This window comes from Paenibacillus sp. 2TAB26, from assembly GCF_052115145.1.
Taxonomy (GTDB): Bacteria; Bacillota; Bacilli; order Paenibacillales; family Paenibacillaceae; genus Pristimantibacillus.
The window spans coordinates 115343-173013 of the sequence record NZ_JBFRGC010000006.1 but is presented as its reverse complement, the minus strand read 5'-3'; the positions used below and the strand labels follow the sequence as shown (position 1 = coordinate 173013).

Genomic DNA, 57671 nt, shown 5'->3' with positions numbered 1-57671 from the left:
CAAAGCGCTGTACCAGGCGAAGCGCGAAGGAAAAGATCGATACGTATCACACTAATTCCACGCGATCGTCGCTGCTGTTTTTCACGGCTACGATCGCTTTACTATTTCCGCCAAACCCGCTTGCTTAAGCTGCTTCTCATATACGAAATATACAACTAAGTAAATGACGAAGAACAGACTGGATACGAGATACATCGTCGCATAATTCGACCATGTCGCGACTAGACCAAGCAGCATGGCTCCGCTTCCGATCCCGATATCGAATGCATTATAAAAAGTTGCAGTCGCTACCCCTCTTCGCTGCGGCTCCACCCTGTCAATCACCCAAGCCTGCAAGCCTGGGAAAATAGCCCCGAAGCCCGCTCCATAAAACACCGCTGCAAGCAGCAATGTTCCAGTTGATTTGGTCATATAAAGGATTATGCAGCCCACGATACAAGAAATTGCCGCAGGAAACAGTACCCAGAATCTCCCCTTCGAATCGAAAATCCGACCGCTGATAAAACGTATTAAAAATTCGCTTATAGCAAGGACAAGGAAGAAAAACCCTATATTTTGTACGCCTGTTTCTTTGCCGAACAATGTGATAAAGCTGATAACACCGCCCAGAGACAAACCTACAAGCAGTCCTAATAAAGAAGGCATAAGTGCTTTCGGCTCAATAAACCGCAGCATGAATGAGGTTTCCGTGGCGGACGCTATTTGCGCCTTTGCCCTCTCCTCTTTGGTGTCACCTTTGACGAAGGCCGTACAAACCATCGCAATCAGCAGTATACATGCGCCAACAATGAACAATACGGAGAAACCAAACTCCTCCATCAACCATATGCCAAGGAAGGGCCCGAGCGAAATGGCTACAGCATTACCTGTACCGAAAAACCCCATGCCCTCTCCTCTTCGGGAGGCCGGTATGATGTCCGAAGCAACCGTTCCGTACAAGGTCGTTGAAATACCGAAGCCTACACCATGTACGATACGAAGCATAAGCATCATCGTAATCGTCACTGCGGCGTAATAGCTGGCCGTACCGATTAAACAAATGGCTACGCCGACGAGAAGCAGCAGCTTTTTGCCGAACTTATCCGAAGCCATACCAACAAAAGGTCTTAATAAAACAGCTGAAAAAGTAAATAAACCAATAATGAGTCCGATCTCAGCATCCGAGCCTCCTTTATTTGCCGCAAACATCGGAAGTGTAGGCAGCAGCATCTCCAGTGATAAGAACAAAAATAAATTAGATAAAATCAACAAAACAAACGGTTTGGTCCAGAGTGATTCCTTCACCTTATTAATTCCTCTCTTGTTGCTTGTAGTCGTGTCTATATTTCCTATAATGGAAAATTGATCTTCTGCACAAAATGGCACTCCTACATGATATCAGCAAAATTGATGTTCGTGACGATGTTTTATTCAAAGAAGGCAAGCTGACCGACGAAGAGTTTGATCAAATTAAGCTCCATCTATTATATTAGGGAAAGAGTTCTGTTTGGAATAATATTTGACAGAACCTATTAAAAAAAGCTCCAAAAGGAGCCTTATCATTACTCTTCTAGTTCACCAATTTATTTATAATACCATGTTATCGACGTAAAGAATTACTTTGTTAACATATGACTTTTTTTCGTTTCGAAGTAGCTGCAAAAAACAAACGTCAGTCCATTATTGGGCTGACGTTTGTATGTGAAAATTATTTCAAGCCCGTATTGGCAATGCCTTCAATAAACTTATTTTGAGCCAGGAAGAAAACAACCAGAATCGGGACAGTTGCTATGGTCGAAGCGGCAAGCAGCAGCGGCCAGTCCACGCCGGTATCCGTAGTCAGCAGCGATAAGCCGATCGGCAGCGTGAACAATTCCTTCGTATTTAAATAAATTAGCGGTTCAAAAAACTCGTTCCAGCTATTCATGAATGTAAAGATGCTTACGGTTGCCAATGCGGGCGTGGCAATCGGGAGCATAATCGACCTGAACGTGCGCCACGGCGAACACCCGTCTACTTTGGCTGCTTCATCCAGTTCAATAGGAACTGTAATTAGAAACTGACGTACGAGAAATACGCCGAACATCCCTCCCGCTCCAAGCATTGGCGGAAGAATCAGAGGAATATGCGTATCGATGAATCCGAGTTTTGATATCCAGCTGAATAATGGAATGGCCGTAACTTCCGTAGGAATCATCATCCCGCTGAGCAGGAACAGAAAGATCGCGTTTTTGAATGGAAAGTGCAATCTGGCAAACGCATAGCCTGCCAATGCGGACAAGAAACAAGTGCCTGCCGTGACGAGCACCGCGATATATATACTATTAAAAAAGTAGAGATGAAACGGCATTTCCGTAAACACGCGAATATAATTGAACCATTCCCAAGCTTCGGGTATCCACTGGGGCGGAAATAGAAACACCTCGGAATCCGTCTTCAAGGATGTGCTGACCATCCAAAAAAAAGGGAACAACACGATGAAGGAAACGATTGTTAGAACCAGATAGGATGCAAGGTTGGATGTTATCTTTTTATTGTTCATAATGTACCCATCTCTTTCTCAGTTTCCACTGTATCAAAGTCAGAACCAGGATAATGCTGAACAAAATAAATGCCAGTGCCGATGCATAACCGAATTCGTAGGAGCGGAACGCTTGTTTGAAAATGTAGAAGACCATCACGTAAGTGCTAGTTCCCGGCCCTCCGCCTGTCATCACATAGATTTGTCCGAACACTTTAAGAGAACCGATAACGGTTATTATCGTTATCATGAATACGGCTGGCGTAATCATTGGCAATGTAATGGATTTAAAGGTTTCCCAGCGCGAAGCACCGTCAATTTTGGAAGCCTCGTAATAATCCTTCGGCACATCGTGCAGAGCGGCCAGGAAGATGACCATGTTCATGCCCACGCCTTTAAGCGCACTGACCACTATAACGGTAGGCATCGTCCAAGTTTCCGAGAAAAGCCACGCAATCTCCGTTCCGCCAAACGTTCGGATCAGCAGATTGACTAATCCGCCGTCCGTAGAGAAAATAAACTTCCATACGATCCCCCAAACCACGAGGGAAACGACTACCGGCGTAAAGATCGCGGTCCGAAACAAGCCGATGCCCCATATTTTCCGTTTCAATAGCATGGCCAGCAAAAGCGATAAAACAATGTTCAGCGGGACCAAGCCCGCAGAGAAATATACGGTATTCACGACCGTATCCCAGAAGACGGGATCATCGCGCATGGCGTAAATATAGTTTTCTAACCCAATGTACGTTGTATTTCCAAATAACGACCAATTCGTAAAGCTCATCACGAAAGCGTACACGATCGGGCCAAACAGAAAGATTATATATCCCGCCACAATAGGCAGTATGAATAAATATCCCATCCACATTTCTTTTGATTTCAAAGATGCTAAACCCACAGACTTACCTCCGGCCATTCGCGCCTACCTCCTGTTGTCAATATGACGCAACCCTCCCTATAATTTACGAGATCGCCCTATTGTTCATATGGCGATCTCGCAATGCTCCATCGTTCTGGAGGGTTATTTCAATAGAGGATTAATGCTGTCTTCCATAATTTTTAACGCTTGCTCGGTTGTCGTGGAACCGAGCAAAATCGCATCCATGTTTAATGTCACCTGCTCGTCAATCTTGACCCAGTTCGGATGAGAAGGCCGGATTGTACCTTCGGCCAACCGATCGTACGCAGCCACTTTCATCGTTTCAACAGTCGGGAACGGGAACTTGTTAAGATACTCATCGGAGTACAGGACAGACTTTCTCTGCGGTACAAAAAACTGGGCTACTTTAGCTGCATTTTCCTTATTACTAATAAATTTTAAATATTCCAGTGCTTCTTCCGGATTCTCTGCGTCTTTGAAGATCGAATAGCCTCCAAAGCCGATAGGCACCGTGACGCCATGGTCGCCTTTCGGAAGCGGAGCAATATCCCATTCGAAATCGACTTTGTCACGGTAAGCGCTTGTACGGGTAACGTTTTCAAACGCCATACCAAGCTTACCTGTATCGAAAGTTAACTGCTCGCCGATGCTTGGATGCGCTTTCTTATCGAGCAGCCCTTTAAAGAGATTGATCGCTTTGACCGTCTCCGGCGTGTTCATAGCGAATTGCGTTGTGTCTTCGTTAAATATTTCGCCACCCATCGCCCAAATCAATGGAATCAGATTGTCGGACCAGTTGGAGGAACTTTGTATGAACTTCACGCCGTATACCCCTTCTTGCGGTTTGGAGATCGCTTCGGACGCTTTGACCATCTCATCGTAAGTCCAGTTGCCCTCTTCATAAAGCTGCATTGGCGACTTCAACCCATTCGCTTCAAACAGTTTTTTATTGTAGAAAACGACCTGAGGCGGCGTAGAGAATGGAATGCCGTAGAGTTTGCCGTCCTTTTCAAATGCAGTGAGCGTGGATGGTATTATATCACCGAACGCATAAGCCGCGTCCTCTTTCACGGACGAAATATCGAGCAGCTGGCCCCCATTCATAAATTGCGGAATCATGCGCTCTGAGATCCATACGATATCAGGCGAGGTTTTGGTCGCTGCCATGATCGCTAGTTTCTGCTGGTAGTCCGCCCATGGAATCACGGAAGTTTTGACTGTCACATTCGGATGGAGCTTCTTGTATTCCTCAGCAAGCTCGTCATACAACGCCACCTGGGCATCACTGCCCCAAACGGACATCTTAAGCTCGATAGGATCTTTTGACTCAGCAGCCACTTCCGCACTCGGCGTATTGTTCGCTTTTTCCTTTGCGGCGCCATTATTGTTATTGCCTTTTCCTCCACATGCGCTCAGCAACCCGAGCAGCAATACCATTGACAGCAAGACAAACCCGTATTTTTTCATTTTTATGCCCCTCTCTACGTTTGTAATCGCTTTCTATCACTAGTATAGATCTGATGGCTTCCAGAAAAAATAACGCGAATTCGAGAAAAACTATGTAAATTCGAGTACTTTAATTGAACCAGCTGAATAACAGAACTTCGGCCTAAGCCCGCGTAACAAGGACTTAGGCCGAGATGGTTCCTAATCGTTGACGAAGCCGACAAACACCTCATTGATTCTGGCCATCATATCGTTCAAATTGCCGTTGCCCCATGACGGACGGACAAAATGGAAGCGCAATGCAGTCGTCACGACGGGGTTTTCCAAATTCAACGTCGTATACTGACCCAAAAAAGCGTCCTGATTATTATCTCGGACTTCGGCTATCGTCTTCCACTCTCCGTCTTCCAAAATCTGCAGATCAAAATCTCTGACATGCCACTTGGCCGAGCCTATAATCGGCACATGTCCGCTCCACAGCTTCACTTGGTTGATTGTTTGCTCCGTTGTCCAGTCCAGCATCAGATAAGGCGTTTGGGAGCCTTTTGATATCCACCGGGTTTCCAAGCTTCCGTCAAGTACTCTATCTTTTGTATTTGTACCCAGCGTGGAGTCGACCGATAACTGCGCAGTAATCGCCAGATTATTGGTTACATTAAGAACGAACTCTCCAGTGCGAGCAACGCCATCCAAGACGACAGTTGCCTGTAATGCTGCTTCTCCAGCTTGAATCGCGGTAACCAAGCCCGTATGATCAACAGTCACATGATCCGGCGTCAGACTTATGAAAGATATGTCCGCATTTTCTAACGAAACGTGAGATCCTGTATTGTATGTGCCGGTCACATGCAGTTGGGTAGTCATGCCCGGCACCAGCTGCGAACGATCCGCCGTTACCGCTACGGCCGCAAGTTCGACAGGAGGGTAAGTTTCAACCCGCAGGTAGGGCCTATAGCTAGAGTCTTGTCCATTGTATAGCTGCGTCAGATAACCGGTTTGATCGGCATCCTGCGCTAAAGCAAGCGATATCGTACGATCAACATCCAGACGTTCATGCACGAGCACAGACGCATCGAATACATACCAGACGTTCTCGCTGTTATTATTCAGCCGCACAGTCGAGAGCTTTTGCCCAAGCTCTGGCGGAGACTGATACATATCCCATTTCATGGTATCGCTGTCCCAGTCATTGCTATCCACTGCATAGAGAGAAGTTGCCGCTCCCGTCTCTCCAACAGGGCTCTCAAGCGCTTGTCCATACACGTAGAGCCATGCGGTAGCCAGCTTGCCTTCAATGGAATTCAGATCGAATTGCAGATAGCTTCTCGCCGATTCGCTATCATCTCCGCCTTTAATTTGTAAAAGATCCGCAACCGGAGCGTTCTGAGCATTTTGCTGTACGCTTGCTGCCTTGGTTGCCGGCAGCAGTTCGGAAACCACCACTTGATTCTCATAATCCGTCCCGGTATTTCCACTGATCTCATTGCCGGAGAGAAGAATATTCGTGCCGTGCGAAATCTTAACGCCATTCGTATTCCCCGTAACATGATTATCCTGAATGACAATATTCTCGGGTATGCCTGCGCCGTTCCCGGCGTTGGTGGGATCGCCGTCGTCTTTCATTGCAATGATACCCCAGAAGCCAGAAGCCGTATTGTTCACGATCTGATTGCCCTTCACAATTGTTCCGGGCGCATTTTTCAGACGTATTCCCTGGCTCCCCGCGTTCGTAAATCCGGTAATGATATTATTCTCGATAATCGTATCAGGAGATCCTAAGTACACCTGTACCCCATACCGTTTCACATTCTCGATTAAATTGTTATGAATGTAATTGCCTGGTCCAGCGGCATCATGCGTAGCGCCCGGATTGCCGACGCCGACAGCCGCTTCGCCGCCGCCAACGATATGATTGTCTCTCACTTCATTCATATAYTCGTCTTCTCCGTGGAAATCGATAGCGTCTAATGCCGAGTTCAAGTAGTAGTTTTTTTCAATGAGATTGTTATGGGTGTAAGAATGCGCCATCGTTCCGTGACGAAGATAGGGACCGATAAACTCGTTGTTGCGAACAACATTGAAACGAGAGTCGTCATTTCTGCCGAGCCGGCTTTCCTTGGACTTGCCTTCGATGGAAACGCCATAACCGTTTCCGCCCTCGGCTAAGTTCGTCGCGTTGCGAAAAAGCGAATTTTCCACAATAACATCATGACTGTTCGTAATGACAACGCCGATCCGTTGAAACTTCTCGATCGTCAGTCCATCCAGTGTAATGTTATAGGACGGTTTGCCGGAAGCGGCGGTAATCATGATCACCTGCTTAGGTCCACCCCGATCCGGATTCGCAACCGACGTATTCGTTGAATAATTCAAGTCCCAGCTGGACGTAATTGTCATGTTGCTGATCTTAATATTGTTTTGTCCGGCCATGCGGAATACGATGCCTTCAACCGTAGCATATTCTCCCTGTTCATTAGCATGGTCGGAAACCAGCAGAACGCCATCCTGGCTCTCGCCGCGCATCTGCACGCCGGATTTCATAATGAAATGGGTAACTCCGTCCCTATCTGTGCTCGTTAATTGATAGTGTCCGTTCGGAATATACACTTCGTCCCCAAGCGTCGCTGCAGCCAGTGCAGCCCGGATAGCTTGAGCGTCATCTATTCCGTTGTCGGCAGGATCGGCGCCGAAGTCCAGGACATTATACGTAGTGCCGGTCACTGTCTGAGCCTCATGCGGCACATGCGGTGCGCCATCCGCATAATAGAGACCTGCTTTTGTCGGAATTGGGGAATCCGGATCCGGTCCCGTTGGCGGAATCTCCACATCCCTTAATATAAACCCGTCCACATGGGGAGGGTAAATCTGAATTTCTGAAATGCTTGTCCATTCGCTTGCTCCGCGCCCGACAACCCGTACATAACGGGCGGTGACGGCTTCAAAACCAAAGGCCTCAACCTGGATCGTAGTGCCGCTGCTATCGCCGCTGTATATGCGGGTCCAGTTGGTCTGGTCGTTAGAAACCTCGATATCAATAGTCTTGCTGCGATTGTCTCCCCGGTAGAAAGCGACTCCCAGATAAGAAACCAGTATTTCCGAGCCCAGATCCAGTTCGATCCATTGCCCGTCATCATACGCCGACCACCTTGTCTGAATATCCCCGTCAATGGCATATTCCGGAATATTGGAATCGCTGCCGCTGGCCCTATAACCCGCGATCGTCAGCGGGGTTGCACTCGTCGTCTCCATGACTTGAACAACGAATGGTGGTTCCGCCTCAACACTGTAATCGTCCGGCGCGCCGTTCTCGAAATCCTCGAATATGATTCGGTTGGCAGACTCCGCTTCGGCTTCGGCCTGCACGCGACTCGAGCCCATCAAACCCGTGAACAGCATACTCAGGATTAATAATAACGCTGTAGATCTTTTTGCAAGACTAGTCATTATCCACCACATCCTTTCTTTCATGTCATTTCATTAGTTCTTCTCTTACAGTTTTTCTGTAAGCGCTTCCAAATAAACCCAGCCCAAGCTTCCGCTTACACCTCCCGAATATCCGAATGTAATCCTTCTGTCGCAATACATGAAGTCTCTGCACCAATTGAAAGCGCTTAACAATAAGTATACAAGTCAGCCTGTCAGTGAAAAACAACGTATTTTCGAGAAAAACTACGATATTCATAGCATCTGTTTTGTTTGGTGCTCAAAGATCTGACCGGCCTCAACTCAGCGGCCTTTTTCTATATTCAGTAGGCTTCGCTCCACAATGCTGCCGAAACACGGCCATAAAGTGATTGGCGCTGGCATAGCCGCAAAGGTTGGCGACCTCGTATATTTTCAGATGTGTATGGGTCAGCAGCTCCTTGGCTTTACTCATCCGGCAGGCCGTCACATAATCAGAATAGTTTTGTCCGGTTTTCACCTTAAACAATGTGGATAAATATTGATGATTCAAATGCACCTGCTCCGCAATGAATGGAAGTGAAACATCCTGATCCAGACAAGAGACGACCAGTTCCTTCACTCTTCGAATCGTCAGATCTTCATGGGCTGCTTCGGCGTTAGGCGTCTCTACCGCCCGCTCGCGGTCCAGCCGCGCTTTCAAATTCAATAGAAAATGGGAAAGCTCAATCCGGTCCACCGGCTTCAGGATGTAATCCGACGCATTGTGACGCATCGCCGCCTTGGCATAAGTGAAATCTTCATGCCCGCTGATGATTAATACAGGAAGGCTCGGATACAACCCCCGGACATGCCGCAATAACTCGATTCCGTTCATCTGGGGCATACGGATATCCGTAATCAGCAAATCTACCGATTGCATTCTGAGAAGCTCCAGCGCAGCGATACCGTGCTCCGCTTCCGCGGTTACCCTGTAACTGCCGATCACTTCCTCGATCATTATCTTTAACCCTTCCTGAATTTTCTTCTCGTCTTCTACCAGCATCACATTGTACATTCCAATTCCCCCTATCGTAATGGCAGCCGGATTCTCCATTGTGTTCCGGAGGCCTCATCGCTCTCCACGCTTAAGCCGTATTCCACACCATAAAGCAGTTGAATGCGATGGTGAATATTTTTGATGGCATAACCTTTCAGCGTATCTCCAAACTTTGGACGGCTGCCGTCCCGCTCCGGCTTGCACAACATCTGATGGCGAACCTCCAATAAACGTTGCGGCGGCATCCCCACCCCATTATCCTGTACAGTCAGGAGCAAATCCTGATCCAGCACGGATGCCCTGATCGTTATCGTCAATCCGCTATTGCCCATTCCGTGCTCCAATGCATTCTCAACCAGCGGCTGAAGCAGCAGCTTTGGTACAAGACAAGATTCGAAGGACGGATCCACATACATTTCCGAATTCAGCTTCTCGCCATGCCTGGATAACTGAATTTGCAAATAAGCGTTAACGAACCGTATCTCCTCCTTCAATTGCACCGGTCGTTCCTGCTTGTCAACCGTGTATCTCAGCATTTTCCCCAAACTGGCAACAATATCGCTGATTTCGAGATTTCTCTCCTTCAGCGCCTGCATGCTTACCAATTCCAACGTGTTGTACAGAAAATGCGGATTAATCTGGCTTTGCAGAGCCGACAGCTCGGCTTCGCGTTCGCGCAGTTTCGTTTCATATACCTCCTTGACCAGCCGCTCCACTTCCGTCACCATCAGATTGAAACCCTCAGCCAATTGCCCGATTTCATCGCGATTCATCAAGCTCAAATCTGCCCGTTCGCTGAAAGCCCCGTCCTTTACCCGCCGCATGCGCGACTGAAGATAACGGATCGGCCTGACCAGCCGCTCTGACGTGAAAATCGCAAGCAAATAGGCAATGATAAGCGATATGACTGAAATGAGGATCGTAAATCCGACGATTTCCTTGCCGCCCTGTTGCAAGTCGGCCATCGGGATAAGTCCGTGAATATTCACTTTCGTTGATTTGGAGTGCATGGTTGTGTACAGATAAGTCTGGCCGTTCCAATCTATCGTTCCGTCCCCCGGACCAATATCCGGGAAATTAACCGGTTCATCCGGAAATAACAGCTCGCCGTTATCCTTCGTCAAGTAAAACTGGCTGTTTTCGCTGAGCCATACTTCTGACAATAACGCTTCGAGCTCTTTCATGTTAAAATCAATTTTGACGACCCCAATGCTTTGGCCCGTTGCAGGGTGATTCAATGCTCTGGCTGCGGAAATAACCCGTTCCGATCGTTTGTAATAAGTCGTCTCATGAGGTTCAATAATGACAAGCCTACCTTCTGCATCCAGCACCTCCTGCATCCAGCTATTCCCTTTCTCGTTCCAATAACGCTGCGTTAGTTTTTCTTGGACGCTGAACATAATGCCGTCGCGGGTGAAAAAGATCATTCGTTCAATTCCGGGCTGATCCAATGTGAGCGAAGCCGCTACTCTTGCCATTTTGGTAATTTCCGCCGATGGAATAAGCTTCTCCTCGCCTGGCTCTTCATAACTGTGCTTCTCCAAAATCCGCAGCACGTCTTCGTTATATAAGGGAGCCACAGTTATTCTGTCTGCGTCTTTTATCGTATTTTCCAAATTAATTTTCACTTGATTCATAATTTGCATGGAGTACGCCCTGGAGTTTTTTTCGGTTTCCTCCGCAAATTTATTGTAAGTGCTGATTCCACTTATCAGGAATGGAATGGTGATAAGCAGAACGAACATGGTAATAAATTTGGCTCGTATCGAAATATACCGCTTCATTCACCCATTCCCCCTGACAGATTTTAAACGCACACATGTACTATCACATGGTAAAAAAGGCCGCTCATCCGGTAGAATGTTTGTTTTCCAACAAACTTCCGATACGAGGCGACCTTATGAAAAAGTCTACCATGACCCAATTATTACTTCAATTGAATTTAGCCGTTATCTCGCTGACGGATGCGCGTTATACAGTCTGCCCACTGCGCAGCAGCGCGCCGTTATGAATTAGACGCTCCTGCAGCTGTCCAATGTCGATTTTTCCCGGTGATATCCCCTGCTCCCATGCCATTGCTGCCGCCGTACCCGCAGCCTGTCCCGTCGCCATGCAGCTAGGTGTCAGACGCGTCGTTGCCAGTGCCTCATGCGTCGTCGAGATGCAGCGGCCTGCTACGAGCAGATTGTCAATCCGCTTCGGCAGCAAACAGCGGTAAGGAATATCGTACGCCCCGTCGCCCTGTACCCATGCGGCCTGTACGCCCTTGCCGGACGGATCGTGAATGTCGATGGGATAGCCGCTTCGTGCAATGCAATCATCGAACGCGCGTCCATCTACAACATCCTGTACCTGGAGTGAATAGCAGCCGTCTATTCTGCGGCTTTCACGTATGCCGATTTGCGCTCCGACCGAAGAGATGGAAGCGTTCTCGAAGCCTGGCAAGCAGCGGGTCATGAAATCCGCGACCATGCGCACCTGCTTCCTGCCCTGCACTTCTCCTTCCGTCAAATCCTCCAATTCAGTTCCGTCCAGCCCTTGAACACGAGTCGTATTGACAAGCACTTCGTCCGGTCCCGGACCTGTGAAGAAAAGGACCTGGTCTCTGTTAATGGGCAGATCAGCCTCCTTCCAATGCTTGAAGTAACCCAATACGCCGGACAATGGCAGTTCCTCCAGCTCATCGAAAGGCGTCTTCTTGTAAAACTCGTCCGGATGGTCGATCATATACCGTTTAACTCTCGCCAGGTCAACGCCTCTCATTCGGAACTTCATCGTCATCGGCTGCGTCAATTTGTCGCTGTCGCGTCCTTGCAAGCACGGCGCACCTGAAAGATAGGCCAGATCGGCGTCCCCTGTCGCATCGATGAACTGCTTCGCCGAAATTTCGTACTTCCCGGACTTGGTAGCGAGTCGTACCGTTTCAATGAGGCCTTCCCCGGTCTGCACTTCGTCCATGAAGCTGTGCAGCAGCACCTTCACGCCCGCCTCGCGCAGCATATCAATAATTAACACCTTATACACTTCAGGATCATAAGGGGTGATCGTCTTTACAAAGCCTACCGTATCGCGAACGTGTCCGGGCGATGCTCCCTCGGCCATCAAGCGGTCTACAATTTCCTGCGCCGTTCCGGCAATGACCTGTTTGCCATCCATCGTGTGAAAGGTCATCCATGGATAGACCAGAGCTGCAGTCGACATGCCGCCAAGAAAACCGTATCGTTCAATCAGCAGCGTTCGCGCCCCGCTTCTTCCAGCTGCCAGCGCCGCATTGATCCCCGCCGGCCCTCCGCCACATACCACAATATCCGTCTCTATTTTTCTCATGCTTAACCCCTCCTCTGAAAGTACTCTCATTATAGGAGCGGGGGGACTTCTAAAGTAGTTTAACTTTAGTTTAAAATAGAACTGTCGAGCGTTAGCGTGGACGATAGCTTTACGTACGCATCCCCTAACCAAACGGAGAAAAGAGGAAGGCGGTTTTGAAATTGGGAACTCGTAAATCGATTACTCTGCACGATCTTTCCAAAGAACTTGGTCTTTCGATTCAGACCATATCCAAGGCGCTGAGCGGACGAGCCGGCATGTCCGAGGAAACGCGGAGCCGCATTATTCGAACAGCCTTCGTACGCGGCTATTTGACTGTATCTCAGGCACGTGAGATGGTCAGCCGCGGCATCACGCCCTATCCTACCTTCCAGTTTCGATTTGTATTGATACAATCCCGGCAATCTATGAATTACAACGTATTGTTGACAGAGGGGATAAGAGAAAGGCTCGATCAATTGGAGCATCGACTGGATAGTTATGTGCTGGATGAGGATGTGCCGGATCACGCATTCTCGGACTGGATGGAGCAGCGCAATTTGCCGACGGCCGACGGTCTGTTCATCGCGCCCCGGCTGCTCTCGGACTCCACGGAGCGCAAGCTGTTCGAGCTGCCTTTACCCAAGGTGCTGATCAATTATCCGAGACCGCTTTCCCGAATCGACAGCGTAATCTGGGATGTGTTCGAAGCCGTCTGCATGGCCGTAGACCGACTCGCGCAGCTTGGCCATACCCGTATTATGTACATAGGAGATATTCACAGCCAGCGGGGGTATACAAGAAGGTGGCAGGCGTTTGAGGAAATGATGGGTGAGCTTCAGTTGGATCATGAAGCAGATCTGCATATTACGGACGTTTGGGACGAGTGCATGCTAATTAACAAGCTGCGCAGCAGCCAACCAACAGCAATCATTGCCGGCATCGATGAAGATATCGTAAGGCTGTACAACAGCCTTACCTCCCTCGGCTATCGCATCCCGGAGGACATCTCCCTAGTCGGCTTGGCCAACGGACCGGTGGCGGCGCTACCGCATTTAAGCCGCCCCCAGCTTCTGATCAAGGAGACCGGATATAAAGCGGCTGACAAAATGCTGTGGCGCCTCGCCAACAATGGCGAGCCTTGCGAGCATATCCGTATTGCCGGCCCTTTCCATAACGGGCAAACCATCCGGCGCTTCAGCTGAGAAGCGCCGTTATCGTTTGATGTTCGGACGAGCATTGGGTTGCAGATTTGACATTAGATGATATAGATTGGTAAAGCTAGTTTGCACGCAGCCCATCGGTGCTGTTCTGCAAACATCCTGTTCTACTACGTACCACTCGACTCCATTCTCCTCTCCCCAGCGAATAATCGGTTCGAATTCAATCGATCCTGTACCGATTTCCGCGAATGCCTGCTCACCGTCTGCGGTCATATCCTTCATATGGATAATCGGCATCCTGTCCGCATAGGGCTTGAAGAATGATGCAGGCTCAAAACCGCCTTTCTGAAGCCAATATACATCCAGCTCTGCAAGGATTTCATTGTCTGCACCAGCCTCAAGCAAGTACGAAAGCGCATCCTGCCCCTCTATCACCGTTTCAAATTCAAAAGTATGATTGTGATAGCTGATTCGGAAGCCTTCACCCTTCAGCTGCTTCGCAATACCATTTAAATCTTTCTTCAGTTGTTTGTATCCGCCTTCATTTTGCAGCTCAGCGGGAATACTCGGGCAAATAATATCCCTTGTGCCAAACAGCCTGGCGTCCGAGACCACTTTGCTTGTGTTCGCAACAATGTCATGGTAACCAACATGCATGCCTGCGGTCTTCAATCCAACTTCGTCCAAAACCGCTTTGAGTTCCTGTGGGTCATAGCCTTGAAAGCCCGCAAACTGTACGCCGCCATAGCCAATTTGACTTATTTTACGAAGAACTCCCGGGAAATCTGCAAGGCATTCCTCGCGAAGCGTATACAATTGAACCGCAATCTTATCCTTCAACAAACTACCATCTCCCTTCACTTCATTAATCCCCAGTATAGTGACAACTGATTTAGAAGTGAATATCCGATTCTCTGCTTGTTGACTTATTTTGCAACATTTATGATAGTAGAAATAGTTTACTCACTTGGAGGTGGCATTAAATGATGGACGCATCGTGGATCGATTGCCTGTTGATCGGTTATTCTCATCATACTTCTCCATTCACCGGCTCCTTGCAAAAAGGCACAAACGACAATCGCTTGCTCCTGCGCTTCCAGGTAAAAGGGACATGCCGTGTCGAGATTAATGATGAGACATATGTTGTACAGCCCGGTGATCTGATCATCCGCAAGCCAGGGGAATACTACCGATTTGTGGTTGAGGCCGATAAAGACACTGAAGATTCTCAGCTAATTGAGAGTGCCGATTACTACTTATCCTGCAGCGGAGTATGGGCTCAGCAGTGGTGCATCAGGAATGATTTTCCAAGCAAGGTTCATCTGGATACGGCGGAAGACTTCTTGGCATTGTGGAGAAAACTAATTTATGAGAAGCGGAATATTCATGGGGATAATGCGGAAATGATGGACGCTTTGATCAAAGTTTTATGTCTAACTATCGAGAGGTATGTAAAGATGGCGGCGGCCTCCAGGCCGGAGCTTAACATTCCTTACAAAATGAAGCAGTATTTGGAGAAACATGCTACCGATCCGCTGACGCTGACCCATATCGCCGAACGTTATGGCATCAGCGTATCGACAGCCTCCCACTTGTTCAAGCAAGCGTTCGGGCAATCTCCAATGCGTTATGTCATTGAGATCAGGCTGTCTATTGCCTCGGAGAGAATTCAATATAGCGACATGAAACTGGAAGATATCGCCGAAGCCTCCGGGTTTCACAGCTATCCTTATTTTAGCCGCGCCTTCCGGAATCATTTTCACACCAGTCCCAGCAAATACCGCGTTCGGAACCAGCTTCGCAAGGCAGAGAATCCTTAATTGGAACGAAGCATCTATTCTATTGCCGCTGCTCCCCGCTACAGCCTTAGACGGTATTGATGCGGAGATACGCCCATAATCCGTTTGAACAGGCTAATAAAATAAGAGGTGCTCGTAAACCCTACCTGCTCACCGATCACTTCTATGGATTTGTTCGTCGTTTGAAGCAGACTGCAAGCCTGCTGCATTCTGCGGGCTGTCAAATAACCGGTAATGCTGCTACCCGTCTCTTGCCGAAACAGCCGGGACAAATAAGATTTTGACATATGGAGCTCGTCCGCAAGCAGCTCCAGCTGGAAGGGCTCCCCGTAATGATCTTCAATCCATGCCATAACACGTTCCGATTGGCGAATAGGCTTCATATGCTCCTCCTGCTCGGGCCCCGGAATAACCTTTCGTTTAATTAACGACAATACCTTTAACAAATAAAGCGCGCTCTGCTCTTCGTTGCTGCTGGCGGAGGAAGCGAGTAGGCCATTCTGGAATGCGGAGCAAGCGGCATTCAACTCTTCATTGCAATCGATCATATCTATGCCCTGCAAAACGATAAGCCCTTGAAGCATTCGTTTATAGACGTCATAAAGAGCCGGAAACGTTCTTAAGTAGCCCTTCATAAATACAGGGTCGAAATGAAAGACGCTGCGTTCATATGGCCGGCTTTCATCCACTTCCACATAAACATTATGCAGCTGATAGGGCTCGAAATAAAACAGCATGCCTGGCTTAAGCTCGTACGTCTTCTGATTAACGGTAACCATGCCGTGTCCCTGATGCACAGCCAGCACCTCGAAACCTCTATGAAAGTGGTAATACCCCTCGAAATCTTGCTGCGACCAGTTGCGGTATGACCAAAGAAAAGACAATACCCCGTAGTCCATTTCCTGAAACAGCGTCCCCTTCACTGACTGCACTCCTTCATTTCAACAAGTCAACAGAACAACATTTTTAACCATTGTAGCGTAACTTTGTCCATTTGTCAGAGACTATAATGATAGCAAGCAACTTAACCACAATCATAGTCAACGAGGAGGCTTACTATAAAATGAATCAGGCATACAAAGAAAAAATATTGGTGCAATTAACCGAAAAGGTAGAGCGCATGATAAACCAAATTGGAGATAAAACGCCCCATGTGGCAAAAGCCAACGGCATCTATGACAACACAGACGATAACTGGTGGACGTCCGGCTTCTGGCCCGGCATGCTCTGGGTTATGCATGATGCAACAGGGAAAGAGTCATTCAAGGCAGCTGCTTGGGAATGGGACGCCAAGCTGGAGCGCTGCTTCTGCGAGTATCCGGTACAATTGCATCACGATGTGGGCTTTCAGTTTCTGCCGACTGCTGTCATCAAATACGAATTAACGGGCGATCAGGAAGGTCTGCGAATCGGTTTGGAGGCGGCAAACTTCCTAGCGGGCCGCTTCAACGTGAATGGCGAGTTTATTCGTGCGTGGAACGGGCAAGAGGCTTACGGCTGGGCCATTGTTGATTGCATGATGAATATCCCCCTATTGTTCTGGGCAAGCCGCACGACAGGCGACCCGCGTTACAAGCATATCGCGATACGTCACGCGGATACCTTCCTCCGTTACGCCATTCGCGAGGACGGCTCGGTATGTCATATTTTATCTTTTGATCCGGAGACAGGCGCGTTTATAGAACCGCTGGGCGGTCAAGGCTTTTCCAGCTCTTCGGCGTGGAGCCGAGGCAATGCCTGGGCACTTTATGGCCTAGCGATTGCTTACCGATGCACCGGGCTTGAGCGTTATTTGCACGCGGCGAAGCGGGTAGCGCATTACTTTGTCGCCGCCCTGCCGGAAGACGATGTGCCGTATTGGGATTTTCGCGTAGCAAACATAGAAAATGAGCCGCGCGATACTTCCGCTGCCGCCATCGCAGCATCCGGCCTGCTCGAACTTACCGAGCTGGTTCCATCTGCGGAACGCCGGATCTATAACGCGGCTGCCGAGAGAATCCTGTATTCACTAAGCGTGAATTATGCGACCTGGGACAATCCGGACCATGAAGCAATTCTTCTCCAAGGCACCGGACATAAGCCTGAAAACGCCAACATCAACGTATCACTTATTTACGGAGACTACTACTTCGTAGAGGCATTCGCCAAACTTAACGGCTGGAGCCACCGAATCTTTTAGCCAGCCTCGTTCTTTTGGTCATAACAGGCCACGTACGAATCTTCTTAATTGCAAAATAAGAGCCATCCGGGAAAGAAACTTCACTCCTCGGATGGCTCTTCAACATTTATTTAATGATCGTAATTATCGCTTAATGAGCTGGAAATCATCATAATGAAAACCTGGAGCTACAACGCATGAAACGAGTACAGGCTCGTCCCCTAGCAGGTGGGACATTTGCCATTCGTTAGCCGGAACTAATGCTTGCGGCTGATGACCTGCCAGCACATCAGGCCCAACAATAATTTCTTTTCTAGTTTCCGGCGCATCTTCGGTACCGCCAAGCGTAAGCATTAATGGACTGCCCGAATGCCACATCCACAGCTCGTCTGAATAAACCTTATGCCAATCTGAAAACTCACCTGGATGAAGCATAAAATAAATTGATGATGCTGCGAAGCGTGGTCCTGAATAAGGAGCTCCAAGCACCTCCTGCGGTATTGTGAAACCAGCCTTCCAAATTTCCTTGTACCAGCCACCCTCGATATGCTCCTTCAAACCAAGCGTTTGTACGAGCGGTGACAATTGTTTCACTTCTGCTCCCATCCATTACAACCTTCTTTCTCTCTTTTTCGTTCTATTCGCCTTAAAAAAATCGTTTACTTATTTTATAACGCTTACGGTTTATCGTCAATTCATTAAACAGCTGGGAATAGAGGGCAATATTCAATTTTTCTTTGTTAATATGTAACATCGCCTTTTTAATTTTCAATTTATAAGTTATACTTATATTAACGAAATCTTTTGGAGGTGGACAGATGAACAATGGCATACATGATTTCCGACCTATTAGCCGCAAGCATTTAATGAACTTGTTCCTTATTGTTCCGCTGCTGCTCGCAGCGCTGTTCGCCTACCAAGCAGGCAATATGTTTGAGTTAACAGCTGGTGCAAGCCGCATTACTGCGGCAGCCAAATATGCGACGTCAACCGTACGCAAACAGAGCACCACTGCCACAACATTTTTACCTGAAAACGCACTCGTTGCCGCCTATATGCATGCTCTCATGCTTATTTATTGGCGTTCCACAACCCTATCCGCACTCGTCACTACTTATCGACAGAGATTGCGCGATCTGCTCATGACTCCGATTAAATTCACTTCCCATTTCGTTGGTTAATCCTCTCATTTTGTTCGTATACTAACAACAAATGAGGAGGCATACACAATGAATATTAGAGAATCCGATCTGCCCGGCATTGGTCGAAAGTACCAAGTTATGACGAGGAGCGGCGATAAGTTTGTCATTATTATTCATGATGACGGACGCCGTGAGATGTATCACTTTGACTATGAGGATCCAGATGATAGCATTTCCATGGTTACCCTAGAGGATGAGGAAGCAAGACAAGTCGCTGCCATCATTGGCGGTATGACTTACAAGCCGAAAGCGCTTGAAACGATTGAAGTCGCACTCGATGATTTAACGATTGAGTGGTACAAGATTGAACCAAACGCCGCATGCATTGGCAGAACAATCGGCCAGGCCGATATTCGCCAAACGACTGGAGCGACCATTATCGCTGCGGTTGAGAAGGAAGCAAAACATATTAATCCCGGCCCCGACTATATATTCAAAGCAGATACTACCCTCATCGTTGCAGGTGAACGCCAGCATCTGAAGCTACTTAAGCTGATGCTGCAAAATGGGAGCCGTTAATTATGGATCACATGGTGCTGGAGATCGGTCTTGCTGTTATACTCATCGCCTTAGTCGGGCTGTTAGCTGCAAAAATTCGATTTTCCGTCATCCCGTTTTATATTTTAATCGGCATGGCCGTAGGTCCACATGCTCCGCACGTAGGCATACTGGACTTTAGGTTTATTCATAGTGCAGAACTAATTGAATTCATGGGGCGGCTAGGTGTGCTGTTCCTCCTGTTCTATTTAGGTCTGGAATTTTCTGTGGGTCGATTAATGAAATCGGGTCGCTCAATAGCGGTAGGCGGAACGATCTATATTCTGATCAACTTTTCACTTGGCTTATTATTTGGCTGGATCAACGACTTCCCTGTAGCGGAAACCATGGTCATCGCCGGCATTACAACGATCTCATCGAGCGCTATCGTCGCGAAGGTGCTCGTCGATTTAAAGAGGACTGCCAACCCGGAGACAGAAATGATTCTCGGCATCATTATGTTCGAGGATATCTTCCTTGCTGTATATATTTCCGTGCTCTCCGGACTCGTGCTCAGTGATTCGTCATCTTTAGGCGGAGTACTCCTGTCTGCTTCCTATGCATTAGGATTCATGCTGCTCTTCTTGATTATCGGCAGGAAGGCTGCACCGCTTCTGAACAAAATTCTCAATATTCGCTCGAACGAGCTTTTTCTGCTGCTCGTATTCGGCTTCTTGTTCCTCGTAGCAGGCTTCTCTGAAACGATTCACGTCGCTGAGGCGATCGGCGCTTTGCTTGTAGGCTTAGTACTAGCTGAGACTGTTCACATGAAGCGAATTGAGCATATGATTTTGCCTTTCCGTGACTTCTTCGGCGCTTTATTTTTCTTCAGCTTCGGACTGACCATCGACCCATTCGCACTTGGCGGAGCCGTATGGCTGTCACTTGGTGCAGTTGCCGTTACATTATTCGGCAACTTCTTGGCAGGCATGTTAGCCGGTAAAAGTGCTGGCTTAACGCCGAAGGCATCGGCTAATATAGGTTTGACCATCGTATCTCGCGGCGAGTTCTCCATCATTATGGCGAACCTCGGCAAAGCAGGCGGCTTGCTTGAGCTCCTGCAGCCATTCGCTGCCTTGTATGTACTCATTCTGGCGATATTGGGACCACTTCTGACTAAGGAGTCAAAGTGGGTATTCAAAGTGTTAAACAAAGTATTTAGGTGGGAAAAAGGAAAGAAAGCACGGGAGCCTGGAAGCAAGGGCTGACCAAGCAATGAATAGAAAGGGATCTAGCCGTTGTCGGCTAGGTCCCTTTCTTTATTTTCAAATAAATTCCTATTGCTGATTCACATCAAACGTTGCTTAATGGTATGCATTCCGCCAAGCTCTGCCGTATAATCGAAGCAGACCAGTTAAAATAAGGAATCAAAATGAATGAACGAAAGGAAATTTATAAAAATGACGGCATCACTGCTATATATTGAAGATGATATCGAAATCGGAAGCTTTGTCTCTCAGCATTTGCAAGAGCAAGGCTATAAAGTTGAATGGTTAAAAAATGGCGAGCATGCGCTCGAGGCCGCTGCAGGCTGCAGACTCGTCATCCTAGACGTTATGCTGCCGGGTCTCGATGGTTTTACTATTGGACAACGGCTGAAAAAAGCAGCGCCGGATGTCCCGATTCTCATGCTTTCAGCGCGCACCTCTATCGATGATAAGCTGCAAGGGCTGCAGTTCGCTGACGACTACCTCACCAAGCCTTTCCATCCCGACGAGCTGACCGCACGCATCGAAGTGCTCCTTCGCAGATCAGGCGCACGCCTTGCTGAACCTTTGGCTATTAAGCATCTGCTTGTCTATGAGCAGCAAAACCGGGTGGAGAACCGCGAGACCGGGGAAGAAATTATGCTGACAGGCAAGCAGTTTCACATTTTCAGCTATCTGCTGCGCCATTTGGGACAACTGCTTACGAAAGAACAAATCTATGAGGCCGTATGGGGAGAATCCTTTATTGATGGAGATAAAACGTTGATGGTTCATATCCGTTATTTGAGGGAAAAAATCGAACGAAACCCCGCTGCTCCTGAAATTATTGAGACGGTACGCGGCATCGGCTATCGGGTGCGCGCATGAAGAAGTCCAAATCACACGCGCGAGGCATGAAGTTTCGCCAAACCTTGTTATCTCGCTACCTGCTTATCATTTTGTTTGCTTTTCTGTTTATTCCGATCATATTTCCGGTAGCTTCTATTCTTTATATGCTTATTCAAGAAAATACGCAAACCGCTAATATGGACTATTTAAAGTATGGCAGCGGGAAAGAATTAACTACAATATGGCATAATCAGGCTGCTGAGTTAACAGAGAAGGATCCCGCTCAAATCGACAAAAGATTGCATGATCTAAAACAAACTTACCCCGAGGCTTCCCTCTTCTGGGTTGACTCTGCAGGATCAACAAGGCTGCAGCTTCCTGTACAAGAGCAGCTTCCAAGCAAGTGGACACCTGCCAGCTCCATTCAATTTATGAAAGCAAGCATCGACAGCGATCCCTTTACGGTCGTATCCTTCCTTGGCGCAGACCATAAGGAACCTGGGTTCATGGTGATGCAGCTGCAGCGCTCCATCATTCAGATTAATAAGCCGATCGGTTCAGGCACACCCTTTTATTTGGCGTTTCTGTTTATTATGTTCGCCTTTTTCTTCTTAATATCTCTGCTCTTCTTCCGGCATATTCGCAAACGTCTGCTCAGTCTGCAATCAGCGATGACGCTGCATGGCGACAACGGGCTTCCGATGCCAATCCTTATTAAGAAAAATGATGAAATCGGGCAGCTGGAGACATCTTTTAATCAGATGGTTGAACAGCTTAAGGAGAGCAAGGAGCGCGAGCGTGCAGAGGAGGAGCTTCGCAAGCAGCTCATCGCCAGCTTGTCGCATGATCTGAGGACACCATTAACCGTCATGAACAGCCATCTGTATTCGTTGCATAAGGAACCGTTAAGCTTGAATGCGCAAGCAGCTGTGAAGCAAATGGAGCAAAAAATAACCAGCCTAGACAGCCTCATTGAAAATTTGCTTTCCTACACGCTCATGACAAGCGGCCGCTATCCGCTTAAGCTGGAGCCACTGGATCTGCTGCGATTAGTTCGTGAAAGCGCCGCGTCTTGGTATCCCCTTTGGGAACAGGAAGGTATTGTCGCTGATGTGGAGCTGCCTGATGGTGCTATGCTCCGTATTGTCGATAAGGCAGGTTTCCGCCGTGTGCTTGATAATTTATTTCAAAATGTGGCGAGGCATGCGAGCGGCGGCAAATACATCGGCATTACCGTTGAGTATTACCAAGGCCAATCTGCGCTCGTTATTCGCGATCATGGCAACGGGCTAGAGGCTGCTCCGACGGGCAAAGGTGCAGGCATTGGGCTAGCCATTGTCGATTATCTTCTGAAAGAAATGAAGCTCGAATGGCATAGCGATACCCAAGCTGACGGAACGACCATATACATTTATTCAAATTGATTTTAATTTTTTAAACAAAATTTAAACTTGGGGAGCTCTTCGTTTAACCTTCACCCGTTAATGTAAGTAATGAGGTGATTAACGTGAATGAATGGGTAATCGAAACGAAAGGACTAAGCAAACGTTATAAAGGGCGTTATGCGGTGTCCAATCTGAATTTAAAAATTGCAAAAGGGGATATTTATGGCTTCCTTGGACCAAACGGCGCTGGTAAAACGACGACAATCCGCATGCTGCTCGGATTAATCCAGCCCTCGAGCGGATCGGTTCATATTTTCGGGAAATCTTTGAACAAGGAAAGGTTATCCATATTGCGCCGGGTCGGCTCGCTCGTCGAATATCCTTCGTACTATGGCCATTTAAGCGCCGTCGACAACCTAGAAGCTATTCGCCGCATACTCGGTGCTCCTGTATCCAAAATTGCTGAAGTGCTCGACATCGTTGGACTGGCCAAGGAAGCGCGGCGTCCAGTGAAAGGCTTCTCGCTTGGAATGAAGCAGCGACTAGGTATCGCAAGCGCATTGCTTGGCAGCCCAGAGCTGCTGCTGCTCGACGAGCCGACAAATGGACTAGATCCATCCGGCATATTGGAAATTCGTGAATTAATTAAAGAAATGCCTAAGCAGCACGGCATTACCGTCCTTATATCCAGTCATTTGTTAAGCGAGGTCGAGCTTACAGCAGGAACCGTCGGTATTATTCGTCAGGGGGAGCTCGTCTTCCAAGATACGATCAGCCATTTGCATGCACAGGCACAAGGCACAATATCGCTGGTTGTGTCTGAGCCAGAGCTAGCACTTGCTACCTTGCAGCGGCAAGGTGTGGGCGCTGTACAAAATGGTTCCGCCATTATGCTGGAGCATACCGATAACCCTGCGCTTGCACGCATTGTCAAAAATCTCGTAGAGCGAGACCACTCTATCTACCGTGTCGAGGAGAAACGCAAATCACTGGAGGATCTCTTCCTGCAAATTGTCGGGGAGGGTAAGCTATGATGCTCAAAGCACTTTCAGCTGATTTTTTGAAAATACGCGGCAAGGGGCTATGGTTTCTTATCTTTATTGGCCCTATCGGATTGATCGCTATGCAAGCTCTTAATTACGGACTTCGTTATGATTATTTAACGAACAGATATGCAGGGAGACTCTGGGAGGTCTTGCTTCAGGACATCCAAATGTTTGTTCCAATCTCGCTATTCCTTGGAGTGACACTTGTCTCTTCCCTGCTAGCAAATATCGAACATAACACAAATGCGTGGAAGCAGCTGCTCGCCCTTCCTATTTCCAAGGGTGCCGTGTTCCGCTCCAAATTTGCATTAAGCTTCCTGTTGCTGCTCTCATCATGTGTTTTGCTGGCGATAGGAACCGCTGCGCTTGGTTTATCGTTGCGATTCGGGCTTAAAGAGATGCCAGTAATCGATATTTTGCGGCTTTGCTTCCTGCCGTTTATCGCATCGCTCCCGGCGCTTGCGCTGTTTGTATGGCTTTGCATGACCATGAAAAATCAAGCCATTCCTATTACGTTTGGCGTGTTGATCGCGATCAGCTCCATATTCACTGGCCTGATTTCAAAGGATTGGTCAAAGCTGCTGCCGTTAAACTGGCCGATGCTAGGTTATATGGATCCGCAGCGAGAGCTATTCGTTGGTGGAGGCTTTCTGCTCGGGTGCATCCTTCTACTTGTTGGCGCCTTTCATTTCATCAAAAAGGATGTGAATTGAAATGATGGGTTTCCTACGTTTAGTCGCTGCGGAACGGATTAAGTTATTCAAAACGTTTATTTGGATACTCATCCCGCTCAGCTCGCTGCTGTCACTTGCTCTCGGCATGTTAATATCGTTTGATTCGCCGGATGCGTCCGCTCAATATGCCCTGCTCATTGCTTCAATGGCTTCGTTCCACGCCATGCTGTTCTTACCAATATTAACGGGCATTCTGTCCGCTTTCGTATGCAGATACGAGCATGTAGGAGGAGGCTGGAAGCAGCTGCTTACGCTGCCTGTGTCTAGAATCGGACTCTACTTCGCCAAATTCAGTGTAGTTGCTGTTCTCCTTGCCATAACGCAGCTTTTGTTTCTAGGAGCAGTTATTATTGCAGCGACCTATCAAGGCATCGACGGCCCGCTTCCATGGGCAATGCTTCTGAAAGGAGTTGGCAGCGGCTGGCTTGCCTGTCTCCCGCTTGCCGCGCTGCAGCTGCTCGTATCTGTAAGCTGGAGCAGCTTTGCCGCTCCACTCGTCATTAATGTGATGCTTACGCTGCCTAATATGCTTATCGTTAATTCTGAACGTTTCGCTCCCTTCTACCCATGGGCACAACCAATGCTCGCGATGCTAAGCTTCGAAGGCGACAATTTCGGCGCTTTTGCGCTCCCTTTAGAAAACTTGCTCATTACGATAACGAGCAGCTTTGTTTTGTTTTTTGCAATTGGCCTACTTTATTTCACTCGCAAAGAAGTGTAAGCCGCTCAGATACAAATGAAAAAACGGTCAATCCCACTGCAGAGGCGGGATTGACCGTTTTTCATTACTGTATTGATGGCTCACTCATCCCAATCCACTCATTCTTGACGGTATCCTGCCTTATTGGCTTCTAGAGAAGCAAGCTAACAGGAATTTCTCCCGCTATCATTCGCTCTTTTCTGATAAAAACCAATTTAACGGGAAATCTTCCCGCTAATCTAGGCAGTATTTTAGGAAACAGCCCATTTCCATTGATTTAACGGTACAAATTCCTTCTAATTCAGAATATACGGGCATAATCGCAAAATTAGCTGGAGATTTTCCTGTTGATTTTGATCTCTACCCGCAATCAAAATCTGCTCGGTTAAAAGGTTACGAATCCCATGGCGCGTTTCGCTTGAACAAGCGTTATTTGAGCCGTTTCCGAGGCTCTCATCGCTCCTTCTTTAAGGATACGGATCAGCACATCTGAATCGATAATATCTCTATATCTCTCTTGTATAGGTACTAGCTTCTCGACGACAACCTCGGCTAAATCCTTCTTAAACCCGCCATATCCTTGGCCCTCGTAACGCCTTTCAATCGTCTCGGTGGACTCTCCTGAGAACACCGCATAGATCTCGATCAAATTGCTGACCGCAGGTTTATTGTCCCAATCATATCGCACAGACATTTCTGAATCGGTAACAGCTCTTGCGAGCTTTTTACGAATATCAGCTGGCGAGTCAAGTAGCAGCACGTAGCTATTTTTATTGGGGTTGCTCTTGCTCATTTTTTTAGTTGGATCATCAAGCCCCATAATACGGGAGCCAATAGTGGGGATGATCGGTTCAGGAATTACAAATGTTTTTTCAAAACGACTATTAAATCGCGCAGCTAAATCTCTAGTCATCTCTAAATGCTGCTTCTGATCCTCCCCGACAGGTACATGGGTCGCTTGATAAAGGAGAATGTCCGCTGCCATCAAGGCAGGGTACGTAAACAAAGCAGAGCTGACAGAATCTTTCCCATCTGATTTCTCTTTGAACTGCGTCATTCTGCTCAGCTCTCCAAAGTGAACCTGAGTCTCCATTATCCATCCCAGCTCGACATGAGCAGGCACATGCGATTGTATAAAAATCGTCGCCTTTTTAGGATCAATTCCAGCAGCAATATAAAATGCAGCAATGTCCTTAGAACGCTGAAACAATTCTTTCGGGTCCTGAGGAACAGTAATCGCATGAAGATCCGGCACAAAGAAAAAGCACTCAAAGTCATGCTGCATTTTCACAAATTGATGCAAGGCACCTCCATAACCGCCTATATTAAGCTCCCCACTTGGTTTTATTCCTGAAAGGATACGTTTCATGTTACTTCCTCCTTATTTGCGGCTAATAATTATTGGAGATATTCTTGCTCCAAGCGCTTCGTGAGGTCGGTACTACAAAAGATAGAACTATTGCGATATTCAGTATAACGTTATGCTTTAGGGGTACAAAGCTTCCATACACACAGAAGAGGTGTTGTCCCCATGAAACAAAAGCTATTTTACGTTTTAGTTGCTATAGCCAGCTATTTTGCAGGCGTACTCGCTTATTTAGGTTATTTGACGCTCGTGTATGATCAGAGCCTCGGGAGTGATTCGAGCAAGCTAATCGGCTGGACGCTTCCTTCGTATCTATTCCTTATTCTCCCGTTTTACACCCTGATGTTCCGATGGAGGAAGTCGGCTATTTTTCTGCGCACTGCCTTGCTAATTGTTCTAAGTATCATTGCCGCAGCTTCCGTTACCGTTATGATGGGCTTAGGAATATGGGGAATACAGGATCTCTTTTCTCCTGAGTTCGGACTGTTTATTTTACTATTTGCCAGCTCTGCAATTGTATTCTCTGTAGGTTCTCTTGTTGCTATAAAAGAGAAGGGCTATCTCATTTTCTTGCTTGCTTCACTTGTAATCATATACCTGCCGATCAATATGCTGGTCTCAGAGGTTGAGAAAAGCAGACCAGTTATCCATCACATTCCGCAAAGCTTTCACGGCACTGTTGTCATTCATTTTGGCGATTCAAACTCTCCGCCTATCTCTAAGAAAAAAGGATATGAAGTCATTAATATTCCGGAAAAGGGTATCTATAAAACCTCTAGTCCTCGGCCTGTGCGAGGCATTAGGCATGTATTAGTAGATGAACTGGGCAATGAAGTAAAGGAAATTTCGATCTCTGGCGAAACCATGAAATACGGCTCCGATCCTGGAGTAACGATTAGCGAGTATACTGTGCCTTAACAAAATATGGCCCTAATTCAGACTCATGGGTTACCACATAGGTCCACTTAAAATGCTCATCTACAATATAGATGTCCTGCTCGCCTTCCACATCCTCAGGCATTAAACGCGCTGCATCTTCTATCAGCAACACTAAATCATGCTGCTGATAGAAGACATAACATGCCTTTTTAGGCTCATTACGGAATGCTTCTACCGCTTGTTCATCGCTTAAGCATGATTTTTTTGCATAGCTGAAAACATGCCATAAATATTGTTCCATATAAATGTTCGTCTTTTCTTGGGCATCCAAACCCTCTGCAAAAATGTCTTCCCACTCGCGCTTCATGTCACGACCCTCAAGCTCTGCCTGAGCCACTCTCATATGTTTAGCTTCAAGTTTGGGTATCAGCTTAAGATGCTCGATCCTCGCCTGCCATTCGCCAAACAGAAACTGTTTGATCACCTCTCTTAATTCGTCGCTGGCATGCTCCAACATTTCGCGTAGTGTGCTCGCTTGGCTGCTGATTATAATCGGATCGATAGTGCCCTTGCTTTCGAAGAAACCGCCAGGATATTGTCTAACATTCGGTGCATGAACCCAGCCAAAATATTTAAATAAATACTCGAATGTATTTTGTTCAATACTCTCATCAATAATTTTCTCAATATGTGCTCGACTTACTTGATCGACAATAATCAAATTCTCTTCTGACCAGACGAACGTATTGTCCCCTCTGCTCAGCCGATCGTTACGGATGGATTCGATACATTTTACCGTATAAAAATTAGCTACCCACCGGGAGTAATCTGGAAATGTGACATAAACACAGACGCGAGCATCTGTTTCGTCCTCAATGGAGCATTCCCAATCTATCCTCACATGCCTCTTTTTCGAAAACAATGCTTTACCCCCTTAAATGTTAGGCCTGCTATTAAAATATTTGTTCATCGTACCATAAAGTTTTTGGTCATTGTTTACAATTCACTGAACTTATGATAAATTTATTGTATAACGTAATTACGTAAAACAATAATATTAAGAGGTGATGCCGTTTGACCGCTTCTAGAGACTACGGAACTGAGCTTGATTTACTTACCAAAGAGATGAACGAGCTCAAACAAATGTTAAGTCAGGTCATTAATACTCGTCCTTCTCCAAAACAAGCATTAACTATGAATTTAAATGAGAACTCATTAAACGATGAAGTCCCGCATGATTTAGGCAGCCTCTTTTATTCCGGGCAATATCGCGGGCACAATGGCTTCAGGTGGGACCCTAGGCAGCAAGAAGTCCATCACTTACTTGGTCTTGACACCGATAAAGCAGCAAAAATTTTGGCAGCACTCGGAAATAAGCAGCGGCTCGACATCCTGCTTGCTGTATTGCTGGAGCCTCTCTCCGGCTCAGATATCGTAGAACGACTAAACCTGGGAACTACGGGGCAGCTTTACCACCATACCAAAGCCTTACTCGGGGCTGACCTTTTGGTTCAAGAGGAACGTGGAGGCAAGTATTCTCTGCCTGCTCATCGAACGCTTCCGCTGCTGCTTTTGTTGACCGCTATTACTGATCTGCTCGATACGAGCCATTATATGGAGCTTACAGAGGCTAGAAATAACGTTGAGGAGTATTTAGGCGAAAATAAAGAGGGGTACGATCCGAATCATCTTTTATGGTCCGTCATTGATAACTCGGTGTTGGAGCACCAAGCAGGCTATAGTACGGAGCTATATATCGTACTTCACAGCGATACAAGTATTACCGTCTCTGATAATGGTCGAGGCATTCCGATTCAAGCCTTCCCTCAGTCGAAGACAACTCCAGTACAAACTGTGCTTACGGAGCTTGGGCATTACAATAAAAGCGCATCCGTTGTAGCTTCCGAAGGGTTAAAAGGCATAAACATGCCTGTAGTTAACGCTTTGTCTGAACAGCTTTCTGTAGAGGTTCGCCGTGAAGGAAAAGTATTTCGTCAAGACTTTAAACATGGCATACCGCAAAGTGAACTGCTTGTCTTAGGCATGACGAAGGAAACAGGCACAAGCATTACCTTTAAGCCGAATCCGGACATTTTTAAATATCCATTTGATAAAGCTGCACTACTAGATCGTTTAGCAGATCTGCAAGGTCGTTTCCCTGACCTAAAGGTTGAGATGCTATAGCTGCTTCAAACTTGAAGCTGCGCTAGCGAGATGCAGAAGACGGTGGAATATGTCCACTATCTTCTGCATCAGCACTATTCATGAGTTGGAATGTAAACATCAACATCTTCGGGGAATTTGGGATTTGCGAAGTGGTAAATCTCCAAAGCGAGCGCTTTAGGGCTGTTCATTATGCCTTGTTTGTTTAAATAGCTGTGAATCAAAAGTAAACATGACTTCAGAATTAAAATGTGCACATATGTAACGCACAGGGTACAGAATATGTTGAATTTCAACTCTACGTTCTTCGAATCTCTCTCTTGCCTGCTTCAGCCTTTCCCAATTTGCATGAAACGGATGGGGAATAGGGAGCAATCAGCTTTTCTCAAGACTTAATTGCCATGAAACGCCGAACTTATCTGAAACCCAGCCAAACTTCTCACTAAACGGATAAGCGGCAAGCGGCATGAGTATGCTGCCCTCAAGTGATAGGCTTTCAAAAACCTGATCTATTTCCTCTTCCGTATCGCAGGTAACGAACAAAGATATTGAAGGTGTGAACGTAAAGCCATGGTTGACGCCGCTATCGATACACATAAACTGTTGTCCTTTTAGAGAAAATGTAGCTTTCATTACGGTTCCTTCAGGGCCTGTCTCATTCGCTCCGTATCGCTGGATACTTATGATTTCGGATTGATCGAATAATGAAGTGTAGAAGTTCATAGCCTCCTCTGCTCTGCCTTCAAACATAAAAAATGTTTTAATTTTTTGATTTGCTTTCTCCATTGTTTCGTCTCGTCCTTTCATGACTTTTTTTGCTTTATAATGCCCCTTTATRTGCGGTTTCTTTCCTTATTAGGGAAATGACATATAAAATGAGAACCGCTGCATAGAGATTCCAAATACTCGGTATAGATGCTACAGATAAATAAATGCCATACGGCAGCGACCAGATGAGTACCACTAGCATTAACATTCGGTTTCTCAAAATTGCAGCTAAAATTCCTATACAAGCTGGAAGGATCAACATCATAAACACGATAAGAATCGTTTTATCACTCACCAGTATATCCGTGTAAGGGTTCCAAAACAATAAAAGGCAGCTCAACATGATACATCCCACAGAAGCCGCTCCTGCACAAAAGGAATATTTCATATGAATACATACCTCCTCTGTACTATTTTATAAATTGGAACCCCTATTGCTATCCAACGTTTAGCCTCATCAAAAACTAACCTCGTTAATCATTCTTTATGTTGTACGTAGTATAGCTCATTGAACCTTTATCGTCGAAATCGTTATTTTATGCGAAATCCCGAGGTGGTTATATTTGATCGTGACCGATTCAATCGTTTGCTTATCCCCTATTGTTAGGGCATAGGTATGATCCGCATCTGTGACTTTGCCTTTATTCTCTTTGGCCGTCTGTGCCTGCGGGGATGTTCCTGTTGGAATGGTCACTTCATTCAGATCCTTAAATGAGTAATCCTTTTCTTCCGTCTCATCGAAGCGGTCGGTTACAATAAAACCTTTAGCAGGACTGCTAACTTGTATTTTGACTCGCTCAGGCACGTCGCCATCATTTATTAATACTTCATTAATATCGATAGATCCAACCAAACTTTTATTCCCGACTATCACTAAAACAATTTGTCTATCGTTTGTTGAAGAGAACGCCTGTGCTGTTAAAGGCGGCTTCGCTTTCGAGTAGACATAAGAACCACCAAATACAAGGAAACAGCAAACAATTAGTAAAATGATTTTTTTCAGAATGGATCACTCCTTCTTTAGCCTCATTTCACATTATGTGCTAACATCATGGATTGCCACTAGCAGCTTCTCTCGTGTTTCGCTTAAACGCTCCTTTGCATGTGTAAAATCAACAGGCTCCACCCAAGCAAACCCATCCGAATCATACCGAGGGAACACATGCATATGATAATGCGTCAAATCGTTGAATTTTCCGCCATTTTGAATAATCGTTATACCGTCTGGCTGAAAATGTACCTTTAGCACCCTTGCCAGCATCGCAGATGTTTTCATAATTTCATTAGCGGTTAACTCGTCTAAATCATCGACATCATGAAAATGCTGCTTAGGGAGTATGAGCAGATGACCCTCATTAAGCGGTGCTATATCTAGAAGACAAGTCACCCATTCATTTTCGTATACGGTTTGAGTCTCTAATTCATGATTGGCCAGCTGACAACCTAAACACGGCTTCTTTTCCATCCTCATTTCCCCCTCTGCACTTATGCCTAATGAAACAAACGAGAATTTTATCAGAAATTATCTCATTTTCCACTATTTATAACTTAGCATGTTGTGCAGACATAATCGAGTTAAAAGTGTTAATGCTATTCCCTCCCACCTTTCTGTTGCAGCTTATTGTCCAGCAATCGAAATGCTTCAAAAAGCGTTTCTTTAGGAGCCGCATCATACCGATCGCCAATGTTAACCTCAAAATAGGAGCCAGCCTCTCCTTTATCACGGACAGACTGCGTCAAACCGATACCTGTTTTCCCAGCGATATCGATTAGGATTGAATCAAGCTGCTCCTTCTGTGCTGTCGAGTGAACATGAAACATATTGGAAACAGGCACCTCCGGGATAGTCTTCATGCCCTCGCACCCGTTATATAATGCAGCAAGCTCCTGCGCTTCCCTGTAGTACTTCTTCATATGCGGAAGTCGCCGCTCCATGTAATAGTCTGCAGCAATAATATAAGGATATAAGCTGATGAGATCACCGCCATGTCGTCTTTTCCAAATCTTCGATTCCTCTGTAAAGCTGCGATCTCCGGCTAATATCGCTCCTGCAATACCGCCAATTCCTTTATAGAACGAAATATATACACTGTCGAAGAGCGCGCAAACCTCTTGAACAGACTTTTCATAATACGGAAGTATCTCGAACAGCCTCGCTCCATCCAGATGAAGCTTAATTCCTCTCTCCCGACAAAATGCCGACATAGCCTTGAGCTCTTCAAATTCCGGCAACTGTCCGCCAATTTCGCGCTGCGGCAGCTCCAGTAGCAAACAAGCGATTTTTTCCTCTAGACCAAGCAAATCATGAAGAAGGACAGGCCTTTCTACATCCGCCAACAGTACAGCTTCAAGATGATGCAGCTCTTTCATGCCGTCTTTCTCGTGAATCTCCAGATGGCTTAAAGGATGATAACCGACCTTCTTATTTCCTTTCTCGTCACACCATATACGAAGGGCAATTTGCTGAGCCATTGTACCGCTGGGGAAAAATACAGCCGATTCTTTGCCTAGCAGTTTAGCCATCTTTTCCTCAAAATTCTCAATTATCGCTCCATTGCCGTACATATCGCTATCCTGCTCTGCGTCCCACTGCTCTAGCGCTTCTTTGAGAACCTGTACATTCCGCTTTCCATGACCGATTAACGGATAGCTGGCTTGATTATATGCTTCAATTAGTGTCTTCGTTTGTTCCATCCTATAAGTCCCCTTTACTCCGTTAATCGTTTAATCCTTAGGCAGTATGGTTTTGTTCATAACAGGAGAAGAGAGAATGACCGACGTGTTGACATTGCCGAAAGGCATAAGCCTCTCTACAAGCTCGCTTAGACCATCCATCCCCGTTATCGCTGCTTTCAGAACATAGCTGACCGTTCCTGTTACCCGGTGGCATTCTATAATCTCATCATCATTCATGATGCGCTTCTCAAACTCCATCGGAAATACTTTCAATTCACTCATTTGAATGATGACCTGTATGTTTCTGCCGATAGCAGCAGGCGATACTCGTGCACCAAATCCAGTAATGATGCCTTTCTCCTGCAAGCGCAGCAGACGCTCAGATATGCTGGGGCGGCTGAGAGACAATCGTTTGGACAGCTCACTCACCGTTATTCGGCCATCCTCCTGCAGTAATTGGAGAAGCATACGATCCAATTGATCCATGATCACAACCTCCTTCATTTTGCAGGAAAAACAATAAAAATTCGTTCAATGTTATATAAATTCACATCAATTTCATTCTGTTTATCATATATACGATTGATGCTGTTTTGTATTCTTATAGTAACAAACTTAAGCAGGCGGTGCATGTGAGATGTTACGCAAATTGGATTACAAAATGAAGGAAAATATCAGCAAATGGCTTCATATTGCAATAGGCTGCTTCGTTACTGTGGGCGGATTAGTCATTTTAAAGCATTCACATATCGTAACTGGAGGAACAGCAGGACTCTCTTTAAGCTTATCACCCCAGCTGCAAGTCTCATTCCACTATTTGTTTTTATTGCTCAATCTTCCATTTCTAATTTTTTCCTACTTTTACATGGGCAAATCCTTTACCTTCAAAACTATTGGTGCTATCGCGCTGCTCTCCTCATTAAGTTCAATAAACGATATCTTRCCTGCCTTTACGATTCCGCCACTAATCGGAGCGATCGTCGGAGGATTATTCATCGGAGCAGGCATTACCGCCTTATTCCGCAACGGTGCTTCACTCGGCGGCGCGACAATACTAGCCATCTATTTGCACAAAAAGCATGGCGTCAACCCTGGCATTACCAACTTCGCATTCGATTTTCTAGTTGTCCTCACTAGTCTATCCGTATTTTCGCTCAAAAGTGGATTGTACTCTGCCTTGTCGATTGCCGTTACATCGGCCTTCTTGTCGTTTTATAAGAGAAGGAAAACAGGCGCAAAGAAAGACAAACAAGAAGTATTGTCAGGCGCTGCTAATACCGTTTAAACAAGATCAAGCCTTTAGTGTTCCTTTAGCATGGAGTGGAGTACGTTGTAATGGCGGATGTGTGGGATTAATTTGTAGGATTAATATTTGAGCTTGATGCGTAGCAGTTCCTGTTTGTTTCATTCTATCTGTTAGTGATAAACAGCCTCGGCTGCTTTGTTAATAAAAAAAAGCTGCCGATTCATCGATATCGGCAGCCTTCATTCAAATTCAAATTATCTATTGCCAAACTGTGCTTTATGCAAGCGGCTGTAGATGCCGCCTGCCGATACTAGCTCTTCATGACGGCCTTGCTCGGTAATTCCTTGCTCCGTTACAACAACAATGCGATCCGCATTTTTGATCGTAGCGAGGCGATGTGCGATAACAAGCGTTGTGCGGCCTACGGACAGCTCTGCCAGCGACTGCTGGATTGCTGCTTCCGTTTCAGTGTCGAGTGCCGAAGTTGCCTCGTCGAGAATAAGGATAGGCGGGTTTTTGAGGAACATCCGCGCAATCGCAAGCCGCTGCTTCTGTCCGCCAGACAGCTTAACGCCGCGTTCGCCCACTACCGTTTCCAGTCCGTCCGGCTGCGCGTGTATGAATTCTTCAAGCTTCGCTCTGCGCGCGGCTTCCCAAATATCTGTATCCGATGCGCCAAGCTTACCGTAACTGATGTTTTCTCTAATCGTACCTGCGAACAGGAACACATCCTGCTGTACGATACCGATCTGCTTCCGGAGCGAATCCAGCTTCAAATCACGAGTATCATAGCCATCGACGGATATGCTTCCGCCTTCAATTTCATAGAAACGCGGCAGCAAGCTGCAAAGCGTCGTTTTGCCGGCGCCAGAAGGTCCAACAAAGGCAATTGTCTCACCTGCACGAATAGTAAGATCGATATTTTGAAGCACCTTCGCTTCGCCTTCATAACCAAACGTAACATTCCGATATTCAATATTCCCGTTTAGGCGGTTAACCTCTTTCGCATTGGGTTTATCCGCAACATCAGGCGCTGTCTCCAGCAGCTGCACATAACGTTTAAAGCCGGCAATGCCTTTTGGGTAACTTTCGATAACTGCATTGATTTTTTCAATCGGTTTAAAGAAGATGTTCGTAAGCAAAACAAAGCTAATAAATTCGCCGTACTTCAGATCACCTTTAATAACGAACCAAGTGCCTGCAATCAATACGAATACAGATACAAGTCTCATCAGCATGTAGGTAATCGAAGAGTTCAAACCAATGATTTTGTAGGAAATGAGTTTCGCTTCACGGAAACGCAGGTTGTTCACCTTGAACAGCTTTTTCTCATGGCTTTCGTTCGAGAAAGCTTGAACAACACGAATCCCGCCAACCGTATCCTCTACTCGAGCATTAAAATCGGCCATATCCGAGAACAACCGATTCGCAGCTTTCGTCATTTTACCGTTGAACATCAGAACGAGCCAGATAATGATTGGCACAATAACAAAAGTAAGAATGGCTAACTCCAAATTAATATACGCCATAATGCCGAACGCTCCGACGAGCGTCATCGCAGCAATGAACATATCCTCTGGGCCATGATGGGCAACCTCGCCAATCTCGAATAAATCATTCGTAAGACGCGAGATCAGATGACCGGTCTTCGTGTTATCGAAGAAACGGAAGGACAGCTTCTGTACGTGGTCGAACAGCTTCTTCCGCATGTCCGTCTCAATATTAATACCAAGCATATGGCCCCAATAGGTGACTACATATTGCAACAGTGTATTAATAATATAAATCAGAAGCAAGATAGCACAGGCAGTAACGATAAGCCCCCAGTTCTCGTCAGGCAAAAGCGTATCTATTACATAGCTGACTGCCAAGGGGAAGCACAGCTCAAGAATCGCCAGCACTACTGCACAACAGAAATCAAGCAGAAAAAGCTTCTTGTAAGGCTTGTAGTAGGAAAAAAAGCGTAAAAGCATCATAAACTCCTTCTTGTCACATGGTGATAATCATTTTCATTTAAAATGATATACAATCACTACCATGCTGTCAATCCATCGCCGAAATCGATTCGGTCATGATGGGTGTATACATTCATCTCTCCGCCTCTAATAAAACCCACACAGGTAATGCCTAAATCCTCTGCCAAGCGAAGAGCAAGATCAGTAGGCGCCGACTTGCTGAGCATAATGCCGCAGCCGATCTTGGCCGCTTTCAGCACCGCCTCCGAGGAGAGCCTGCCGCTGAATGCAATCACTTTATCCGAAGTCCGAACACGGTGCAGCAAACAATAGCCGAACAGCTTATCGAGCGCATTGTGGCGCCCAATATCCGTTCTTACAGCAAGCAGCTCCGATGGCGTTCCAATGGCTGCATTATGAACACCGCCCGTGCTGCGAAATTCCGAGGATGCCTCCTGAAGCTCGCGCATAAAGCGAATACATTGCTCAGCAGATATTTTAGTGCGGGTCATGATCGTTTTGGCCGTCAGCATATCATTGTGAAAATAAAACTGCCTACTCTTACCGCAGCATGATCCGATAAAACGTTTCGCGTAATGATCCTGACTTAACGTATGCTTATGCTCTAGCTCAACATAGGCAAAACCAGTATCCTCTTCGATCCGCAGCGATTTCACCTGACCGGCAGCACGTATAACCCCTTCGGAAGCAAGGAAACCAATGACCAGCTCCTGCAAATGTGATGGCGAGCATACCATCGTTGCAAATTCCTCACCTCCTAGCTTCAGAGTAAGCGGATATTCCGCAGCGATATCGTCATCCTTCTCCCAGTGGCCGCTGCTATCGTATTTGAGTATGCGCCATTTTGTCGTGTTCGAAAGATCCATTCGAATACTCCCCTTCCACGCTCAGCTTGCTTATGCATCATTACGACCACAGCAGTTCTACGCCGGCGGCTCGATTTCCAGCTCCACAATCCGCTTCTCCATATACTTGGTATCCTTAAAGGCATGATAGGTTTCAGCCTTCTCTACGATAACGGAAGCATTATACTCTGGTATGCCTGCAAACGGCTCATATACTCCTTTTGGAAATAGACTATTCCCTTCCGGCCAATACAACTCGATATTGCCTGGCGCAATATCCGCTGGTTTCGCCCTGCCATGGAAGCTCCCGCTTCGGTTATATACAACAATCGCATCACCTTCGGCGATCGCAAGCTCCGATAAATTCGCTTCATTCATCAGCACGTCGTAGCGCCCTGCATCGTTAAAAGCATCCTTCCCGCCATAAATCATAGAGTTAAACTGCTTTCCGCGCCTTGTCGTTGCATAGAAATGCCCTTCCGGTATACGAAGCTCTGGCAATTCAATGGGCAGCAGGCTGCCCTTCCCGTCGGAAGTTGGACAAAAACCACCCTCGCACAGCCACGCCCCGCCCCATTGGAATACGTCACCTTGGTTCCGCAGCAGCTCTACGCCCTCATAGTTCGGTGAAGCCATCGCAATCTCTTCCCTCACAGCAGCAGCATCTTTGAACGCGATAGCCGCTTTGAGCTCCGGCCTAATGCGTGCAGCTAAATCCGCATAGATTTGCCACTCCGCACGCGCTTCTTCGATCCGCGGCCCTTCAATAGTTGGTGAAAAATAAACCATTCGCTCCGTCGAGGTTGACGTACCCCCGCCTGGCTGTTCATACCTTGTCATGGCAGGCAGTACGATAACCTCCTCCTGCGCATCTACAAGTGTCGAGCTGTTCAGCACGATATCCTGATGCACCCGCAATTCGACGCTCTCTAAGCAGCGCTTCACAAAATCAGGATCAGGCATCGTCTCGATAAAATTGCCGCCTGATGTATAGAACAGCTTCAGCTTACGATCAGCATGCTCGTTCAACATTGCGTTTTCAAGCGATACACCTACAATGTCACCTTGCCAATCCGGCAGCTTAAAGCCCCAAAGTTCCTCTAAACGGCGGATATCCGCACCTTTGAACTCACCGCCAGGCAGACTAAAGGGGTCAGCCCCCATTTCGCCTGAGCCTTGAACGCCGCTATGGCCGCGAATCGGCATCAAGCCGCAATGCTCCCGCCCAAGAAAACCGCGGAGCAGCGCAAGATTGGCAACCTGCGAAATATTGTCCGTTCCGAATCGATGCTGCGTCAGGCCCATGCTCCATACGAATACGCTTGACTTCGCCGCGGCAAGCAAAGCAGCGAAAGCCTGCATCCGCTCTCTCGTCAGCCCGGATGATTTCTCCAGAAGGTCCCAGTCCTGCTGCTGAATATGAACCTTCAGCTCCTCGTACCCATTCGTATGCGCGCTTACAAAAGCATGATCAATCGCTGAGCCTGGCTGCTCCTCCTCCATCTCAAACCAGCACTTCATGACGCCGTGCATGAAAGCAATGTCACCGCCGATATTCACCTGATAGAAATCGTCTGCCAGCTTCGTGCCAAAGAGAGCTGATTCCGGTATAGACGGTATCCAGTAGCCCTCCATTGCCGGCTCGCGATAGGGGTTGATCACGATGATTTTGGTACCCTTGCGCTTAGCTGCGTACATATACTTGGTCGATACAGGCTGATTGTTCGCTGCCACACTGCCCCAAAAAACGAGAACATCCGTACCAATCCAGTCCTTATAATTGCAGGTAGAGGCACCTACCCCAATAGAGCGCTTCATCGCTGTTTTGGATGGAGAATGGCAAATCCGAGAGGCGTTATCGATGTTATTTGTCCCAATGAGCCGAGCAGCCTTTGCCGCCACATAATAGGATTCATTCGTTATCCCGCGCGCAGTTAAGTAGAAAGCCATCTGCTTCGGGTCTATTGCCCTCGCTTTGGCAGCAATGCGGTCCAGCGCCTCATCCCACGAAATTCTGCGAAAGCTTCTTTCTCCCTTGCTTCTTATCAGCGGGTACGGCAGCCTTCCCAGCTTGCGCAATTGCGTGCTATCGAGCTTCCGCAGCTCCTCAATATCGCCATGCAGCACATTCCCTTTGATAGCAGGCATCGTATTCAGCCGCAGGACGTTCAATCTCGTCGTGCAAATATGAGGACCGTCCAACGTCTGATCATATAAACCGGACACGCCAAGCGCACAGCCATCACATACACCCTGCGTCAAAATCCGATACGCATACGGCAAGCTGTCTCGGTTATCCCACGCTACCTTGAGCGTATCACGAATATGATGCGGCTTAATGCGTCCTAGCCCAAACGGTGCTTTGCTCACCCACAGCTTAGGGTCTGGCAGCCTCGGCAGCTTGATCGGTCCTGTATGCAAAGTTTTCTTCATTAATGATTCACCCCGTTAATGATCATTATGGAACGATTGCCATTCTACTTACTAAGCTACCACAAATGAGTAAGCGCATACATTTCAATTTTGAAAATAGATGCAAACCAAGAAGCCTTCACATCAATCATCCTATCAGCTAACCTATATGTAGCTTTAGGAGAAAGCTGTTGCCTTCTCCCGTAAACCCCTGTTGTCGCCGCCTTCAGAAAGGCTCTATACGCAATAGTTACACCGCTGCTTACCTTTCACCTTCAACATACCTTATAAAGGCAGCACCTGCACCGCTGCTTGCTTCCCGCTTACTTGTATGCCGGATTGCTTCTTGCCGCTCTCCTCTAGATCCTTCAGCATGCGCTCCAGCAGCTCCTTCGCTTTGGGGCCTTCCTTGCCTTGAATTTTCACAACGAGCTGCACGCCGTTACCTGAACCAAGAAGCTTCGCTGCCTGCCGCAGCTTCGTATCATAATCATGATCCTCTATATGCGCTGTCAAGCGGAGCTCTTTTATTTTGCTAGGCTGATCCTTTACCTTTGCCCCGCGCTTCTCTTGGTCAGCCTGTTTCTTCGCTTGCCCTTTGGCTACCAACTTGCATGGCGGAGGACTGCTCATAAGCGAGGTACAGACCAAATCCACTTTCAATTCCTTTGCTTTTGCCAGCGCTACATCACGCGAGACAATGCCTAAATCCTCGCCTCGCAAACCAGTCAAGTGCACCTCGGAGGCGCGTATTTTTTCATTCATAATAACCATCGATGCCATATCCGTTAATCGCTCCCTTGCCGTGAATACGGAAAACAGCAGCCTTCACTTGCGAAGCCGCTGTCTATTCCTTCCTCTATTATACGCTTTTATTAGATATCCAGCGCGGTTTGTTTATGTGTTTTTCCACTAATGCCGCTCTCTGCACTTCTCTTCGCTTCGGCTTCATCCCGCTCTGCTCTGCGCAGAAACTTTTGGCCTCTCCAGCGAATTAGAGACAATATTCCGCGGATGTACTCATCTAAGATCATGCAGGCATATATCCCGATCAAGCCCCAGCCAAGTTGAATTCCCACAAAATAAGCTAATCCCGTTGCAATCAGCCACATCGAGAATACCGAAGTCCACATCGTAAAACGGGTATCGCCTACCGCATTTAATGAATTGCCGAGCGCCATATTGATCATTTTGCCCGGCTGCAGCAGTAGATTCATTCCGAGTAGGGACACGCCTAACGCTACGATTTCTTTGTTTTCAGTAAACATACCTAGCAGTTGCTTGCCAAACAAATAAATAAGAAACGCGTTAACCGTCACCACCGCAAGCCCAATCCACATCGCTCGGAAGGCGATATGGTACGCCTCTTTCACTTTGCCTGCTCCAAATAGATGGGCAATCTGAATTTGCACTGCCAGTGCTATCGAATAACCAAGCATGAAGCAAAACGATTCCAACGTATTCATATACGTCCTTGCCGCCAGCTCATTCGAGCCGAGAATAGCCAAAAAGGTGAAAATAAGCAGCTGCGTAAATACCCAGCAAGACATATTCACGCCAAGCGGCCATCCAATACGGAGAATTTCGCCGAACAGCTTACGATTAAATACATTAAAGTCGCGAAGAGCAATCGTACGTTCAAAAGAGCTAAGGAACATGATGAACAGCACAATCGTAGCGAGCAAGCGGCATAACACGGTTGAGATGGCTACGCCCATCAAGCCCCATTTTGGAAAACCGAATGCCCCGAAGATGAACGCATAGTTGAAAAAAACATGCACAACGTTCATTCCAATTGCCGTATACATTGGCCCCTTTGTATTTCCCGTATTCCGAATCGATGTGCTAAGCGCCGACATCAACGCAATCAATACCATTCCGCCGCCGACTATCGAGATGTACGTCTTTGCTAGTGGGATTAAATTCTCTGGAAGCTGCAGCACCGCAGCGATCTCGCCTGGAATGAGGATGAGCAGCCCGCTAAGCAAGAGCCCAATGATGGCACTTACTTTCACCGCCATTATCGCGATCGTGCGAGCGTCCTCGCCATTTTTGGAGCCTATTTTTTGTGCAATGAGTATGCCCGCTCCACTCGCGACCGTTATAAATAAGGTCGTCAACGCTTGAAACAGCTGGTTAGAGAAGCCTACTACCGCTACTGCATCATCCGATATCCTGCTCACCATCAGCGTGTCCGCCGCACCGAGCAAAAATTGTAAAAACAGCTCTATGAATATTGGCCACGCCAGCATCCAGAGCGAAATCTTTTTGTTAGATAAAGCCATCCTGTTGTCCTCCTGCATCGGCTGCCTAATAGCGGCCATATCCGTTGTCTTATCATCAATCGTCATATCAAATTATAGATGCTATACTGAGCTTGATGTATCACTTTTACAACTGAAACTATAACGATTCAAACTTCAATATTTGAAGGAGAAAATCCTAACATGACCATCATCCATATGACGATTCCACCGCTGCCGCATTATATCATTGGGGGTTATACGGTTGCCCCTTCTGGCCGCAAGCATCCAAGCAGATGCAACATTAATGTGTTTGATTTGCTTGTCGTAACGCGGGGCTGCTTATACATGGGAGAAGAAGATCAGCATTATGAAGTAAGCGCAGGGCACGCTCTTATTCTCAGGCCGGATGCCCATCATTACGCAACGCGTGCATGCGACGAGCAGACCGCTTATTACTGGATTCATTTTCAGACGACTGGGATGTGGAGTATAACAGATCAATCCATGCCTGAGGTACCGCCTGACAGTTCCAAATCTAGAATACTCAACACCAACATTTATACGGCACAAACCTTTGCCAAACAGCTTCCCCAGTTTGCTAAACTGCTGCAGCCCTCCAAGATGGACAGTCTGCTGCGCCAGTTGGTTCAGCTTAATATGAATGATCATATTCCCAGCGTAAAATGGAAGCAGCAGCTTGTATTCCAAGAGGTTATCGAGCATTTATCCGCATCGATGGAAGCGGAGGGGCCTTCTCCCTCTATTTTGTGCGCAGAGCAAGCAGCTTCCTATTTGCGAGAGCATTATCGTGATAGCATAACCGCGCAGGAGCTGGGAGACAGCATTAACTTTCATCCCGTTTATATCGCAAGATGCATGCAGAAGGAGTTTGGCTGCGCGCCATTCGATTACCTCATGCGTTTCCGGATTGAACAAGCAAAGCTGCTGCTGCTTCAAACGGATCTGCCTATCGCTCGCATCGGAGAACAGGTCGGCTTTAATCATGCTGCCTATTTCACCTCTTGCTTTGCCAAATACGAGAGCATATCGCCGCGCAAATATAGACAACGATTTTCTCATGGGTAAGGATGGGTGCATTCCCGCCAAAACATTACACCGAATATCAGGCTTTTCCTTCGACATCAGTCACTTGCCTGCTTGCTCATAAAAAAGGAACGGCTCCCACTAAGGGAACCGTTCCTTCCTTATGCCCTATTGATTATGCACCGGATGATACATCACTACCGCTTACAGCAGCTGTACTTTGCTTCTTGCCCCAGCCTGTAAGCCACTTGCCTAACCGAATGGATGGCAGCTCTATGAAATAGTAGCTTAGCGCCCCGGCTCCGAATGAAGCAACAAAGGCGAGTATCACAATAAACGTTGTTTCCAGTTCGCCATTCAGCAGATGGATGAGTGACAACAGGATAATCATATGATACAAATAGAGACTGTATGAGATTTTACCCAAAAACAATAACGGCTTTCGCTGCAGCTGCCTCGATAAACGCACGGATGATAGCGCTGCAATAATAAAGATCGAAGCGCCAATAGCCGTCATCCAATCGCCGCTGTGCGGCATGAGCATGTCATGGAAGTCCTCGCCATAACCGATCCATTTGAACGAATAGAAGCACAGTCCGATAATAAGCATCATCATGACCCGCCAACCATGCAACCGTGAAAATGCTGACTTCAGCTCTTTCTGATATTTGGCCAGCAGCGCCCCTATAATGAAGAAAGAGGCATAATGCAGCGAGATCACAAAGTTCGTCATATATTTCGTTTCAAAATTTTCAAGCATAATTTCAGCGCCAATGGATAAGACGAGTGCCAGCGGCAGCCCTACCTTCCAGCTGCTTTTTACAATGATGAACATAATAAACGGGAACAACAACGAGATGCGCATTTCATGAACGAGCGTCCACAAAATCGGATCATACCTCGTCGTATTGTAGTTTCCTACAAACAGCAAATGATGAATGATTGAGGTCACATTAGGGGGTATAACCCACAGATTGTTATAATAGCTCGTCAAATTCGTCAGCTTCGCTACATAGACGATTTCCCTCATTAATATGGCGATCAGTAATGCGACGAGAAAAGGAATGTAAATACGGCAAATCCGCTTAATTACATATTTTGAATAGGATTGCTGGCGGTTGTTGAAAAACGGCAAGGAAAGTACAAATCCACTGAGCAGAAAAAACATAATGACCGCTTCATGACCGCCCCATATCGCATGCAGCGGCGTGTATTTAAACAGGTTAAGCGGATAATCAAAAAAGCTGAGGTCCGACGTATTTTGCGCAATAGGCGCAAATACCAATAAGAAATGACCAATCATTACGGCTAATGCCGCCAATCCCCTAAGTGAATCTAATTCCTCATAGCGCTGCAAGCTGCAATTCCCCCACATTTACCGAATCTATACAATGTCAAAGACGATTATAATGGATAGCAGCCTGCTTTGTCCGCAACTATTTTTGCACGCCGCCCGCAAGCTAAAAATGATTAATTAGAATAACTCCTATCATTAATATTGAACGACAGCTATTAAGGTGGCAGGTCGATAGGTTAAGCATTATTTTGCATATGTACTCGTTCATTAAAGGAATACACTTACAAGCGATATTGAGATCGATTTCGTGACCTTGAACGCCACAGCTTCACCAATCCTAAAATACACAAGCAGATAAGTAGTCCCGCACATCCACCTACAAAATCAAGAACTACATCAGTCGCGTTACCCGTACGCTCGTCAGAGCTTAATTGATTCCATTCATCCATAGCCGGGACTGCAATGGCAACCATCAGTGTAAGTATAATGGAAAGGAACCAGCGTCCGCGGGTCAGTGCTCGCAGAAACATAAACATCAACGCAGCAAAAGTCGCATACACAAACAAATGTGCGCCCTTTCGAAACAAAAATTCGATAAAACTATAAGGCCGATCATGTGAGTTAACGCTGCTGTGTAGATAGGTTATGGTAAGGTCCGGCAGCCATCTTACTAGCTGATTATATGTAAAGTGACTGCGCAAAAACGGCTGAATACTTTGTTGTTCATATGTTTGGGATGAAAATAGGAATAAAAGCCCGAGCCACCCTACTAATAATAGCCCCCACATCATAGTCGGCTTCCATCTAGCAGGTCTATACATATTCAATTGCACCTCCTGTAAAGCAACCAGCTTCCAATTTATTATCCCTCTATCATACTTGAAAAAAACACTCAAACAAAATGCGAGCATAGGAGTGCTAAATTAGGCATGCCAAAAAACGGCTTGCTCGCAAAAGTGAAGCAGCCGGCGGCGCTGAAATTTTTAACTGAGAAATAAAGAAATATAATCCATCAATTATCAATATAAATGATATAAAAGTCCTATTTCAATATAGTCAATAAGCCTAAAGTTTGGTATTATAACTAAAAAGAAGTGAAATGAGGACGATAGACATGTCTAGTTATTTAATGTTTACTGAGCTATCAACGCCATTGAAATGGTTTGGAATTCGGATTTTCAAGGATGAGAACGGCAGCTACTGGTATAAATACAAACAAAATAAACGTAAACGTATTTTTAAATAGAGCTATCGTCATCTAATAATGTACGTGATGCACAATTTTCCTCATTCATGCAGCCTCTCTCAAATCTTACGCAATCATAGCAATTAAGAACAAGATCAAGCGCCCTGCTTGCTCCCAACACTTCATCAGCTTGATAAGACTGGCACACTAATAGCTTATCGATCATTTCCTGCCGCAGCAGCTCAATCGTCTGCTCTAGCTTTATTTTGTGTAGAACAGTATTTCTATTAATGGTCCCTCACCTCTCCCTGAGCATGCGCATTACGAACGGTATCACCATTTAGTTCCTCGCTATACATATTGCTTATCCTTCTCATCACTTGACTAGCCGCGGCAAAATCGCCATCTTTTTTATAGCTATCCGCGAGTGATTCAACAAGTCCCAGCAGCATGTATTCCAGCCTGCTTCGTTCCTGAACCGCCCAGTTATCGTACAAGCCTGCGAGCATTTCTTCTATAGGATAGACAAGCAATTCTTTAATAAGAATAAATTTCCTTAATGCTCTTTTCTCCATATGAGCCTCTTCAAGCGACTGAATCCATTTCAGCAAGTCACACACGACAACCGCGTTCAGTTTAACATGGCTGCGATTAGCAACAATCGGATTCGTCCCCGCCGTATCGAACAATCCCTTTAAATGAGAAAGACTAACTCGCAGCAAATTACTTGCTTTGCTAATCTCTGCAAGTGGCCATAACGCATCGCATAACTGTTCTCGGGTCGGATTCGGGTAAAACATTAAATAAACAAGCAGTCTCTTCGCATTACGCTGCTGCCAGCCACTCGGTATTTCCTGGCCATTAATAAATACACGAAACGCTCCAATTAGCTTGACCTCAAGCAGCACATCCTTGCTTGGAGTACTCTTATAGGCATCGCCAAACATTTTAATCGCATCGATCCTCATTAACCCAAGCAGCGGATCTCCGACATGAGTGCTCTCCGTGCCACTTAAAGGGTTGGAGAGGAAATCTAATATCTTCTGAGCGGCATAGGTCTGATTATCTATGAACACCAAGCTAGCTGCATCAGGCACCGTTACCGAGAACGCATTCGGAATAAACTGCGCCGTAATCTTCGACATATAGGATGGATATATCGTATCTTTGTCCCCCGCCATAACGAGGCAAGGCTTATTAATTGCGGATAAGTCATCCAAAGGATTCTCGGCTGCAAAGAGCTCAATTAATTTAAAGTACACATCCATGTCGCACTGCAAGTACGCCTCTTTTACCCATCTTGTCTCTTCCCTATCCTTAGGCAAACAGGTCACTAAACTAGCCATCTGCTCCGCCAGTGCAGCTGCCACACCGTTCTCAGCATAGCTCCGGCGCAGCTCAACCGAACGCTCCATTGCCTCCGGAGGATAAAACCCAATCGTCGAAATAAGAACAAACGACTTCACTCGCTCCGGGCGGCTCATTCCATACCTTGCAGCAAGATTGCCGCCAAGTCCATGACCGACCAAATGTGCTTCCGGTATGCTATATATGTGGAATATTTCATCAAGATCATTGCAAAGCAGCTCCCATGTTAACTGAGAAGCGTCATGTGATCGCTCCCCATGCCCGCGCAAATCATACCGTACAACATGATACCGTTCAGTTAGCACAGCAGCCAGCGGCTCCCACACACGAGCATTTAGACCTAGACCGTGTAAGAGTACTACAACTTCAGCATCAGGATCAGAAGTGCACTGATTGAATTGGTAGAACAAATTAAATATGTCCATAGTCCCCCTACATTACCACTACTGTATGATTTTAGGTTAGTCTGTAATGCTAGTGTAATGCAAATTTTAGTACTATGGTAGTGGCTTTGCTAGTGAAATGAGTCATTTTTTTACATTTTACAACAAATTCTTGTAAGGGGAGACAAAAAACATGCAAAACAAGATGTTTAAAAGCGGCTTTTTGCTGCTGATGACAATGCTGCTTGCTTTGGGTAATGCTTTTACCGTTATGGCAGCAAGCTCTGTAGAAATCATCTCGACGACTACACAGCAGGACGGCACCAAAAATGTCGTACTAAATAGTACAATCGATGTTGAGAAAGAAGATTTCGGAGCAATGATGGGTGGAAAATCCATCGAGTTTACGTTGATCGATGCCGAGGATAAAAAAGTCGGTAGCGCTATCACAAAACAAATCCAGGAGAATGAGGTTACGGTTACTGGTTCGACGTATTCCATCCCCTTCTCTGGACTGGAATTTTCCAGTCTGAAGCCTGGCGCATCCTATACACTAAAAGCGGCTTTCCACAGCAATGTAAAGCCTCTTGCATGGGAGCAAACCGTAAACATTTTACCTTCTAGCTACAGCTTCAAGATTGAGCGCACGCCAAAAGGCGAATCCAAATCGACCGTTGCTGTCAATGATACAATTCGTTCGGATGACGACAAAATTATGGTAACGCTGCTTGATGAATATGGTAAGCCGGTTTCAGGCAAATCGGTTAACATCGCCTATAACCGCTATAACAAGTCTAAGCGGATTACGAACTCAAATGGACAGTTCGCACTCGTAAACCAAGGCGACATCCGATTTAACGATCCTGATCCTGTTTTCTTTTTGACTGTGGATGAGAATACCTTCACTTATGCGGTTGAAACCATTTATATTCAAGATATCCTAGATAGTCAGTTCCCGAATTATAARACAGCCGAGGTTCGCTTTCTGGACAAGGACAGCAGACTGTTCTTTTTAGCAAAAACAAAACCTAAATTTACTGAATGGTACGGCGATCAAATGCAATTTTCAACGGATAGCGTTTTTGTTTATCTTTCGAATCAAGCATTTGGTGATTATGAAATGATTATTAAACCGCAAATCAATAACGACGCTTATGTATACAGTCTGAACAAAGAAGACTTCTTATCGAATTCAGTTGAGAAGCACAAAACAATTATTCTTAATGCCAAAGATTACAGCAAACAATCCTTCGATTATAAATGGGAAAATCAATCCGTAGACGTTGAAGCGCTCACTATTATGCGCAACGATGGCTTCAAGCAAGTAAACCATGATAACTATTTTTCCAGTTTAACGGTAGACTCACTATACGTTGCTAAAGGATCATCCTATCAGTTTGTCACTACTCTTAATCTCCCTAATGGTGATAAAGCTGTCGTGAATGATATGTTAAATACGAATCAGTCTTCTCACTCCTTCTCAGAGCAGCTTCATACAGATGCATTCTCTGCAATCAACGCCGCTGCTGATTATAAAAACATCAATGACAAAATTGAGCTATCAATCTCCTATTTAAATAGCAGATACAACTATCAAAAACATACCGTAAACCTTACAAGCAACAATCGCCTGTACGTAGAGAAGAATAAACAAATATACAAGTTGAATGCTTCAATTAACAGCAATAAGGATGAGGCGATAATCGAATCCTATTTTACACCCACGGCTAATAGCTACTCGTTCAAATCCGGTAAAAGCATTACCGCACAAGTAACTGCAGGTGTAGAAAAGAGAAACGCTTTGGAAAAACGGACCGAGGTTATTCTTGGGGAAACTGTCCTACTCCAATCACTCTACAAGGATGAGTACGGTCATGACATCGACATAAATAGTGAAATCAAAGTAAACATTTTGAAAAATAACGATACAGTTATTGGTTATAGCACCCTCTATCAGTATAACTCTGAACAAAGCAAGAAATTGAGTCCCATCTATAAGAGTCAATTTCAACCAACTGAAATAGGAACCTATACAATTCAAATCATGCAAAGAGACAACCTAACGAATAACTGGGTTGAGCGCAGCAGCAATACGTTCACCGTTACACCTAAGCGTGAACTTGACTTGGAAATTCGTGATCAGAACGGCGCTCTAGTGGATATGGTTAATAAGCCTTATCTTGCTATCGCAGACATTGAAAATATATCTATTACAGTACGTGAGCATGTAACTGGTAAGATTGGTGCTCTTGTTGATGGCGTTTCACTCTTCCGATACGATGAAGAACATACGAATAAGTCAGATGCAAACGGACTTATAACATTTTCCAAACTTTATGTTGGTAATGATAATGTGCTTACATTCAGCAAAGCTGGTTATTTAGATAAAACCATTAATTTACGGGTTATTGATCCAAAAACACAAGCCATCATTCGAGTGTCCGGGCTTGATAAACCTGAAAAGAACGTTGATAGCAACACAACTGGTGGAGTACCGATGAAGAATGCTTACGTATATGCTTCCATTCAGATCGGTGACTCTGTTTACAATCAACAGGAATCGCTGTACGGGAATGAAACCGTAAGCTACATGATCGTGCCCTCTCCTTCTGTTGTGAAACTTGATTTTGTCCGAAGCAGTGACATGAATAACTCTAATAACGGCGCTCCATTTGGTTATTATATGATGGGCTCCTTGAACACCGAACCAGGCAAAGACTATAATGTTGTACTTGATGCAGCACTGCCTTTGCAACAGGTATCAACCGTCAATCTAACCAAACACGTAGGCGAAGTAACCATCGCACACAAAGAACTTTCTGGTGCGGATTATGTTCCAAATCTCATCAACCAGGAGAATCAAATCAAATTTTATGCAACAAAGGGTACTTATAACTTAGTTGCTAGAACATTAGAAGGAAACATCATTTATTTGGAAAATGTTGTGCTTGATCAGGATGTAAATACAATAGCTATCCCATCTGACTCAAACTCCTTTGCTCAAATAAAAGTGACTGGGGATTCTTCCATTTACAACATTGCATATATTACAGATAAACAAACCAAGCTGAGAAGCGACACTTTTTATAACACTAACCTTGTAAATTTGACACCAGGCAACGTTGATGTTTTGATAAACGGCTTTGACGGAACAAGGCAATATCAATATGTCGTGCATTTTAAGAAGGATGATCTGAAGGCCGGTACACAAACGGAGATTAAAACTTCTGCTCTTAAGGGGATCGACATTTTCGACCTTGACCAAACAGGCAAGATTTCGCTCTCCTCAAACAATAGTTGGATTACTATCGGGTTTGTTAACGAAAACGGTGCTAAGATCAATTATATTAGTGATCCACAACTGAGCATTTTCAATACAAGCACGCACTATGGCTCTCAGGATATTTATCCAGAGACCTCAAAGGTTACAGTTAAAGACAGCAGTGGCGCAGTCATCCAAGAGAACACAGATCATAATTACATCTCTCAATCGATATATATTCCGAAGGATGGCGAATATACGGTAACCGCATCCRTCACAATGGAAGGTAAGACCTATACATTAAACAAAACGATTACAGTAGACATAGTTGGAGATGAGGTTACAGAACCGGAAACGAAACCAACACCGACTCCAACTCCAGACACTGGACCTGGACCAGGATCTGGACCAGGAGTTATCCCAACACCGTCTCCAACACCTATAAATGTAGATAAAGGTTTACAAGATCTGCTAGAGAACAGCAAGTCCGATAAAGACAAAGCTGACAAAGCAGCTGATCTCATTAACGCTCTTGTTAACTCAGTAAAGGATGTTAAGGATAGCAAAGAAGCTGAAAAATCTGTTCAGAATGTATCAGCAACGCTTGCTTCGGCATCTAAACTGCTTGAATCTATGCAAACAGCTAGTGAGAAAGCTAAAGTAGCCGCAACTATTACAGAGATGGTTAACAATACTAAATATGCTTTTGAACAAGTTGAGAATGGTCCGAAAGCGATCGAACTAGCTAAAGCTATCATCAAGGACACTGCTTCTGTTCTGAAAAACCTAGGTAACATAGATGCAGCACAGATCGATGCACTTAAAGATTCGCTCGTTTCACTTAGTAAAAAAGCAGTAGAAAAAGCTGCAACCGTCACTCTGGATAACAAGGATGTCAAAGTAGATGGCAATGCGCTTACGACATCGCTTGATGCGAAGAAAATCGGACAACAGCTAGAAACAACGAAAAAAGCTTTGGATGAAACGATGAGAGACCTTACAGGTGCAGTCGGAGCAGACAAAGCAACGAGCATCAATCCAGTTGTAACCATTAATATTCCAAAACAAAGCGAGAACGTCACTAAACTCGCTGCTGAACTGCCTTCTGAGATTTACCAAGCTGTGAAGGATAGCGGTCTTGCAGGACTTAAGCTCTCAATGGGCAACGTCGGCTTCACTGTTGAACCAGAAACATTCGGAAACGTACCTAGCGGCCAAACGATCTCACTAGCAGCAGAAGTCGTGCATAATTTAACCGTAACTGCTCCAACTTCAGCCAAGCAAGTAGCAAACATACCTGTTATGGAGTTTAATGCATCGGTAGATGGCAAGAAGGTAGAAGCATTCAACAAACCAATTCCAGTATCATTTGATGTATCCAATATTGATACGACTAAATACTCGGAAGCGGATCTAGCTAACCTTACCGTTTACTTGTTGAATGAAAAAACGTTAACTTGGGAGTCTGTAGGCGGTCTTTATGATCCGATTACAAAAACCGTTAACGTAAATCGTGGACATTTCAGTAAATACACAGTTATGAAGGCTGGCCAAACGTTCACGGATATCGCAACAACACACTGGGCAGCGACAGCTGTAAATAGCCTTCTTAACAAAGGTGTACTTGATCAAACGACTACATTTAGTCCAAGCAAAAAAGTAACACGCGAGCAATTCGCTGCATGGCTCGTTCGCTCTTACGGTCTTGATGGGATCGGCCTAAGCCTCCCATTCAAAGACGTAGCTAAGGATAGCGAGTATTACGATGAAATCGCTGTGGCTTACGAACAAGGCCTAATTCAAGGTAAATCGGCAACTGCTTTTGAACCTAAAGCAGAAATTACACGTCAAGAAATTGCTACACTCTTATCCAGAGCACTTACAACTTTCAACAGCAAGAAACTAACTAGCGCAAGCACTGAACAGCTTAAAGGCTTCAAGGACAGCTCATCTATTGCCAGCTGGGCAAAAGATGGCGTTGCACTTCTTAAGCAGCAGAAGCTAGTAACAGGCTACCAAGACGGTACTTATAAGCCGAATCAAACCACGACCAAAGCGGAAGCGGCAGCACTTATCTACCGCATTTACACGGGTCAATAACACAAACTAAAGAGGCAGTAGAGAAGTCAATTAGACTTCACTACTGCCTCTTTTCTGTTCTTTTAGGCTAATTAAAACTATATCCGTATAGAAGCAATGCTACATCAAACCCTCTGCAATAGCTCTTCCTGCTTCAAGCTCTTTGTTAAAGGCTTCTCTGTAGGAAGCAAGAACGTCTGTGCTATACCCATTCGTCGTCAGTTTTGCTTTTGTATCTGTCATGATAACTTCAAACTTTGCAGAGCAATTGTCTACTTCTTGAAGTCCTTTAGCTTTAAGCTGAGCTTGAAGCGTCTTATCCGTTGCCGCTACATACTGCAATCCAATATCCATAAGAGTTACCTTGCAGCTTTCTTTCAGCGCAGCAAGCTTGTTCTCTGCTTCTGCCGTAATTTGCTCATACGTCGGTTTAACTGGTACGCCACCACCGCCGGCATTACCCGTACCGCCTGTACCACCAGAGCCTCCAGTTCCGCCACCCGTGCCTGGAAGAACGACTCCGCCGCCACCTTGCTCAGCTCGATATGCTGCTGACTCACCGCTAACTGTTTTCGTCACCGGATCGTAGCTAATTTGCGTGCCTACTGATTCTGACAAGAAACGAATGGGCACATAGATCGAGCCTTTATAGGCATAGAGGGATTGACCAGCCGGCAATGCCTTCGTCTTACCATTAAACACAAGAGTTGCATTAACTGGCTGTATCGCAATTGTAACGCTCGTTTGCGGCTTCTGGCTGCCCGTAGCGGCACTCTGCAATTGTTTCTTCAGCGCAGCAAGCTCTTTCTCTGTTGGCTCGGAGATCGTCGCTTTCGCACCATCCCAATTTACTGTTTTTAGCAGCGCGTAAGAAATATAACGAATCGGTRCATATGTACTTCCTTGATGAATAAATGAATATTGTCCATCGGGCAGTTTAAGTGCTTGTCCATCAAATTGCAGCTTAATGGGCTGTGTCTTTGTCTTAATCGTTTCGGTTGCTGCGGATGCAGCGGTTGCAAGTACGGATGACAGCATCATTACAACCAGAAAAATAGATAGAATACGTGACTTTTTCATAGAGCCTCCTCAGAATAGTAAAGCTTACTTGTTTAGCGAGTTTGCAATTACTGCAAGCGCATTGGCTCTAGCACCAGCCTTCGCACTCTCGTATTGCGCGCTCCAATCCGGAAAGCTTTGCTCACCTAGATCGGCTGCTTTATACTCGCTCTTGGCATTGCTTATTAATTGATTGAACCTGGCATCACAATCGGCTTCAGCAGAAAATACCTTATTCAGGTATTTACTTTGAATAGTAGCAAGCGTAGCTTCTTCATCCCCGCTAAGCTCTTTCGCAATCTGTTTAACCAAGCTATTGCTGGTTGCTTGACACGAAGATTTCAGTTTTTCCAGCTTTGCTGTAACCGAAGCATCAATCTCTTTTTTCTTCTGGGACTTATTTTCGGAGTTTGTAGATCCCTTATCCGGCTTTTGTCCCTTGTCTACATTATTAGACGCTTCATCTGGCGGCAAAGTTGCGCTCGGACTAGGTTTTAGGACTTCATCTGGCTGCGTCGTTGGAACTAGATCAGGCGCTTGTGATGGAGTAGCATCAGGTTCTGAAGTCTGATCTGTCTGATTAGTAGATTGTTCATTGGGCTGCTCCGTAATATTCGGCGACTCGTGTCCTGCATTACTATCTGCTGCTTCTTCAAGACGCCCATTCAGTTCATCTACCTGATTTAACTTCGAATAGAGACTCATGCTTCCATAAATGACAATACCGATAACAACGAGAGCACCTGCGATAATCATTAGTGTTTTATTCGTTTTTTTCATTGTTTTGGTTTCATATGAGCCACTAAAGAAGCAATGATTGCATATGAATCTCCTTCTTAGAATTTAAAATAAAAAAGCTGACGCTTCATAGTGACGGGGCGTCAGCTTGCGGATATAGCGTTTTCAGATCTGTTAACGACGCCCTTCGTGCTAGTTCATGAGACAGCAGCTAGTTTATTTTTGTGATAAACAATTCTCAAATAAATCTCCATGCGCTTTTTCTCATCTAAGCAATCTTCCCACAGCAATTCATTGAATCCCATACAGAGCTGATGCCATTCACGTACAACGTTTGCGCGCATGAACATAATAATAACCTCCATGTTTCCACATAAACCACGCGGGAGGCACGATATTCGGTAGCTGGCTGGCAGTCTTTTAAAAGATAAGCCCCTGTAGCTTTGCGTCACCACTTTTCAATGGTTTTGCCTTTATCGTGTGGTTATGAGGTTGTTTTGTTTAATGGTATGGTAACAAAATTGTTGAGGGGTGTATAGAGTATATTTGTTAACAATGCAGAACTGATGTTAGTAACAAGATATAGTCTTAATTACTTATCATTGCTCTTATAATCACCGCTAATAATACGTTCCCACCAAATCTTGTTGGACATATACCATTCTATGGTTTGTACTATCCCTGTCTCAAAGTTAAAGGTTGGCTTCCATCCGAGCCTTTCTAACTTAGAAGAGTCAATAGCATAGCGTCTATCATGTCCTAATCTGTCCTCAACATATTCTATGAGATCTTCAGATTTTCCAAGCGTCTTAATTATTGTCTTTACCACTTCTAGATTCGTACGCTCATTATGACCACCTACATTATACACCTCACCGCTAATACCTTCATGTAGAACCAGATCTATTGCTGTACAATGATCGTATACATGCAACCAGTCACGTACATTCTTGCCGTCTCCATACACTGGAACCTTTTCATCATTAAATACACGCGATATGGTCAAAGGAATAAGCTTCTCCGGAAAATGATACGGTCCATAATTGTTTGAGCACCTTGTAATATTAACAACCATGCCAAACGTCTCGTGATAAGCTCGTACTAGCAAATCAGAGCCAGCTTTACTTGCACTATATGGACTGTTAGGTTGAAGCGGCGTTTCTTCTGTAAAGAAGGTTGTCGGATCGAACTCCAAATCACCATAAACCTCATCCGTGGAGACATGAACAAATTTTGTAACTCCATATGTCCTTGCAGCTTCCAGCAGCACTTGTGTTCCCAAAACATTCGTACGAACGAATACGCCTGGATCTGTAATGGAGCGATCTACATGGCTTTCAGCCGCAAAATGTACGACATAATTAATTATTTCCGATTCGAAAATTGAAGTAATCGCGTCACGATCCGCAATATCTGATTTCAAAAATCGATAATTCTCTTTATTCTCAATAGCTTCATGCTTAGATAATTCACCGGCATAAGTTAATAGATCTAAATTAATGATTTCATATTCCGGATATTTGTTAACCATATATTGAACGAAATTACCGCCAATAAATCCAGCGCCGCCGGTAACGAGTACTTTACTTCTGGTCATTTGTCCACCTCAAATGTTAATTTCTTCAAAAACCAGGAAAGAGTATCCTGCCAGTTTGGAAGGCGATTAAAACCATTATCCTCTTGTTTCTGCTTGGACGTTCTAGAAATAGACCACCAAACAGCAGGAGTAGGGTAACGCTCGGTAGGAATTCCTTCTACGATAACCTCTTTTCCAGCTTCCTGAAATATTTCTCTTTAAAAATCCATCCAACTACAAATTCCTTTATTAGAAGCATGATAAATGCCATATTTCTCTGTCTGGATCATATCTATTAATAATTTAACCAGATCTAAAGTGTATGTAGGGGACCAATTTGATCAGAAACTACATTTAACAGATTTCGGCTTTCGGCTAATCTAAGCATGGTTTTCACAAAGTTATTTCCATTCACACCGAAAATCCACGATATACGAACAATAAAAGATGACTGAATTAAATCTTGTACGGCTAGTTCGCCTTTATATTTCGTTTGACCGTAATATCCAAACGGATTAGGCTTATCCAACTCCATGAAGGGAGCCTTACCTTCACCATCAAATACATAATCCGTACTAATATACATAAACTTTGTGCCAATCTCTTTAGCTACTGCTGCCAGGTACTTTGTTCCTTCAACATTGACCTTCCAGCATGTTTCTTTGTCACTTTCCGCTGTATATGTTGCACAATGTATGATGATCTCCGGTTTTGTTTGAAATATGTAGCCTGAACAGCAGAATTATCTATACAACCCGTCCCTATCATATTTAAACCTCTTCGCTGTCCATCACGGGCCTGTCACTAATATATTCTTTATCTATTCTCCATATCCAAAGTTTTGTTCTGCATCTTTGAAAAGTGGAGCTTTGGCGTCTTTATCAGATAGAATAGGTGAAATATTTATAGGCCATTTAATGCCGATAGAAGGATCATTCCATACTATTCCCCGATCGCATTCAGGGGCATATAATTCATCTACCTTATACTGTACTTCCACGTCTTCTGTTAAAGTCATAAAGCCATGTGCAAATCCTTTTGGAACAAGCAGTTGTGCTTTATTATCGGCACTTAACTCGACACCATACCATTGTCCATAAGTAGGACTTCCTTGACGAATATCAACTGCGACATCGAATATAGCCCCTTTCGTACAACGGATTAGCTTTGTTTGAGCTTTTGGATTGAGTTGATAGTGCAATCCTCGTAATGTCCCTTTAGCTGCCGAGAAGGATTCGTTATCTTGAACAAATTCTAATTCTAAACCAATTTCTTTGAACTTTGCTGTGCTATATGTTTCCATAAACCAGCCACGATGGTCACCAAATACACTCGGTTCAAGTAGCAATACGCCTTCTAGTTCTGTTTTTGTATATTTCATGTTTACCACACTCTCGATTTAATACTGAATCTCACCATTTGCTACTTTCATTAAATATTGTCCGTATCCTGTCTTACTCAATTTTTCTCCACAATCCCAAAGTTGTTCTTTAGTAATCCAAGAGTTAATATAAGCTATCTCTTCTGGAGCAGCAATTTTGATACCTTGATGATCCTCTACTGTTCGAACAAAATTAGTCGCATCTACCAGGCTCTGATGTGTACCCGTATCTAACCAAGTATAACCTCGTCCTAATAATGCAACTTCCAGCTCGTTAAGTTTCAAATATGCTTCATTGATTGACGTAATTTCTAACTCACCACGAGAAGAAGGCTTTATCGCTTTTGCAATATCCACAACTCGATTATCATAGAAATATAAACCT

52 protein-coding genes and 1 riboswitch (2 of these 53 running past the window's edge) are annotated in these 57671 nt (G+C 45.6%); of the genes, 18 read left to right on the top strand and 34 right to left on the bottom strand.

Going from position 1 to position 57671, the window contains the following annotated elements; genetic code table 11:
- Positions 1-55, top strand: partial view of a PAS domain S-box protein gene (locus AB4Z50_RS08245; RefSeq protein WP_441877846.1) — the final stretch only. 1712 nt of this gene lie to the left of the window's left edge; the window shows 55 of its 1767 coding nt (coding positions 1713-1767); its start codon lies off the left edge, out of view; its stop codon occupies positions 53-55.
- Between the two features lie 32 nt (positions 56-87).
- Here AB4Z50_RS08245 and AB4Z50_RS08240 read toward each other — a convergent pair whose 3' ends face one another.
- The 8 genes from AB4Z50_RS08240 to AB4Z50_RS08205 all read right to left on the bottom strand — a co-directional run bounded on the left by AB4Z50_RS08240 (position 88) and on the right by AB4Z50_RS08205 (position 12597).
- Positions 88-1284: an MFS transporter gene (locus AB4Z50_RS08240; protein WP_441877844.1), complete on the bottom strand. Its 1197-nt coding sequence runs from the start codon at positions 1282-1284 to the stop codon at positions 88-90.
- A 403-nt stretch (positions 1285-1687) separates the two neighbouring features.
- Positions 1688-2521: a carbohydrate ABC transporter permease gene (locus AB4Z50_RS08235; protein WP_076268419.1), complete on the bottom strand. Its 834-nt coding sequence runs from the start codon at positions 2519-2521 to the stop codon at positions 1688-1690.
- Positions 2511-3419 (bottom strand): carbohydrate ABC transporter permease, encoded by a 909-nt coding sequence (locus AB4Z50_RS08230; RefSeq protein WP_441877842.1) that lies wholly within the window; start codon positions 3417-3419, stop codon positions 2511-2513. Before AB4Z50_RS08230 ends, AB4Z50_RS08235 begins: the two co-directional genes overlap by 11 nt.
- Positions 3420-3524: 105 nt before the next feature.
- Positions 3525-4850, bottom strand: a complete 1326-nt coding sequence (locus AB4Z50_RS08225) for an ABC transporter substrate-binding protein (protein WP_441877840.1) — start codon at positions 4848-4850, stop codon at positions 3525-3527.
- Positions 4851-5030: 180 nt separating this feature from the next.
- The gene (locus tag AB4Z50_RS08220) at positions 5031-8273 is read right to left on the bottom strand and encodes a galactose-binding domain-containing protein (protein ID WP_441877838.1); all 3243 of its coding nucleotides are present in this window, start codon (positions 8271-8273) and stop codon (positions 5031-5033) included.
- Between the two features lie 277 nt (positions 8274-8550).
- Complete coding sequence (locus AB4Z50_RS08215; protein ID WP_441877836.1) at positions 8551-9327, bottom strand: response regulator transcription factor; 777 nt, start codon at positions 9325-9327, stop codon at positions 8551-8553.
- Positions 9300-11054: a cache domain-containing sensor histidine kinase gene (locus tag AB4Z50_RS08210; RefSeq protein WP_441877834.1), complete on the bottom strand. Its 1755-nt coding sequence runs from the start codon at positions 11052-11054 to the stop codon at positions 9300-9302. The genes AB4Z50_RS08215 and AB4Z50_RS08210 overlap by 28 nt, the downstream gene beginning before the upstream one ends.
- Before the next feature lie 187 nt (positions 11055-11241).
- On the bottom strand, positions 11242-12597 hold the full coding sequence (locus tag AB4Z50_RS08205) for an FAD-dependent oxidoreductase (RefSeq protein WP_441877832.1): 1356 nt from the start codon (positions 12595-12597) through the stop codon (positions 11242-11244).
- A 161-nt stretch (positions 12598-12758) separates the two neighbouring features.
- On the opposite strand from AB4Z50_RS08205, the gene AB4Z50_RS08200 reads away from it, so the two are divergent.
- Entirely contained in the window at positions 12759-13781 is a 1023-nt protein-coding gene (locus tag AB4Z50_RS08200) for a LacI family DNA-binding transcriptional regulator (RefSeq protein WP_441877830.1), read from the top strand.
- Positions 13782-13790: 9 nt separating this feature from the next.
- On the opposite strand, the gene AB4Z50_RS08195 is transcribed toward AB4Z50_RS08200, so the two are convergent.
- Positions 13791-14582: a sugar phosphate isomerase/epimerase family protein gene (locus tag AB4Z50_RS08195; RefSeq protein WP_441877828.1), complete on the bottom strand. Its 792-nt coding sequence runs from the start codon at positions 14580-14582 to the stop codon at positions 13791-13793.
- Positions 14583-14722: 140 nt separating this feature from the next.
- Here AB4Z50_RS08195 and AB4Z50_RS08190 point away from each other — a divergent pair, with 140 nt between their 5' ends.
- Positions 14723-15559, top strand: a complete 837-nt coding sequence (locus AB4Z50_RS08190; RefSeq protein WP_441877826.1) for a helix-turn-helix domain-containing protein — start codon at positions 14723-14725, stop codon at positions 15557-15559.
- Between the two features lie 38 nt (positions 15560-15597).
- Here AB4Z50_RS08190 and AB4Z50_RS08185 read toward each other — a convergent pair whose 3' ends face one another.
- Positions 15598-16461, bottom strand: a complete 864-nt coding sequence (locus tag AB4Z50_RS08185) for a helix-turn-helix domain-containing protein (protein ID WP_441877824.1) — start codon at positions 16459-16461, stop codon at positions 15598-15600.
- Positions 16462-16601: 140 nt separating this feature from the next.
- On the opposite strand from AB4Z50_RS08185, the gene AB4Z50_RS08180 reads away from it, so the two are divergent.
- Entirely contained in the window at positions 16602-17717 is a 1116-nt protein-coding gene (locus tag AB4Z50_RS08180; RefSeq protein ID WP_441877822.1) for a glycoside hydrolase family 88 protein, read from the top strand.
- Between the two features lie 123 nt (positions 17718-17840).
- Here the strand turns inward: AB4Z50_RS08180 and AB4Z50_RS08175 are convergent, their stop codons facing one another.
- A complete protein-coding gene (locus AB4Z50_RS08175) occupies positions 17841-18302 on the bottom strand; it encodes a cupin domain-containing protein (RefSeq protein ID WP_076268430.1) in 462 nt (153 codons plus the stop codon).
- A gap of 212 nt (positions 18303-18514) precedes the next feature.
- On the opposite strand from AB4Z50_RS08175, the gene AB4Z50_RS08170 reads away from it, so the two are divergent.
- From AB4Z50_RS08170 to AB4Z50_RS08135, 8 genes are all read left to right on the top strand, one after another.
- Entirely contained in the window at positions 18515-18877 is a 363-nt protein-coding gene (locus AB4Z50_RS08170; protein WP_441877819.1) for a hypothetical protein, read from the top strand.
- A gap of 48 nt (positions 18878-18925) precedes the next feature.
- Positions 18926-19417, top strand: coding sequence for a cation:proton antiporter regulatory subunit (locus tag AB4Z50_RS08165; RefSeq protein ID WP_339206454.1), 492 nt, complete (start codon positions 18926-18928; stop codon positions 19415-19417).
- 2 nt (positions 19418-19419) lie between these two features.
- Entirely contained in the window at positions 19420-20643 is a 1224-nt protein-coding gene (locus AB4Z50_RS08160; protein WP_076268433.1) for a cation:proton antiporter, read from the top strand.
- Positions 20644-20835: 192 nt separating this feature from the next.
- Entirely contained in the window at positions 20836-21510 is a 675-nt protein-coding gene (locus AB4Z50_RS08155; RefSeq protein ID WP_076268628.1) for a response regulator transcription factor, read from the top strand.
- Positions 21511-21536: 26 nt separating this feature from the next.
- A complete protein-coding gene (locus tag AB4Z50_RS08150) occupies positions 21537-22895 on the top strand; it encodes a HAMP domain-containing sensor histidine kinase (RefSeq protein WP_441877817.1) in 1359 nt (452 codons plus the stop codon).
- A gap of 83 nt (positions 22896-22978) precedes the next feature.
- A complete protein-coding gene (locus AB4Z50_RS08145) occupies positions 22979-23890 on the top strand; it encodes an ATP-binding cassette domain-containing protein (protein WP_441877815.1) in 912 nt (303 codons plus the stop codon).
- A complete protein-coding gene (locus AB4Z50_RS08140; protein ID WP_441877813.1) occupies positions 23887-24615 on the top strand; it encodes an ABC transporter permease in 729 nt (242 codons plus the stop codon). The genes AB4Z50_RS08145 and AB4Z50_RS08140 overlap by 4 nt, the downstream gene beginning before the upstream one ends.
- A 1-nt stretch (position 24616) precedes the next feature.
- Positions 24617-25357, top strand: a complete 741-nt coding sequence (locus AB4Z50_RS08135; RefSeq protein ID WP_076268437.1) for an ABC transporter permease — start codon at positions 24617-24619, stop codon at positions 25355-25357.
- 364 nt (positions 25358-25721) lie between these two features.
- Here the strand turns inward: AB4Z50_RS08135 and trpS are convergent, their stop codons facing one another.
- Entirely contained in the window at positions 25722-26705 is a 984-nt protein-coding gene (trpS, locus tag AB4Z50_RS08130; RefSeq protein ID WP_441877811.1) for a tryptophan--tRNA ligase, read from the bottom strand.
- 162 nt (positions 26706-26867) lie between these two features.
- On the opposite strand from trpS, the gene AB4Z50_RS08125 reads away from it, so the two are divergent.
- On the top strand, positions 26868-27620 hold the full coding sequence (locus AB4Z50_RS08125) for a DUF6843 domain-containing protein (protein ID WP_441877809.1): 753 nt from the start codon (positions 26868-26870) through the stop codon (positions 27618-27620).
- Here AB4Z50_RS08125 and AB4Z50_RS08120 read toward each other — a convergent pair.
- The gene (locus AB4Z50_RS08120; protein ID WP_441877807.1) at positions 27598-28503 is read right to left on the bottom strand and encodes a DUF4275 family protein; all 906 of its coding nucleotides are present in this window, start codon (positions 28501-28503) and stop codon (positions 27598-27600) included. The genes AB4Z50_RS08125 and AB4Z50_RS08120 overlap by 23 nt on opposite strands.
- A gap of 152 nt (positions 28504-28655) precedes the next feature.
- Here AB4Z50_RS08120 and AB4Z50_RS08115 point away from each other — a divergent pair, with 152 nt between their 5' ends.
- Positions 28656-29765, top strand: coding sequence for an ATP-binding protein (locus tag AB4Z50_RS08115; RefSeq protein ID WP_441877805.1), 1110 nt, complete (start codon positions 28656-28658; stop codon positions 29763-29765).
- Positions 29766-30119: 354 nt separating this feature from the next.
- Here the strand turns inward: AB4Z50_RS08115 and AB4Z50_RS08110 are convergent, their stop codons facing one another.
- The 5 genes from AB4Z50_RS08110 to AB4Z50_RS08090 all read right to left on the bottom strand — a co-directional run bounded on the left by AB4Z50_RS08110 (position 30120) and on the right by AB4Z50_RS08090 (position 33674).
- Positions 30120-30530 (bottom strand): VOC family protein, encoded by a 411-nt coding sequence (locus AB4Z50_RS08110; protein WP_339206440.1) that lies wholly within the window; start codon positions 30528-30530, stop codon positions 30120-30122.
- 487 nt (positions 30531-31017) lie between these two features.
- Positions 31018-31386 carry a hypothetical protein gene (locus tag AB4Z50_RS08105; RefSeq protein ID WP_441877802.1) on the bottom strand — a complete coding sequence of 123 codons (369 nt, stop codon included), beginning with the start codon at positions 31384-31386 and terminating at the stop codon, positions 31018-31020.
- 162 nt (positions 31387-31548) lie between these two features.
- A complete protein-coding gene (locus tag AB4Z50_RS08100; protein WP_441877800.1) occupies positions 31549-31977 on the bottom strand; it encodes an HIT family protein in 429 nt (142 codons plus the stop codon).
- Between the two features lie 125 nt (positions 31978-32102).
- Positions 32103-33206, bottom strand: a complete 1104-nt coding sequence (locus AB4Z50_RS08095) for a threonine aldolase family protein (RefSeq protein ID WP_441877798.1) — start codon at positions 33204-33206, stop codon at positions 32103-32105.
- Between the two features lie 30 nt (positions 33207-33236).
- Complete coding sequence (locus AB4Z50_RS08090) at positions 33237-33674, bottom strand: Lrp/AsnC family transcriptional regulator (protein WP_441877796.1); 438 nt, start codon at positions 33672-33674, stop codon at positions 33237-33239.
- A gap of 151 nt (positions 33675-33825) precedes the next feature.
- Between AB4Z50_RS08090 and AB4Z50_RS08085 the strand changes: the two genes are divergently transcribed.
- Positions 33826-34473 carry a YitT family protein gene (locus AB4Z50_RS08085; protein WP_441877794.1) on the top strand — a complete coding sequence of 216 codons (648 nt, stop codon included), beginning with the start codon at positions 33826-33828 and terminating at the stop codon, positions 34471-34473.
- A gap of 215 nt (positions 34474-34688) precedes the next feature.
- Here AB4Z50_RS08085 and AB4Z50_RS08080 read toward each other — a convergent pair whose 3' ends face one another.
- The 5 genes from AB4Z50_RS08080 to AB4Z50_RS08060 form a co-directional block, all read right to left on the bottom strand.
- Complete coding sequence (locus tag AB4Z50_RS08080) at positions 34689-36407, bottom strand: ABC transporter ATP-binding protein (RefSeq protein WP_441877792.1); 1719 nt, start codon at positions 36405-36407, stop codon at positions 34689-34691.
- Between the two features lie 59 nt (positions 36408-36466).
- Positions 36467-37276, bottom strand: a complete 810-nt coding sequence (gene fdhD / locus AB4Z50_RS08075) for a formate dehydrogenase accessory sulfurtransferase FdhD (RefSeq protein WP_339206430.1) — start codon at positions 37274-37276, stop codon at positions 36467-36469.
- A gap of 57 nt (positions 37277-37333) precedes the next feature.
- A complete protein-coding gene (locus AB4Z50_RS08070; protein ID WP_441877789.1) occupies positions 37334-39688 on the bottom strand; it encodes an FdhF/YdeP family oxidoreductase in 2355 nt (784 codons plus the stop codon).
- Positions 39689-39952: 264 nt separating this feature from the next.
- Complete coding sequence (gene infC / locus AB4Z50_RS08065) at positions 39953-40441, bottom strand: translation initiation factor IF-3 (RefSeq protein ID WP_441878033.1); 489 nt, start codon at positions 40439-40441, stop codon at positions 39953-39955.
- Positions 40442-40542: 101 nt separating this feature from the next.
- Positions 40543-41952, bottom strand: coding sequence for an MATE family efflux transporter (locus AB4Z50_RS08060; RefSeq protein WP_076268448.1), 1410 nt, complete (start codon positions 41950-41952; stop codon positions 40543-40545).
- A gap of 162 nt (positions 41953-42114) precedes the next feature.
- Between AB4Z50_RS08060 and AB4Z50_RS08055 the strand changes: the two genes are divergently transcribed.
- Positions 42115-42999 (top strand): AraC family transcriptional regulator, encoded by an 885-nt coding sequence (locus AB4Z50_RS08055; protein WP_441877787.1) that lies wholly within the window; start codon positions 42115-42117, stop codon positions 42997-42999.
- 133 nt (positions 43000-43132) lie between these two features.
- On the opposite strand, the gene AB4Z50_RS08050 is transcribed toward AB4Z50_RS08055, so the two are convergent.
- Entirely contained in the window at positions 43133-44314 is a 1182-nt protein-coding gene (locus AB4Z50_RS08050) for an acyltransferase family protein (RefSeq protein ID WP_441877785.1), read from the bottom strand.
- 221 nt (positions 44315-44535) lie between these two features.
- Complete coding sequence (locus AB4Z50_RS08045) at positions 44536-45075, bottom strand: VanZ family protein (protein WP_441878031.1); 540 nt, start codon at positions 45073-45075, stop codon at positions 44536-44538.
- A gap of 293 nt (positions 45076-45368) precedes the next feature.
- Here AB4Z50_RS08045 and AB4Z50_RS08040 point away from each other — a divergent pair, with 293 nt between their 5' ends.
- Entirely contained in the window at positions 45369-45500 is a 132-nt protein-coding gene (locus AB4Z50_RS08040; protein ID WP_256710911.1) for a hypothetical protein, read from the top strand.
- On the opposite strand, the gene AB4Z50_RS08035 is transcribed toward AB4Z50_RS08040, so the two are convergent.
- Together AB4Z50_RS08035 and AB4Z50_RS08030 are read right to left on the bottom strand one after the other, a co-directional pair.
- Positions 45493-45687, bottom strand: coding sequence for a hypothetical protein (locus tag AB4Z50_RS08035; protein WP_441878029.1), 195 nt, complete (start codon positions 45685-45687; stop codon positions 45493-45495). The genes AB4Z50_RS08040 and AB4Z50_RS08035 overlap by 8 nt on opposite strands.
- 40 nt (positions 45688-45727) lie before the next feature.
- Complete coding sequence (locus AB4Z50_RS08030) at positions 45728-47233, bottom strand: alpha/beta fold hydrolase (RefSeq protein ID WP_441877783.1); 1506 nt, start codon at positions 47231-47233, stop codon at positions 45728-45730.
- Positions 47234-47384: 151 nt separating this feature from the next.
- Between AB4Z50_RS08030 and AB4Z50_RS08025 the strand changes: the two genes are divergently transcribed.
- Positions 47385-52553, top strand: a complete 5169-nt coding sequence (locus AB4Z50_RS08025) for an S-layer homology domain-containing protein (protein ID WP_441877781.1) — start codon at positions 47385-47387, stop codon at positions 52551-52553.
- A 99-nt stretch (positions 52554-52652) separates the two neighbouring features.
- Here AB4Z50_RS08025 and AB4Z50_RS08020 read toward each other — a convergent pair whose 3' ends face one another.
- The 7 genes from AB4Z50_RS08020 to rfbA form a co-directional block, all read right to left on the bottom strand.
- Positions 52653-53612, bottom strand: a complete 960-nt coding sequence (locus AB4Z50_RS08020) for a copper amine oxidase N-terminal domain-containing protein (RefSeq protein WP_441877779.1) — start codon at positions 53610-53612, stop codon at positions 52653-52655.
- A 24-nt stretch (positions 53613-53636) separates the two neighbouring features.
- The gene (locus AB4Z50_RS08015; protein ID WP_441877777.1) at positions 53637-54371 is read right to left on the bottom strand and encodes a hypothetical protein; all 735 of its coding nucleotides are present in this window, start codon (positions 54369-54371) and stop codon (positions 53637-53639) included.
- A 155-nt stretch (positions 54372-54526) separates the two neighbouring features.
- Positions 54527-54679 carry a hypothetical protein gene (locus tag AB4Z50_RS08010; protein ID WP_430055687.1) on the bottom strand — a complete coding sequence of 51 codons (153 nt, stop codon included), beginning with the start codon at positions 54677-54679 and terminating at the stop codon, positions 54527-54529.
- A 47-nt stretch (positions 54680-54726) separates the two neighbouring features.
- Positions 54727-54811: riboswitch (cyclic di-GMP riboswitch) on the bottom strand.
- A gap of 110 nt (positions 54812-54921) precedes the next feature.
- The gene (rfbB, locus tag AB4Z50_RS08005) at positions 54922-55926 is read right to left on the bottom strand and encodes a dTDP-glucose 4,6-dehydratase (protein ID WP_441877775.1); all 1005 of its coding nucleotides are present in this window, start codon (positions 55924-55926) and stop codon (positions 54922-54924) included.
- A gap of 292 nt (positions 55927-56218) precedes the next feature.
- The gene (locus AB4Z50_RS08000) at positions 56219-56602 is read right to left on the bottom strand and encodes an SDR family oxidoreductase (protein WP_441878027.1); all 384 of its coding nucleotides are present in this window, start codon (positions 56600-56602) and stop codon (positions 56219-56221) included.
- A gap of 123 nt (positions 56603-56725) precedes the next feature.
- A complete protein-coding gene (gene rfbC / locus AB4Z50_RS07995; RefSeq protein ID WP_441877773.1) occupies positions 56726-57286 on the bottom strand; it encodes a dTDP-4-dehydrorhamnose 3,5-epimerase in 561 nt (186 codons plus the stop codon).
- 18 nt (positions 57287-57304) lie between these two features.
- A protein-coding gene (gene rfbA / locus AB4Z50_RS07990; protein WP_441877771.1) for a glucose-1-phosphate thymidylyltransferase RfbA crosses the window boundary here: on the bottom strand, positions 57305-57671 show its 3' end. It continues 512 nt past the right edge of the window; only the last 367 of its 879 coding nucleotides appear in the window; the start codon falls outside the window, past its right edge; the stop codon is at positions 57305-57307.

What these genes read in the sequence shown, in the direction of transcription:
- AB4Z50_RS08110 (WP_339206440.1), bottom strand. Translation starts at nt 30,530, where the DNA reads ATGGAGAAAGCAAATCAAAAAATTAAAACATTTTTTATGTTTGAAGGC.
- AB4Z50_RS08140 (WP_441877813.1), top strand. Translation starts at nt 23,887, where the DNA reads ATGATGCTCAAAGCACTTTCAGCTGATTTTTTGAAAATACGCGGCAAG.
- trpS (WP_441877811.1), bottom strand. Translation starts at nt 26,705, where the DNA reads ATGAAACGTATCCTTTCAGGAATAAAACCAAGTGGGGAGCTTAATATA.
- AB4Z50_RS08095 (WP_441877798.1), bottom strand. Translation starts at nt 33,206, where the DNA reads ATGGAACAAACGAAGACACTAATTGAAGCATATAATCAAGCCAGCTAT.
- AB4Z50_RS08155 (WP_076268628.1), top strand. Translation starts at nt 20,836, where the DNA reads ATGACGGCATCACTGCTATATATTGAAGATGATATCGAAATCGGAAGC.
- AB4Z50_RS08055 (WP_441877787.1), top strand. Translation starts at nt 42,115, where the DNA reads ATGACCATCATCCATATGACGATTCCACCGCTGCCGCATTATATCATT.
- AB4Z50_RS08125 (WP_441877809.1), top strand. Translation starts at nt 26,868, where the DNA reads ATGAAACAAAAGCTATTTTACGTTTTAGTTGCTATAGCCAGCTATTTT.
- infC (WP_441878033.1), bottom strand. Translation starts at nt 40,441, where the DNA reads ATGGTTATTATGAATGAAAAAATACGCGCCTCCGAGGTGCACTTGACT.
- AB4Z50_RS08080 (WP_441877792.1), bottom strand. Translation starts at nt 36,407, where the DNA reads ATGCTTTTACGCTTTTTTTCCTACTACAAGCCTTACAAGAAGCTTTTT.
- AB4Z50_RS08090 (WP_441877796.1), bottom strand. Translation starts at nt 33,674, where the DNA reads ATGGATCAATTGGATCGTATGCTTCTCCAATTACTGCAGGAGGATGGC.
- AB4Z50_RS08060 (WP_076268448.1), bottom strand. Translation starts at nt 41,952, where the DNA reads ATGGCTTTATCTAACAAAAAGATTTCGCTCTGGATGCTGGCGTGGCCA.
- AB4Z50_RS08015 (WP_441877777.1), bottom strand. Translation starts at nt 54,371, where the DNA reads ATGAAAAAAACGAATAAAACACTAATGATTATCGCAGGTGCTCTCGTT.
- AB4Z50_RS08040 (WP_256710911.1), top strand. Translation starts at nt 45,369, where the DNA reads ATGTCTAGTTATTTAATGTTTACTGAGCTATCAACGCCATTGAAATGG.
- AB4Z50_RS08205 (WP_441877832.1), bottom strand. Translation starts at nt 12,597, where the DNA reads ATGAGAAAAATAGAGACGGATATTGTGGTATGTGGCGGAGGGCCGGCG.
- AB4Z50_RS08100 (WP_441877800.1), bottom strand. Translation starts at nt 31,977, where the DNA reads ATGGAAAAGAAGCCGTGTTTAGGTTGTCAGCTGGCCAATCATGAATTA.
- AB4Z50_RS08010 (WP_430055687.1), bottom strand. Translation starts at nt 54,679, where the DNA reads ATGTTCATGCGCGCAAACGTTGTACGTGAATGGCATCAGCTCTGTATG.
- rfbC (WP_441877773.1), bottom strand. Translation starts at nt 57,286, where the DNA reads ATGAAATATACAAAAACAGAACTAGAAGGCGTATTGCTACTTGAACCG.
- AB4Z50_RS08030 (WP_441877783.1), bottom strand. Translation starts at nt 47,233, where the DNA reads ATGGACATATTTAATTTGTTCTACCAATTCAATCAGTGCACTTCTGAT.
- AB4Z50_RS08045 (WP_441878031.1), bottom strand. Translation starts at nt 45,075, where the DNA reads ATGTATAGACCTGCTAGATGGAAGCCGACTATGATGTGGGGGCTATTA.
- AB4Z50_RS08190 (WP_441877826.1), top strand. Translation starts at nt 14,723, where the DNA reads ATGATGGACGCATCGTGGATCGATTGCCTGTTGATCGGTTATTCTCAT.
- AB4Z50_RS08230 (WP_441877842.1), bottom strand. Translation starts at nt 3,419, where the DNA reads ATGGCCGGAGGTAAGTCTGTGGGTTTAGCATCTTTGAAATCAAAAGAA.
- AB4Z50_RS08210 (WP_441877834.1), bottom strand. Translation starts at nt 11,054, where the DNA reads ATGAAGCGGTATATTTCGATACGAGCCAAATTTATTACCATGTTCGTT.
- rfbB (WP_441877775.1), bottom strand. Translation starts at nt 55,926, where the DNA reads ATGACCAGAAGTAAAGTACTCGTTACCGGCGGCGCTGGATTTATTGGC.
- AB4Z50_RS08170 (WP_441877819.1), top strand. Translation starts at nt 18,515, where the DNA reads ATGAACAATGGCATACATGATTTCCGACCTATTAGCCGCAAGCATTTA.
- AB4Z50_RS08135 (WP_076268437.1), top strand. Translation starts at nt 24,617, where the DNA reads ATGATGGGTTTCCTACGTTTAGTCGCTGCGGAACGGATTAAGTTATTC.
- fdhD (WP_339206430.1), bottom strand. Translation starts at nt 37,276, where the DNA reads ATGGATCTTTCGAACACGACAAAATGGCGCATACTCAAATACGATAGC.
- AB4Z50_RS08235 (WP_076268419.1), bottom strand. Translation starts at nt 2,521, where the DNA reads ATGAACAATAAAAAGATAACATCCAACCTTGCATCCTATCTGGTTCTA.
- AB4Z50_RS08070 (WP_441877789.1), bottom strand. Translation starts at nt 39,688, where the DNA reads ATGAAGAAAACTTTGCATACAGGACCGATCAAGCTGCCGAGGCTGCCA.
- AB4Z50_RS08180 (WP_441877822.1), top strand. Translation starts at nt 16,602, where the DNA reads ATGAATCAGGCATACAAAGAAAAAATATTGGTGCAATTAACCGAAAAG.
- AB4Z50_RS08225 (WP_441877840.1), bottom strand. Translation starts at nt 4,850, where the DNA reads ATGAAAAAATACGGGTTTGTCTTGCTGTCAATGGTATTGCTGCTCGGG.
- AB4Z50_RS08175 (WP_076268430.1), bottom strand. Translation starts at nt 18,302, where the DNA reads ATGGGAGCAGAAGTGAAACAATTGTCACCGCTCGTACAAACGCTTGGT.
- AB4Z50_RS08215 (WP_441877836.1), bottom strand. Translation starts at nt 9,327, where the DNA reads ATGGAGAATCCGGCTGCCATTACGATAGGGGGAATTGGAATGTACAAT.
- AB4Z50_RS08150 (WP_441877817.1), top strand. Translation starts at nt 21,537, where the DNA reads ATGAAGTTTCGCCAAACCTTGTTATCTCGCTACCTGCTTATCATTTTG.
- AB4Z50_RS08165 (WP_339206454.1), top strand. Translation starts at nt 18,926, where the DNA reads ATGAATATTAGAGAATCCGATCTGCCCGGCATTGGTCGAAAGTACCAA.
- AB4Z50_RS08160 (WP_076268433.1), top strand. Translation starts at nt 19,420, where the DNA reads ATGGATCACATGGTGCTGGAGATCGGTCTTGCTGTTATACTCATCGCC.